The organism is Paenibacillus sp. Marseille-P2973 (genome assembly GCF_018101095.1).
Lineage (GTDB): Bacteria > Bacillota > Bacilli > Paenibacillales > Paenibacillaceae > Fontibacillus > Fontibacillus vini.
The window spans coordinates 1-56311 of record NZ_JAGQEH010000020.1 but is presented as its reverse complement, the minus strand read 5'-3'; the positions used below and the strand labels follow the sequence as shown (position 1 = coordinate 56311).

Sequence of the window (56311 nt, the reverse complement as noted above, 5' to 3'; positions counted from 1 at the left end):
AGAATTTTCTCTTCATCGGAGTGGATTTTGAGCGAAAGTGCCTTCAGATTCAGGATGATTTCCGTGACGTCTTCCATTACGCCCGGAATAGTCGCGAATTCATGCAGAACACCATCGATTTGGACCGAGGTTACCGCAGCACCCGGCAGAGAAGAGAGCAAAATCCGGCGAAGCGAGTTGCCCAGTGTTGTGCCATATCCACGCTCAAGTGGTTCTACTACAAATTTCCCATAGGTGCCTTCATCGTTAACGTCTACGGTCTCGATTTTCGGCTTTTCGATTTCTATCACGAAATTACCCCTCCTTCAAAACGTCGTTCCTTAGAAACTGTCATGTTTTCTGAAGTCTATCATGTAGTATGCCTAAACAACCATTGTTACCAACATATGCTGTTGTTATACCACACTAGAGGCGGCTTCATTATACACGACGGCGTTTCGGAGGACGGCAACCGTTATGAGGAATCGGAGTTACGTCTTTAATCATGTTAACTTCGAGGCCTGCAGCTTGCAAGGAGCGGATAGCGGCTTCACGACCGGCTCCAGGACCTTTAACCATAACTTCGACGCTCTTCATGCCATGTTCCATAGCTGCTTTTGCAGCCGATTCCGCTGCCATTTGAGCGGCGAACGGAGTGGATTTACGGGAACCTTTGAATCCAAGGCCGCCGGAGCTTGCCCAGGAAATTGCGTTGCCGTGCGGATCCGTAATTGTAACGATCGTATTGTTGAAGGTGGAGCGGATATGTGCCACACCAGTTTCAATATTTTTGCGGTCACGACGTTTAGTACGTACGACTTTTTTTGGTTTAGCCATTGTCTGTTATCCCCCCTTCTTATTTCTTCTTGTTCGCTACAGTACGACGAGGACCCTTACGAGTACGGGCATTCGTTTTAGTACGTTGTCCACGAACCGGCAATCCACGACGATGACGAACACCGCGGTAGCAGCCGATTTCAATCAGACGCTTAATATTTAAGGAAATTTCACGACGAAGGTCACCTTCAACCTTGACCGTCTTGTCGATCGTTTCGCGTAGTTTGCTAACCTCATCTTCCGTCAAGTCACGAACACGAGTGTTCGCACTGATGCCTGTTTCAGACAGGATTTTCTGAGAAGTCGTTTTACCGATTCCGAAAATGTAAGTTAAGGCGATCTCAACGCGTTTATCACGTGGCAAATCCACACCAGCTATACGTGCCATTTTACGCTACACCCCCTTCTTTAACCTTGTTTTTGTTTGTGTTTCGGATTTTCGCAAATCACCATGACATTGCCTTTGCGACGAATGACTTTGCATTTTTCGCAAATTGGCTTCACAGAAGGTCTTACCTTCATGTTGATTACCTCCCTAAAGTTTTGCGAAGCAAAACTCTCTTCGTAGGATGAATATGAACTAAGTTTTACGGATGTAAAACGAACTTCCCAAAGTGCTTAAATTACTCAACCTGAATATCATAACATAAAACTGTTCCAAATGGTATTGGAATCTATTTGCGGTACGTAATACGACCTTTACTAAGGTCATAAGGTGACAATTGAACAACCACTTTGTCTCCCGTCAGGATCCGGATAAAGTGCATCCGCAATTTCCCGGAAACATGCGCGAGAATTTGATGACCGTTCTCAAGCTCTACTCTAAAAGTAGCATTAGGCAACGGTTCGATTACCGTACCTTCAACTTCAATAACATCTTCCTTGGCCACTGTCATTCTCCTTTCTCTTCGGCGTTTGAGTTGGCGGATTCCATATATACGTTCACTGCATAGCGCAATTTCCCGTTCGTTACCCGACCGCTTTCTTGCAAACTATGAACTACTTCGCTGCTGATCATCGGCTGAAGCTCGAGATGCTGTAAATTTTTCCGTTTAGGCTGGTCAAACTTTCGTTTGTCCCCATCCGCAATAAGTACGAATCTTTCATCCACAATCCCGATGATCACATAAACGGTACCTGCGTCTCTACCCCTCAGTGTTTTCACGATTTGGCCAACTTGAGGCTCTGGATGGTGTTTCACCTTCATCACCTACGCATCCAGCTTCGTGAGAATTTCCAGTCCGTCAGCCGTAACTGCCACAGTATGCTCAAAATGAGCGCACAAGGAACCGTCAACGGTAACGACTGTCCAATCATCTTCCAACGTTCTCACATACCGCGTACCGGCGTTGACCATCGGTTCGATCGCCAGCACCATGCCGGGTTTCAACCGCGGCCCACGATCCGGTGTGCCGTAATTCGGAATTTGCGGTTCTTCATGAAGCTCTGTTCCTATGCCGTGACCGACATATTCCCGAACCACCGAGAATCCCGCATCTTCGATAAACTGCTGGATCGCATGCGAAATGGTGTACAAGCGTACATCAGGTTTGACAAGTGCAAGGCCTGCATAGAGAGATCCTTCGGTAACTTCCAGAAGCCGTTTGGCTTCATCGGATATAGTCCCGACCGGATAAGTCCAAGCCGAATCGCCGTGGTAACCGCGATATTCGGCGCCAATGTCAAGGGTGATGATGTCGCCTTCGTTCAATTTGCGTTTGCCGGGAAATCCATGTACCAATTCTTCGTTGACCGAAGCGCAAATGCTGTAAGGAAAACCGTTATAACCTTTGAAAGACGGCACAGCGTTTTGACTGCGAATGAATTTGTCGGCGATTTGATCGAGTTCCCCCGTCGTAATTCCAGGCTCAATCGATTGAGCTATGAGCCTATGCGTTTCCGCTACGATTCGCCCCGCTTCTCTCATGAAGCCCAGTTCACTTTCGGATTTACAAATGATCATTAAGCTAACCTCGCAGTATGGATACGATCTCTGACGAAACCGTTCCGATTTCCTGTTCTCCATCTACTTGACGCAGCAGGCCCTTATCTTCATAGAACGTGAGGAGAGGTGCCGTTTTGTTGATATATTCGTCCAGCCGTGTTCCTACGCTCTCTTCGTTATCGTCGGAGCGCTGGTACAGCTCGCCGCCGCACTTATCACAAACACCTTCCTGAACAGGAGGATTAAAGATCACATGATAAGTGGATCCGCAAGACTTACAAATGCGGCGTCCCGTAAGACGCGCCAGCAACTTGTTCCGGTCCACTTTCAGGTTGATGACATGATCCAGTTTTTTATCTAATCCGCTTAGCAGATCCTCCAGCGCTTCCGCTTGCGAAAGGGTTCTTGGAAAACCGTCCAATAAGAAACCTTTTTCGCAATCGGACTGCTGCAGACGTTCGCGGACGATACCGACCGTTACATCATCAGGCACCAGAAGGCCTTGATCCATGTATTCCTTCGCCTTGATCCCAACAGGAGTACCCTGTTTGATTGCAAGACGGAACGCATCACCGGTGGAGATGTGAGGAATGCCGAATTCGTTTACGATGACCTCTGCTTGTGTTCCTTTTCCTGCTCCAGGAGGTCCCATGAATAGAATGTTCATGTCTATCACTCCCTCCAAGAATGAATCAACTATAAGAAACAGAACAATAGGCGCCAGGTGAGTTCAGAATCGAGCTCGTACCTGGAACCTATCGCTTACTTATTGATAAAGCCTTTATAGTGGCGTTTGATCAATTGGCTTTCGATTGTCTTCATCGTATCCAGTGCAACACCGATTACGATCAGGATCGAAGTACCCCCGATTTGAACGCTTTGTGGCAGTCCGGCCAATGCACCAAGGCCCATTGGAAGGATCGAGATCAACGCAAGGAAGATAGCACCCGTCATCGTCAAACGGGTCAAAACCCGAGTGAGATAAGTCGCTGTCGTTTTTCCTGGACGGATCCCCGGAATGTATCCGCCGTTCTTCTTCATGTTGTCAGCCATCTGCTGCGGGTTCATCTGTACGAAAGTATAGAAGAATGTGAAACCGATGATCATGACGACATAAAGCACCATGCCGAGCGGGGCGCTGGTTGCCAGGTTCTTAGTAATCCATTGTGCCCAAGCATGCGTCGACCAAAAGCTGGCGAGCACAGCAGGGAACTGAAGCAAGGAAACCGCAAAGATTACCGGAATTACACCCGCTGCGTTAATTTTGAGCGGAATATGTGTATTCTGGCCACCGTACATTTTGTTACCTACAACCCGTTTAGCGTATTGTACCGGAATCTTCCGGATCGCTTGTTGAATGTAGATAACACCAATAACGATCAAAACACATACAAGCACGATTGCAATCGACTTCACCACGTTCATGAAGGCTTGACCTTCCACGATGAACTCGGATTTGGAAATCGTTTGGATCTGCGAAGGAATCCCCGCAACGATCCCGGCAAAGATAATCAGTGAAATTCCGTTACCGATTCCTTTTTCCGTGATCTGTTCGCCCAGCCACATCAAGAAGGACGTACCTGCTGTCAAGACAATCGCAATCACCAGATAGTCCGCAAAGCTTGCATTTGGCACCATCTCGACATTGTACATCCGGTTAAAACCGACCGACGTAGCGAATGCCTGGATTATCGCCAAAATCACCGTACCATAACGGGTAACCTGAGCCATCTTCTTCTTACCGTGCTCGCCTTGTTTCGCCCATTCCGCGAATTTCGGAATGACGTCCATGGAGAGCAACTGAACAATAATGGAGGCCGTAATGTACGGCATAATCCCGAGCGCAAAGATCGAGAAGTTCTTGAGTGCGCCGCCCGAGAAGGTGTTCAAAAGCCCGAACAGATTATTCGCCGCATTACTATCCATTGATTCAAACACCGAAGTATCTACACCCGGAACCGGAACAAACGAACCGATCCGATAGATAAGGAAGATAAACAGTGTGAAGAGAATACGGTTGCGCAGGTCTTGAACATGCCAAATGTTCTTAATGGTTTTAAACATTAGATCACCTCGGTTTTACCGCCGGCAGCCTCGATTTTCTCTACCGCAGATTGAGAGAACTTATTCGCTTTAACTGTCAGTTTGACAGTAACTTCACCGTTGCCAAGAACCTTGATTCCGCTTTTTGCGTTCTTCACGATTCCTTGTTCAAACAACAGTTCAGGAGTTACTTCCGTACCCGCTTCAAAGCTGTTCAGTTCTTCGATGTTCACAATCGCGTACTCTTTCCGCGTAGGATTGTTAAATCCGCGTTTTGGCAAGCGACGATACAACGGGTTTTGTCCGCCTTCGAAGCCCGGACGTACACCACCGCCGGAACGAGCGTTTTGACCTTTGTGACCACGCGTAGATGTTTTACCCATACCGCTACCTGTACCGCGACCTACGCGTTTGCGTTCTTGGCGGGATCCAGGAGCTGGGGAGAGCTCATGTAACTTCATCGTTCGTTGCACCTCCTTATTTATTGTTTGGCATTTGAGCGTGCCGATAATCCGGTTCTCGGATTATCTAGGCGGGCTCAATGCGACGATTCGCAGCTAGTGCTAGGATTATTCGGCGATTTCTTGAACCGCAACCAAGTGGCTTACTTGATTAACCATACCACGAATGGCAGGGCTATCGTTGTGAACCACGGATTGGTTAATTTTGCGAAGTCCCAAAGTTTTTACGGTAGTACGTTGGTTCTCCGGACGACCGATCAAACTACGCACGAGGGTAATTTGCAGTTTAGCCATGAGATTCCCTCCTTAACCGAGAAGTTCTTCGACGGATTTACCGCGTAATTTCGCAACATCCTCAGCACGCTTCAGGCGGGACAAGCCCTCTAAAGTCGCATTGACCATGTTGATGGAATTCGAAGAACCTAAAGATTTTGTCAAAATGTCGCCAACGCCTGCAAGTTCAAGTACGGCACGAACAGGACCGCCAGCGATAACCCCGGTACCTTCGGATGCTGGTTTCAAAAGCACACGGCCAGCACCGAAATGACCAACTACTTGGTGAGGGATCGACGTTCCTACGAGTGGAACATGCACAAGATTTTTCTTAGCATCTTCAATTCCTTTGCGAATCGCATCTGGAACTTCGCCTGCTTTGCCGATACCGGCGCCAACCCAGCCTTTGCCGTCGCCGACAACCACGAGTGCGCTGAAACTAAAACGGCGTCCGCCTTTAACTACTTTAGCTACGCGGTTAATGTTTACAACTCTTTCAGTCAGTTCTAAAGTGTTCGGATCTACACGCAAGTCGTTAACCTCCTTTTAAAATATTTTAGAATTCAAGGCCTGCTTCGCGCGCTGCATCAGCCAGCGCTTGAATACGTCCATGGTACAGATATCCACCACGGTCGAATACAATGCCTTTTACGCCTTTTTCTTGGGCGCGTTTTGCAACAAGTTCACCGACTTTACGTGCAGATTCCACGTTACCGCCGTTGCTGATTTCGCTGCTCAATTCTTTATCGATGGTCGAAGCAGATGCGATCGTTACGCCAGCTACATCGTCAATCAGTTGAGCATAGATATGTTTGGAAGAACGGTATACGTTAAGTCTTGGACGTTCAGCCGTTCCTTGGATTTTTTTCCGCACACGCAAATGTCTTTTCAGACGGGCTTTATTTTTATCGCCTTTTGTAATCATGACTTCCATTTCACTCCCTTCGGTTTACCTTCACAAGCCGTTCAATTCAAGACGCCAGGAGGATTAGCCCGCTAAGAAGAAGTTTATTTCTTCTTACCGGCTTTACCTTCCTTACGAATAATGCGTTCGCCTTCGTACTTAATCCCTTTACCTTTGTAAGGCTCAGGCTCGCGAACAGCACGAATATTCGCAGCATATTCGCCTACGCGTTCTTTGTTAATCCCGCTTACGATGATTTTCGTATTCGAAGGAACTTCGAATGCGATACCTGGTTCCGGAGTGATTTCAACCGGGTGGGAGTAGCCCACGTTCAGAACGAGTTTCTCGCCGGATTTGCTTGCGCGGTATCCAACGCCAACCAGTTCGAGGGTTTTTGTGAATCCTTCGGTAACCCCGCTCACCATGTTGCTTACTACACTGCGTGTAGTGCCATGCAGGGAGCGATGCAATTTATTGTCGGAAGGACGTTCAACCACGATTTCATTGTCTTGAACGGTTACCTTCATATCCTTGTGAAGCTCACGAGTCAAAGTGCCTTTCGGCCCTTTCACTGTAATGACGCTATGATCAAGTGTGACATCCACACCACTTGGTACTGTAATTGGTTTGCGACCAATACGAGACATTTGCTGCACCTCCTTGTTTTGTGACGTTAATTACCAAACGTAGCAGACAACTTCGCCGCCGGCTTTCGCCTGACGAGCTTCTTTATCGGTCATAACTCCCTTAGAAGTGGAGATAATCGCGATACCCAAACCGCCGAGGACACGAGGAACTTCGTTGCTCTTCGTGTAAACGCGAAGGCCTGGCTTACTGATTCTTTTCAACCCCGAGATAACGCGCTCGTTGTTAGGGCCGTATTTCAAGAAAATACGGATGATCCCTTGTTTATTATCATCGATATATTCTGCATCACGGATAAAACCTTCACGCTTCAAGATCTCAGCGATTTGTTTTTTGATCGTGGACGCAGGCAGTTCTACTGTTTCGTGGCGAACAGTGTTCGCGTTACGAATACGAGTAAGCATATCTGCAATTGGATCTGACATAGTCATACGTGTAAACCTCCTTCCCGTTGTTGATGGATTACCAGCTTGCTTTTTTCACGCCAGGAATCTGGCCTTTATAAGCTAATTCACGGAAGCAAATTCTGCAAATTTTGTACTTCTGCAATACCGAGTGTGGACGACCGCAACGCTCACAACGGGTGTATGCCCGTACTTTGAATTTCGGTGTGCGTTGTTGTTTAACTTTCATCGAAGTTTTTGCCACTTAGCCTGACACCTCCTAAATAGTTTCGGAGAAAAGAAACGAATCGTTCTTACTTCGCAAATGGCATTCCGAGACCGGCCAGCAATTCGCGGGACTCTTCATCGGATTTTGCCGTAGTTACGATAACGATATCCATACCGCGCACTTTATCTACTTGGTCATACTCGATTTCAGGGAAGATCAATTGTTCCTTGAGGCCGAGTGTATAGTTACCGCGTCCGTCGAATGCTTTCGTCGATACGCCGTGGAAGTCACGGACACGCGGAAGCGTTACGTTGAACAGTTTGTCGAGGAAATGGTACATGCGCTCGCCGCGAAGAGTAACCTTCACGCCGATCGGCATGTTCTCACGGAGTTTGAAACCTGCGATAGATTTCTTAGCGCGAGTGATAACCGGCTTTTGACCTGCAATCAGCTGCATATCGCTTACTGCGGAGTCCAGTACCTTCGAGTTAGCTACTGCGTCACCTACACCCATGTTGATGACAACCTTCTCGATTTTTGGCACTTGCATTACTGTTGTATAGTTGAATTTTTGAATCAAAGCAGGTGTTACTTCGTTCAAAAAGCGTTCTTTCAATCTTGCCATGAATCATGTACCTCCTTTCTTTACATTCCTGGATTAGTCGATTACTTCACCGGATTTTCTTGCTACACGAACCTTTTTACCGTTGTCCAATACTTTGTAACCGATACGAGTTACTTTTCCGCTCTTAGGATCAACGTGCATAACGTTCGATGCATGAATCGGAGCTTCCTTCTCGATGATGCCGCCTTGTGGGTTCAGCTGATTAGGTTTTTGATGTTTCTTCACCATATTCACGCCTTCTACCAGCACACGGTTTTCACGAGGATAAGCGGCGATGACGCGGCCTTTTTTGCCTTTGTCTTTACCGGAGATCACGATGACCGTATCGTCCTTTTTGACATGCAGCTTATTGTTATGGGATTCCAGAACTTTTTTCAGTCTAGGCATTCTTTACACCTCCTGTATATCGGGGTTGGGGTTTTCCAATTAGATAACTTCCGGAGCCAAGGAAACGATTTTCATGAAGTCCTTGTCGCGAAGTTCGCGTGCGACTGGTCCGAAAATACGAGTACCGCGTGGGCTCTTGTCATCCTTAACTACAACCGCTGCGTTCTCATCGAATGCGATGTAAGAACCGTCTTTACGACGAACCGAACGTTTCGTACGAACGACAACCGCTCTGACTACATCACCCTTTTTGACAACGCCGCCTGGTGTTGCTTGTTTCACAGAACAAACGATCAAATCACCGATTTGCGCTGTGCGACGACCAGTACCGCCCAAAACGCGGATACACATCAATTCCTTCGCGCCGGAGTTGTCAGCAACATGCAAACGTGTAAATGGTTGAATCATGGTAATGTCCTCCTTTCAGTCTAAGCTTCCCTGCTATTAGATAATAATCGCTTTTTCAACGACTTCAACGAGTCTCCAGCGTTTGTCTTTAGACAATGGACGAGTTTCGGAAATTTTAACCGTATCACCGATTTTCGCAGTGTTGTTCTCGTCATGCGCTTTAAATTTCTTAGTGTATTTAATGCGCTTGTGGTACAAGTCATGCTTCTTGTAGGTTTCAACAGCTACAACGATGGTTTTATCCATTTTGTCGCTGACAACTTTACCGATTTGCACTTTACGGCTATTGCGTTCTTCCATGGTTAGCCTCCTTCCTGGACTTAGGCGCTTCGCATTCACAATGCGCAATATTAACTAATGATCCCGAGTTCTCTTTCACGTAATACGGTTTTAGCACGAGCTATTTCCTTACGCACGTCACGAATCCGAGTCGGGTTGTCAAGCTGGCCAGTGGCCAATTGAAAACGGAGGTTAAAGAGTTCTTCTTTAAATCCTGCCACTTTTTGTTCAATCTCAGCAGTGGTTAAGTTGCGAAGTTCATTAGCTTTCATTTGCTTCACCACCCAATTCTTCACGTTTCACAAACTTCGTTTTGATCGGCAGTTTGTGGGCGGCAAGACGCATAGCTTCACGCGCGATTTCCTCCGATACACCGGCAAGCTCAAACATGATTTTGCCAGGTTTCACAACTGCGACCCATTTTTCTACGTTACCTTTACCGCTACCCATCCGGACTTCAAGAGGCTTTTGAGTAATCGGTTTGTCAGGGAAAATTTTGATCCATACTTTACCGCCCCGTTTGATGTAACGCGTCATTGCAATACGCGCTGCTTCAATTTGACGGTTTGTAATCCAAGTTGGCTCAAGAGCTTGCAGGCCGTATTCACCGAAGTTCAATTCAGTACCGCCTTTAGCTTGGCCTCTCATATTACCGCGTTGTTGCTTGCGGTGTTTAACACGTTTAGGTACCAACATGATTAGTTGCCTCCTTCCTGAACAGCTTGTTGTTTCTTAGCCGTAGGAAGAACCTCTCCACGATAGATCCATACTTTTACGCCGATACGTCCATAAGTCGTATGAGCTTCTGCCGTACCGTAGTCGATGTCGGCGCGGAGTGTATGAAGTGGAACAGTTCCTTCACTGTAGCCTTCCGAACGAGCAATTTCAGCACCGCCGAGACGACCGCTGACTGCTGTTTTAATCCCTTTCGCTCCCGAACGCATAGTTCTTTGGATCGCTTGTTTGAGCGCACGACGGAAAGAAACGCGACGTTCCAATTGTTGTGCGATGCTCTCAGCGACAAGAATCGCGTCAAGATCAGGGTGTTTGATTTCAGAAATGTTGATGTGAACTTTTTTGCCGCCTGCGATTTTAGTGATTTCATTGCGCAGGTTTTCAACCTCCGAACCACCTTTACCAATTACCATACCTGGTTTGGCAGTATGAATCGTAACGTTCACGCGGTTAGCCGCTCTCTCGATTTCAATGCGAGATACTGCGGAGTCTTTCAGTTTATTTTTCAGGTGTTCACGAATTTTAACGTCTTCAAGCAAAAGATCACCGAAATCCTTGCCTGCGTACCATTTGGATTCCCAATCACGGATAATCCCTACTCGTAATCCGACCGGATTTACCTTTTGGCCCACACGTTTTCCCTCCTTATTTTTCGGATACCACCAATGTGATGTGGCTGGTGCGTTTGTTGATCCGGCTTGCGCGTCCCATTGCACGAGGACGGAAACGTTTCATAGTCGGACCTTGGTTTACGTAAGCTTGCGAAATAACCAATTTATTAACATCCAGAGAATAGTTATGTTCAGCATTGGCAATCGCCGAGTTCAAAAGCTTCTCCACAACCGGGGAAGCCGCCTTTGGAGTATGGCGGAGAATCGCGATAGCTTCGCCAACTTGCTTGCCGCGGATCAAGTCAACAACGAGTTGAACTTTACGCGGGGCAATGCGGATAGACCTTGCATGTGCTTTTGCTTCCATGTGTGTTACCTCCTCTCAAACGAAGAACTTATCGATTAACGTCTCGTTTTCTTATCGTCGTCCGTATGACCTTTGTAGGTACGGGTTGGAGCAAACTCGCCCAGTTTATGTCCTACCATATCCTCGGTTACATATACCGGTACATGTTTGCGGCCGTCATATACGCCGAACGTGTGGCCAATGAATTGCGGGAAGATTGTAGAACGACGGGACCAAGTTTTGATCACGACTTTCTTGTTAGAACCGTTCACTTCTTCCACTTTCTTGAGCAGGTATCCATCGATAAATGGCCCTTTTTTAAGACTGCGACTCATTTCTTTATCCTCCCTTCGTTACGCTGCTTGTTTCGATCTTTCATCCACTACCGCGAAGTGATCCGCAGAGTGCGGATTACTTCGTACGGCGGCGAACGATATATTTATCAGACGCTTTGTCCTTTTTACGCGTTTTGTATCCAAGGGTTGGTTTACCCCAAGGAGACAATGGCGATTTACGACCGATCGGAGCGCGACCTTCACCACCACCGTGTGGGTGATCGTTAGGGTTCATGACGACACCGCGCACTTCAGGACGTTGTCCGAGCCAGCGGCTACGGCCTGCTTTACCAATCTTCACGAGTTCGTGGTCTCCGTTGCCTACAGCGCCGATAGTAGCGCGGCAAACCTTGAGAACTTTACGAACTTCGCCGGAAGACAGGCGGATCGTTACGTATTTTTCTTCTTTACCAAGCAATTGCGCTTCTGTACCAGCTGCGCGAACGAGTTGTCCGCCTTTGCCAGGCTTCAGCTCAATGTTGTGGATAACTGTACCTACTGGAATGTTTTCGAGCGGCATAGCGTTACCGATTTTGATGTCGGAGCCAACGCCGGATTCGATCATGTCGCCCACTTTCAGGCCTTTAGGAGCCAGAATGTAGCGTTTTTCACCATCGGCATAGTGGATCAAAGCGATGTTGGAAGTCCGGTTCGGGTCGTACTCGATTGTAGCAACTTTACCTGGAATTCCGTCTTTGTTCCGTTTGAAGTCGATAATCCGGTATTTACGTTTGTGTCCGCCGCCATGGTGACGAACCGTAATTTTACCTTGGTTGTTGCGGCCAGCCGTTTTGCTCAGCGGAGCCAACAACGATTTTTCCGGTGTATCCGTAGTGATTTCTTCGAACGTAGACACGGACATGCCGCGTCTTGCCGGAGATGTCGGTTTATACTTTTTGATAGGCACTAGATTTCCCTCCTTACTTTAACGATTTTATACCGATTCAAAGAACTCAAGCGGTTTGCTGCCTTCCGCCAAAGTAACGAACGCTTTCTTCCATTCCGGAGTATATCCGAAGTGACGTCCGTAACGTTTTGGCTTAGCAGGAACGCGCAGGGTATTCACATTGCTCACTTTAACACCAAAGATCGCTTCCACAGCTTTTTTGATTTCGGTCTTGTTGGCTTTGATATCCACTTCGAATACATATTTCAATTCGTTCATGTAATCAGCCGTACGTTCCGTAATCACCGGGCGCTTGATAATATCACGAGGATCTTTCATTACGCGAGCACCTCCTCTACCTTCTGAACTGCTTCCTTCGTAATGATCAGTTTGTCGTGCGTCAGCACGTCAAGAACATTAATGCCGTCGGCCGCTACGAATTTCACACCAGGAATGTTGCGAGCGGAAAGCGCTACGTTGTCGTCATAAGAAGGAGCTACAACGAGAGCTTTACGATCTACTTTCAGGTTGTTCAAAATCGCTGCGAATTCTTTTGTCTTAGGTGCGCTCAGGCTCAATGCATCAAGAACGATGATATCCTGATCGATCACTTTCGAAGACAAAGCCGATTTAATCGCCAAACGACGTACTTTCTTCGGCAATTTATAAGAATAGCTGCGCGGAGTTGGTCCGAATACCACACCGCCGCCTACCCATTGCGGGGAGCGAATGGAGCCTTGACGAGCACGGCCCGTTCCTTTTTGTTTCCAAGGTTTACGACCGCCGCCGCGAACTTCGGAGCGTCCTTTTACTTTATGGGTACCAAAACGCAGGGAAGCGCGTTGCATAACGACTGCTTCATGCAGAACATGTGTATTTGGCTCGATGCCGAATACCGCGTCGTTCAGTTCAACTTCGCCTACTTGGCTACCGCTGACATTAAAAAGTGCTACTTTTGGCATTTGTTGTTCCTCCTTTCTTCAGTCAATTATTTCTTAAGAGTTTGTTTGATTTTTACGAAGCTGTTTTTAGGACCTGGGATCGAGCCTTTAACGAGCAAAACATTACGTTCAGCGTCCACTCTGATCACTTCAAGGTTCTGAATAGTAACTGTTTCGTTACCCATATGTCCTGGAAGGCGTTTGCCTTTAGGAACGCGGTTCGCTTGAATGGAACCCATGGAACCTGGTCTACGATGATAACGGGAACCGTGCGCCATAGGGCCGCGGCTTTGTCCCCAGCGTTTGATAACGCCTTGGAACCCTTTACCTTTCGAAATACCAGTTACGTCAACAAATTCGCCTTCTGCAAACATATCGACTTTGACCTCTTGGCCAACTTCATATCCTGCAAGATCAACACCGCGAATTTCGCGAACGTAGCGCTTAGGCGTTGCGTTTGCCTTTTTAGTATGACCTGCTTCAGGCTTAGTAGTTCTAGATTCTTTCTTATCGGAGTAACCGATTTGAATGGCTTCGTAGCCGTCGTTCTCCAGATCTTTCTTTTGCAGAACAACGTTACCGCTCGCCTCAATAACCGTTACAGGAATAACATTCCCTTCCGGAGTAAACACTTGAGTCATTCCAAGCTTTTTCCCTAAGATACCTTTCATGTTGACACCTCTTTTCCTTTCCTATTCCAATGCTTATTGGGTATTACAATTTGATTTCGATATCTACACCGGACGGCAGGTCCAAGCGCATCAAGGCATCCACAGTTTGTGGAGTCGGATTAACAATGTCGATCAGACGTTTATGCGTCCGTTGTTCGAATTGTTCCCGCGAATCCTTGTACTTGTGTACCGCACGGAGAATAGTAATTACTTGTTTCTCAGTTGGCAACGGAATCGGCCCGGATACACCAGCACCCGAACGTTTTGCTGTTTCAACAATTTTCTCTGCGGATTGATCAAGAATTCTGTGGTCGTAAGCTTTCAAACGAATACGAATTTTTTGCTTTGCCATTTTAGTCCCTCCTTCTATCGCCCAATTTGGTATCGGACATACTCCGTGAAAATTTTCCGACCACCCTCCCATGGCAAAGGGGCCGGGTGTGTCAGTAACCTCTCACATCATCGCAACGTCACAGAACAACATTCATTATTATATAGAAAAGGCGGGCGCTTTGCAAGCTTTTATACAAAAGTTTTTATTGTGGTTTTTCATGGGTATTTACTCCCCGTTCTGATATTCAAAAAAGGCGCATTTCTCAAGGAAATACGCCATTTAACTTCTATTATAAATTCAGGGAAATTCGGTTCAGGCGTTCCGCCGACTCTGCGACTGTGGCCGTAGATGATCCGATTCCTTCTATAGTAGTAATCAATTCGCGGATTTGTTCTTCTAACAATATAATATCCTCCGCACTATTCTTCATCGAGTTCAAGATATGGATAAACATGTCTCCGCTTTCCTTCGATTGCGCTTTCCCTTGTTCCGCCAATCCCCGAACTTCCTCTACAGCATGTACGACTCGGGTCGAGATTTCTGCAGATTGATGGGCGAGATCCGCAATTTGAACCACCGTACTTTTCGCTTCTTCCGATAGCTTGTTCACTTCCCGGGCAACAACCGCAAACCCTAACCCCTGTTCACCAGCTCTTGCCGCTTCTATAGATGCGTTCAACGAGAGAAGTTTGATCCGGCTTGCAATGTCCTCTACGGCACTCACAACTTTATTAATTTGTGCAGAGGATTGTCCAAGATGCTTCAGCGATTCTTCCATAGAGCTGGTCTTTACATGAATGACCCCGATGTGCTCCTGTAGAAGCTGCAAAATGTCTCTTCCCTCTTCAGCCTGTTCTCTTGTATTTGAGGCGGTCTTTGAAGAATTCCGGATGGACATACTCACCTCATTGCTACTGGTTACCAGCTCTTCAACGGCTGCGTTCGTTCCTAAGCTTAAATCTTCAAGCTCCTCACTAAAAGTGGTGATTTTGCTTTTTAACTCATTTTTCACCAGTTCATATTGTTGTTCTTTCTCAAGGATGTTCTCCTTTTCATAAGCTTCCAACACCAGCTGCTGTTCAAGGTTTAAGAGCTTTGTCGTTGTCCGCACCATTTGCAAAAGAAGCTGTTCATCTTTGACTTCCTGGTAAATTGTCTGCAAAAACGCATTTTGCAGGTTTTGAAATGCCGATAGATACCATTTTGGCTCCAATCCGACGCGCTTATGGACTTTAGCGATTTTTAGCCGTTTCATAATAAATGCTTGATCGACATTCCCACTGAACATATCAAGCAGATGTTCTCTTAGGGTTTCCTTCAGTTTTTCAACCGTGCTGTGTTCTTTAATGATTTCCTCTAGCTTGGATACATCCAGCACCGACTGATAAAAAGAATCCACAATCCAGTCGATCTTTCTAGAGATCATAGGTCTCATATGATGGAGCAGCTGAATATCCCCTTCATGAAAATCAATCATTCTCAATTGCTCATTTATCTCGGTCTGTCCGTCGATAACAAGCTGGTTTTCGTCCCATACCCAATCCGGTTTGACAACGGAAGCGGAATAATTGTAATGGTTGGCTTGTGCAGAGGGGGATGATGGGCGGCTTAGAAAAGAAAAGGGGCATTTCATCGAGTGTTTATCCTCTCTTTGGGGATGTCTGATGATCTTAATGAGAGAATTATAACTGTGCTAAAAATCACTGTAAAGATAAATTTCTACATTATTCGACATATTTATTGCACTAAATGTCGAATTGGACGATTTTATCAACTGTAATATAAAAAAAAATCCGTCCCCTAAGGAACGGATCTCTCAAGCAATAAATTGCTTTATTATTTGCTGATTTTAACAACGGCACCGGATCCAACTGTACGGCCGCCTTCACGAATGGAGAAACGAGTTCCTTCTTCGATAGCGATCGGGTTGATCAGTTGAACAGTAACTTCGATGTTGTCACCAGGCATAACCATTTCAGTACCTTCTGGCAGGTTGATAACACCTGTTACGTCAGTTGTACGGAAATAGAATTGTGGACGGTAGCCAGTGAAGAAAGGCTTATGACGTCCGCCTTCTTCTTTAGTCAATACGTATACTTGAGCGGAAAACTCAGTATGCGGATTAACGGAAGCTGGCTTTGCCAATACTTGGCCGCGTTCGATTTGAGCACGGTCTACACCGCGGAGCAATGCGCCGATGTTGTCGCCCGCTTCAGCGGAATCGAGCAATTTACGGAACATTTCAACGCCTGTAACAACCGATTTCTTAGTTTCTTCGCGGATACCCACGATTTCGATTTCGTCGCCGACTTTAACAGTACCGCGCTCTACACGACCTGTAGCAACAGTACCACGGCCAGTGATGGAGAACACGTCTTCGACAGGCATCAGGAACGGTTTGTCCACTGGACGCTCTGGAAGCGGAATGTACTCGTCGATGATTTCGAACATTTCAACGATTTTCTTAGCCCAGTCACCAGTAGGGTTTTGAAGAGCTTCACGAGCGGAACCTTGGATGATTGGAGTGTCATCGCCAGGGAACTCATATTCGTTAAGCAGGTCGCGAACTTCCATTTCAACGAGTTCGATCAATTCAGCGTCTTCAACCATGTCGCATTTGTTCAAGAATACAACGATGTAAGGAACGCCTACGTTACGGGACAACAGGATGTGCTCGCGAGTTTGCGGCATTGGGCCGTCAGCTGCGGATACAACCAGAATCGCTCCGTCCATTTGTGCAGCGCCAGTGATCATGTTTTTAACATAGTCGGCGTGCCCTGGGCAGTCAACGTGTGCATAGTGGCGGTTAGGAGTTTCATACTCAACGTGGGACGTCGAGATTGTGATACCGCGCTCGCGCTCTTCTGGAGCTTTGTCGATTTGGTCGAATGCTACAGCAGCACCGCCATATGTGGTAGACAATACAGTCGTGATGGCTGCAGTCAGAGTTGTTTTACCATGGTCGACGTGACCGATAGTACCGATGTTAACATGCGGTTTTGTACGTTCGTATTTAGCCTTTGCCATTTTAAACATTTCCTCCTTAAAATATGGATTGTTATGTTGGACTAACCAGGGAATCCATCCCCTAAACAGGTTCCAAAGATTCCCCGGTCAGTAGGTACTGAAATTTATTCTCCGCCCTTGTTCTTGGACACGATTTCTTCAGCGATAGTCTTAGGAACTTCTTCATAGTGAGAAAGCTCCATCGAGAATACGCCGCGTCCTTGTGTACCGGAACGCAGGGTAGTCGAGTAACCGAACATTTCGGAGAGAGGTACTTTAGCACGGATAATTTGCGCGCCCCCACGGGAATCCATACCTTCGATCCGTCCGCGGCGGGAGTTCAGCATACCCATAACGTCGCCCATGTACTCCTCAGGAACCGTTACTTCAACTTTCATGATTGGCTCAAGCAGAACTGCTTGGCACTTTTCCTTGGCTGCTTTAAGCGCCATGGAACCGGCAATCTTAAACGCCATTTCACTGGAGTCAACGTCATGGTAAGAACCATCAACGATGGTTGCTTTAACGTCTACCAATGGGAAGCCTGCAAGGACACCATTCTTCATGGCTTCTTCAATACCTTGCTGAGCAGGCGCGATGTATTCTCTAGGTACGGAACCGCCGACGATCTTGCTCTCGAACTGGTTACCGCTACCTGCTTCCAGAGGTTCGAACTCAACCCAAACGTGACCGTATTGACCACGACCACCGGATTGGCGAACGAATTTACCTTCAACGCGAGCCGGAGCTTTGAACGTTTCACGGTAAGCAACCTGAGGTTTACCTACGTTAGTCTCAACTTTGAATTCGCGGCGCATCCGGTCGATGATGATATCCAGGTGAAGCTCACCCATACCAGCAAGGATCGTTTGACCCGTTTCTTCGTCCGTATGAGCACGGAGCGTAGGATCTTCTTCAGTCAATTTACCGAGAGCAACGCCCATTTTGTCTTGGTCGGCTTTCGTTTTAGGCTCAACCGCGATTTCGATAACCGGATCAGGGAAGTTCATGGATTCGAGAATAACCGGAGCCTTCTCATCACACAGTGTATCACCTGTTCCCGTATCTTTCAAACCTACGGCTGCCGCAATATCACCGGAATAAACTTCGGTGATTTCTTTACGGGTGTTGGCATGCATTTGCAGGATACGTCCGATCCGCTCACGTTTGTTCTTTGTTGCATTCAGCACATACGAACCGGATTGCAAAATACCGGAGTACACGCGGAAGAACGTCAGTTTACCCACGTAAGGGTCAGTCATAATTTTAAATGCCAATGCGGAGAACGGCTCTTCGTCGGAAGAGTGACGTTCCACTTCGGTACCATCATCCAAGTGACCTTTGATGGCCGGGATATCGATTGGAGCCGGCAGATAATCTACAACAGCGTCCAATACGAGCTGGATCCCTTTGTTACGGTAAGAAGAACCGCACACTACAGGGAAGATTTTAACTTCTACTACACCTTTACGAAGAGCTGCTTTCAGTTCTTCAACAGTGATTTCTTCACCTTCAAGGTATTTCATAGTCAATTCTTCGTCCAACTCGGCAACCTTTTCTACCAGTTCCGCGCGAAGTTCTTCAACTTTTGCTTGGTACTCGGCAGGAATTTCGGTTTCTTCGATGTTTTGGCCCAAGTCGTCTTTGTACATATACGCTTTTTGCTCAACGATGTCGATAATTCCGACAAAGTCGCTTTCTGCACCGATTGGCAGTTGGATCGCAACCGCATTCGCTTGCAGACGTTCGCGCATATCATTGACAACGTTCAGGTAGTCCGCACCGATGATATCCATTTTGTTTACATAAGCGATCCGAGGAACGCTATATTTGTCAGCCTGTCTCCAAACAGTTTCTGACTGAGGCTCAACGCCTTCCTTCGCACTGAAAACGCCTACTGCCCCGTCCAATACACGTAGGGAACGTTCAACTTCTACAGTGAAGTCAACGTGTCCCGGGGTATCGATGATATTTACGCGGTGACCCTTCCAGGAAGCGGTAGTAGCAGCGGACGTAATCGTAATCCCGCGCTCCTGCTCTTGCTCCATCCAGTCCATTGTTGCAGCACCCTCGTGAACTTCCCCGATTTTGTGCGTAATGCCTGTATAGAACAAAATACGTTCCGTTGTAGTTGTCTTACCGGCGTCAATATGCGCCATGATCCCGATGTTACGTGTATTTTTCAAGGAGAACTCTCTTGTCATGAATTAGTCTCCCTTCAAAATATTTTATTAAGTTGAACCGAATCCTACCAGCGGTAGTGTGCGAACGCTTTGTTCGCTTCGGCCATTTTGTGCGTATCTTCGCGTTTCTTAACGGAAGCGCCTGTGTTGTTGGATGCGTCGATGATCTCAGCAGCCAAACGCTCTTCCATCGTTTTCTCACCGCGGTTGCGGGAGTAGTTTACGAGCCAACGTAATCCCAAGGATGTACGTCTTTCTGGCTTAACTTCGATAGGTACTTGGTAGTTGGCACCGCCCACACGGCGAGCTTTAACTTCCAATACAGGCATGATATTTTTCAAAGCTGCTTCAAATACTTCCATTGGGTCATTACCCGTACGTTCTTGAATCAGGTTGAACGCATTGTACAGAATGCTTTGAGCAACTCCACGTTTACCGTCGAGCATGATGCGGTTGATCAGACGAGTAACAAGCTTGCTGTTATACACCGGATCTGGCAACACATCTCTCTTTGTAACTGGACCTTTGCGTGGCATAGTTATCCCCCTTTCAGTATTAATCCAAACCTCTTGTCGGTTCAATAAGCTGACTTAATGATCAACTTAGGATTTTTTTGCTTTCGGACGTTTAGCGCCGTATTTCGAACGGGCTTGCATCCGGTTGTTTACACCAGCGGTGTCCAAAGCTCCACGTACGATATGATAACGTACCCCTGGAAGGTCCTTGACCCGGCCGCCACGAATCAAAACTACGCTGTGCTCTTGCAGGTTATGACCGATACCTGGAATGTACGCCGTTACCTCAATGCGGTTCGTCAAACGAACACGGGCATATTTACGAAGTGCGGAGTTCGGTTTCTTAGGAGTCATAGTACCTACACGAGTGCACACTCCACGTTTTTGCGGGGAGCTCAGATCAGTAGCCTCACGCTTCAGGGCGTTAAACCCTCTTTGCAATGCTGGCGACTTCGATTTGTACACTTTGTCTTGACGTCCTTTACGGACTAGTTGGTTAATTGTTGGCATGTTGTTGCCACCCCCTTCCTCAATTCTCATGATCCTTCACAAACCTTTTTTAAGCCCACAGACCCAGGCGGTTCATTAAAGAACAAATGAAAAGTTTTTGCCGGAGGGATAACCCCTTTTAGCAAAAACGTTCCTATCAACTATTGTCTTACAATCGCAGCCATTGCCGCACCGACTTCAATCCCGCAAGCTTTGCCGAGGTTGGTCATCGTATCAACCAGTGTCACTTTAACGTTTCGCTGATTGCATAAAGCAATGATCTTTGACGTAAGGCGCGGATCTGCATCTTCAGCCACATAGACTTCTTCGGCTCGTCCAAGTTCCACCATTCTCATAGTTTGCTTGCTGCCGATTTTAACATGAGCGTCCTGTAGACCTTTATCATTAGACATAATTACCGTCCTCCAAAGCACAGGAATATCCGTACTCACGCACTTTGATATATTAGCATTCCAGCTAGGCGATGTCAAGCAATGATTTGAAAGTTTTTAGTTGAAAAACAAACATTGATTGCTTTGATCTCATAAAGAAGAAGCAGAAATCCATCATCATAGAATACATATGAAAAACAACGGCGCGGAACGGGTTTTACCCGAACCGCACCTGTTGTTTAATCCAACCTATTCTACAGAGACTGGCTCCAGACCTTCTTCAACCGTGTCGTCACCAGCCGGTTCAACAAACTGAATGCTCCGGTAACGGTTCATCCCCGTACCCGCAGGAATCAGTTTACCGATAATGACGTTCTCCTTCAAGCCGAGGAGTTTATCCACTTTGCCTTTGATAGCGGCATCGGTAAGCACCCGTGTCGTTTCCTGGAAGGAAGCGGCGGACAGGAAGGAGTCCGTTTCGAGCGATGCCTTGGTGATCCCGAGCAATACCGGTTTAGCCACAGCAGGCTCTTTGCCGGACAGGATTGCATCCTTGTTGGCAACCTCGTATTCATGAATATCGACGAATGCACCAGGCAAGAGCGGCGTATCACCGGCATCTACGATGCGGATTTTACGCAGCATCTGTCTGACCATAACTTCGATATGCTTGTCGTTGATTTCTACGCCCTGGTTCCGGTAAACGCGCTGAACTTCCTGAAGAATGTAGTTCTGCACGCCGCGGATACCCTTGATGCGCAAAATTTCTTTAGGGTCAATGGAACCGTCGGTCAACTCGTCGCCCGCTTCGATTTCCTGGCCTTCGCTTACGCGCAGACGGGAACCGTAGGTAACGGAGTAAACCTTCGTTTCCGCTTCGCCTTGAACCTCGATTTCACGACGGTCCTTAGCTTCACGGATTTCCTTGATGACGCCGTCGATTTCACTGATCGTGGCTTGACCTTTTGGATTCCGGGCTTCAAAGAGCTCCTGAATACGCGGCAAACCTTGAGTGATATCGTCACCCGCAACGCCCCCGGTATGGAACGTACGCATGGTGAGCTGGGTTCCTGGTTCACCGATGGATTGGGCGGCGATAATGCCGACCGCTTCACCGATTTCCACGTGTTTGCCGGTCGCGAGGTTACGGCCATAGCACTTTTTACAAACGCCATGGCGTGCGCGACAGCTGAGCACGGAACGGATTTGCAGTTTCCCTACACCGGCATCGACGATTTCATGCGCTCTGTCGGAATCAATGAGTTCGTTGCGATGAACGATAATTTCACCCGTTTTCGGATGTTTGATCGTTTCAAAGCTATAACGTCCTTCGATCCGGTCGTACAGATCCTCGATAACCTCTTTACCGTCCTGGATAACGCTGACCATAAAGCCTTTATCCGTACCGCAATCTTCTTCGCGGACGATAACGTCCTGGGCTACGTCTACCAGACGACGAGTCAGGTAACCGGAGTCGGCTGTCCGAAGCGCTGTATCCGCCAAACCTTTCCGCGCGCCGTGCGTCGAAAGGAAGTACTCGAGGACGGTCAGACCTTCGCGGAAATTCGATTTGATTGGGAGTTCGATGATCCGACCCGACGGGTTGGCCATCAGACCCCGCATCCCACCGAGCTGGGTGATCTGCGATTTGTTACCGCGCGCCTTGGAATCCACCATGAGCATGATGGAATTGTAACGGTCCATCGATTTCATGAGCACTTCGGTAATTTGATCCTTCGCTTTGGACCAGATATCGATAACACGGTCATAACGTTCTTCGTTCGTAATGAGACCCCGGCGGTACTGTGTCGTAATCACTTGTACCTTGTCATCCGATTCGCGAAGGATAGACTGTTTCTCATCCGGTACGATAACGTCCGAGACAGCGATACTTACGCCGGCCCGAGTCGAATATGTGAAACCGGTTTGTTTGATTCTGTCCAAAATGATCGAAGTTTCTGTGGTGTGATAGATTTCAAAGCAACGGCCGATAATTTCGCCGAGATACTCTTTACCTACGCCACCTGCTTGTTTAGCATTCATAATCCGTTCCCAAACGTTCGCGCCTTTGTCATGGATGAAGTAATCATCAGGCGTGCCTTGGAACAGGTTGACTCTAGACGGTTCGTTAATATACGGGAAGCTCGAAGGGAAGATATCGTTGAAAATAATTTTCCCTACGGTCGTAATGAGCAGCGCATTTTGTTGTGCTTCCGTAAATCCGGTCTTGCCGAGCGCCTTAGCAGGAATGGCTACGCGTGCATGCAATTCCGCGGTTCCACGCTGATAAGCGGAGAACGCCTCGTTTACGGAGCCGAGAATCATCCCAGCGCCTTTGGCTTCCTTGTTATCCATTGTCAGATAATAAGATCCGAGAACCATATCCTGAGAAGGAGTAACGACAGGCTTGCCGTCTTTAGGGTTCAGGATGTTGCCGGACGCCAGCATCAGAATACGGGCTTCCGCTTGAGCTTCTGCGGACAACGGTACGTGAACGGCCATTTGGTCACCGTCAAAGTCGGCGTTATAAGCCGTACATACGAGCGGGTGAAGCCGGATGGCGCGGCCTTCGACCAGAATCGGTTCGAACGCCTGGATCCCGAGTCTGTGAAGCGTAGGGGCGCGGTTCAGCAGAACCGGATGCTCCTTAATGACTTCTTCGAGCACATCCCATACCTCAGGGCTGACGCGTTCCACTTTGCGCTTAGCGCTCTTGATATTGTGAGCAAGACCTTTGTTGACCAGTTCTTTCATCACGAAAGGTTTAAACAGCTCGAGAGCCATTTCTTTCGGAAGACCGCACTGATACATCTTCAGGTAAGGACCTACGACGATAACGGAACGGCCGGAATAGTCGACCCGTTTACCGAGCAAGTTTTGCCGGAAGCGGCCTTGTTTACCTTTCAGCATATGGCTGAGGGATTTCAAAGGACGGTTACCCGGTCCAGTTACCGGACGGCCGCGGCGACCATTATCGATCAGGGCGTCGACGGCTTCTTGCAGCATCCGTTTTTCGTTCTGCACGATAATGTCCGGCGCGCCCAGATCAAGCAGGCGTTTCAGACGGTTGTTCCGGTTAATAACCCGGCGGTACAAATCGTTAAGGTCAGACGTTGCGAAACGTCCGCCATCCAACTGTACCATCGGACGAAGTTCCGGAGGAATAACCGGAAGCACGTCGAGAATCATCCATTCCGGCTCATTGCCGGAGCTCTTGAACGCTTCGATGACTTCCAGGCGTTTGATCGCCCGGTTGCGGCGTTGGCCTTGGGCCGTGCGCAGCTCTTCTTTCAAAAATTCCAATTCCTTGTCGATATCGAGATCCTGGAGCAGCTTTTTGACCGCTTCAGCACCCATGCCGGCTTGGAATCCGTAGCCATACTTTTCACGGTAGCTGCGATATTCCTTCTCGGACAGAAGCTGCTTTTTCTCCAGTGGAGTTTCACCTGGATCTGTAACCACATAGGATGCAAAATAAATGATCTCTTCCAGGGAGCGCGGCGACATATCGAGCGCAAGGCCCATCCGGCTCGGGATCCCTTTAAAGTACCAAATATGCGATACAGGTGCGGCCAATTCAATATGACCCATCCGCTCGCGGCGAACCTTTGCTCTTGTTACTTCGACGCCGCAGCGATCGCAGACAACGCCTTTATAACGTACGCGTTTATATTTACCGCAATGACATTCCCAGTCTTTGGTCGGGCCGAAAATTTTCTCGCAAAACAGCCCTTCCTTTTCCGGTTTCAATGTACGGTAGTTAATCGTTTCCGGTTTCTTAACTTCTCCGCGGGACCAAGAACGAATTTTATCTGGGGAAGCAAGCCCAATTTTCATAAACTCGAAGTTGTTGACGTCCAACAAGGAGCATCCCTCCTTAACCAAGTCCTGATATTGACAATCTCCGGTTATCAATCATCTTCGGGCGGCTTACGCCGCCCTAGATGCTTATTCTACTCCGACTTCCGCACCTTCCAGGTTCAGACTCAGTTTGTCCCCGGACGCATCGTCTTCGTCGTCGATTTCCTTCATCTCGATCTCTTCTTCATTTTCGGTGAGGATCTTGACGTCCATACCCAAACTTTGAAGTTCCTTGATCAAGACCTTAAACGATTCCGGTACACCAGGTTCCGGTACGTTCTCGCCTTTGACGATCGATTCGTAGGTTTTCACCCGGCCGACCACATCATCCGACTTGACGGTCAAAATTTCTTGCAGTGTATAAGCAGCGCCGTAGGCTTCGAGCGCCCAAACTTCCATCTCCCCGAAACGCTGTCCGCCGAACTGTGCTTTACCACCGAGCGGCTGCTGCGTAACGAGCGAGTAAGGACCTGTCGAGCGGGCATGGATTTTATCATCAACCATGTGCGCCAGTTTGATCATGTGCATGACGCCGACGGTAACTTCACGTTCGAATTGCTCACCTGTACGGCCGTCGTATAGAACGGTTTTACCATTACGCTGCATTCCGGCTTCTTCCATCGTGTCGAACACGTCGTACTCGTTCGCACCGTCGAATACCGGAGTAGCCACATGGATACCGAGCTTCAGAGCTGCCATACCAAGGTGAATTTCCAACACCTGACCGATGTTCATCCGGGATGGAACCCCGAGTGGGTTCAGTACAACCTGTACAGGTGTACCGTCCGGCATGAACGGCATATCTTCCTCTGGCAGAATACGGGCTACGACCCCTTTGTTACCATGACGGCCGGCCATTTTATCGCCTTCGGAAATTTTACGTTTTTGGGCAATATATACCCGAACAAGTTGATTAACGCCCGGTGGCAACTCGTCGCCATTTTCACGAGTAAACACCTTAACGTCGACAACAATACCGTCGGTACCATGCGGTACACGCAGGGATGTGTCACGTACTTCGCGTGCTTTCTCGCCGAAGATGGCGTGCAGAAGGCGTTCTTCTGCGGTAAGTTCCGTTACGCCCTTCGGAGTAACTTTCCCGACCAGGATATCGCCTGCGCCGATTTCCGCACCGACACGGATGATGCCGCGCTCGTCAAGATTGCGAAGCGCTTCTTCACCGACATTCGGAATATCGCGGGTAATCTCTTCAGGACCCAGCTTCGTATCGCGGGCTTCGGATTCGTATTCCTCGATATGGATCGAGGTGTACACATCCTCTTTCACGAGTTTCTCACTAAGCAGGATCGCATCCTCGTAGTTGTAGCCTTCCCAAGTCATAAAGGCAACGACTACGTTCCGGCCAAGAGCCAATTCGCCCATTTCTGTCGATGGCCCGTCCGCGAGAATGTCACCCTTCTTGATAACATCGCCGCGTTTGACGATCGGACGCTGGTTAATGCATGTTCCTTGGTTCGAACGCATAAATTTGTGTAATTTATGTTTAACAAGGTCGCCTTTTACTTCCTTGCCATCCACTTTCTCGACGCGGCGCAGCCAAATTTCGTTTGCTGCGGAACGCTCGATGATCCCGTCGTATTTCGAAACGATACATACACCGGAGTCTTTGGCCGATTTATGCTCCATCCCTGTTCCGACAAGCGGAGCCTTAGGAATGAGAAGCGGAACCGCCTGACGCTGCATGTTCGAACCCATCAGTGCACGGTTCGAGTCATCGTTCTCCAAGAAAGGAATGAGCGCGGTCGCGACGGACACAACCTGCTTAGGCGATACGTCCATATAGTCAACGCGGTCGCTCGGCATGGTCAAAATGTTGTCGGACTGCTTGTTATAACGAACGATAACATTCTCATCGCGGAACGTGTTGTCATCATTCAACACCGCGTTCGCCTGTGCAATGATGTAGTTATCCTCTTCATCGGCAGTCAGGTAAGCGATTTGATCGGTAACCTTGCCCGTATTCGGGTCAACCCAACGGTACGGAGCTTCGATGAAGCCATACTCGTTGACGCGAGCGAACGTCGACAAGGAGTTGATCAAACCGATGTTCGGTCCTTCCGGTGTCTCGATTGGACACATACGGCCATAGTGGGAATGATGGACGTCACGAACTTCAAAGCCCGCGCGTTCCCGCGTCAAACCACCAGGTCCGAGTGCGGACAGACGGCGTTTATTCGTAAGTTCAGCAAGCGGGTTCGTCTGGTCCATAAACTGCGACAACTGCGAACTGCCGAAGAACTCCTTAATCGATGCGATAACAGGACGAATATTGATCAGCGCTTGCGGCGTAATCACGTTCGCATCCTGGATCGACATTCTTTCGCGCACGACGCGTTCCATCCGGGACAAACCGATACGGAACTGGTTCTGCAGCAATTCGCCTACGGAACGCAGTCTACGGTTACCGAGATGGTCAATATCGTCCGTGCTTCCGACGCCGTGCAACAGGTTCAGGAAGTAGCTGATCGACGAAATGATATCGGCCGGCGTAATATGCTTCACCGATTTATCGATATTGCGGTTCGCGATCACCTTAACAACCTTGCCGTCTTCGATCGGAGAGAAAATATCGATCGTTTGCAAAGGCACGTCGTTAGCATCAAGAACACCGTTGGCCACATGATAGTTTTTGAAACCTACCGAGTTTTCCAAGAACGGCAAGATTTGATCAAGCAAACGGCGGTCCACCATCTGACCGGCTTCGGCGATAATTTCACCGGTGTTCGTGTCGATGAGAGACTCAGCCAAACGTTGGTTGAACAAACGATTCTTGATGTGGAGCTTTTTATTGATTTTATAACGGCCTACATTGGCCAGGTCATAACGCTTAGGATCAAAGAAACGCGCCACAAGCAAACTCTTAGCATTATCAAGAGTCGGCGGCTCACCCGGACGAAGACGCTCATAGATTTCAATGAGAGCTTTTTCCGTAGAGTCGGTGTTGTCCTTATCCAGCGTGTTGCGAATATATTCATCGTTGCCGAGCAAATCGAGAATCTCAGCATCCGTACCGAATCCAAGCGCACGAAGCAACACGGTTACCGGAATCTTACGAGTACGGTCGATCCGGACATAAACGATATCCTTCGCATCCGTCTCCAGTTCCAACCATGCACCGCGGTTTGGAATTACTGTTGCGGTATAAGTTTTCTTTCCGTTCTTATCCACTTTTGTGCTGAAATAGACGCTAGGAGAGCGAACCAACTGAGTGACAATTACCCGTTCCGCACCATTAATAATGAATGTGCCGGTTTCCGTCATCAGCGGGAAATCTCCCATGAATACTTCCTGCTCTTTGACTTCGCCGGTTTCCTTATTAATGAGCCGGACTTTAACCCGAAGCGGCGCCGCATACGTAACATCACGTTCCTTAGCGTCGTCTACTGTATACTTCGGTTCTCCAAGACTGTAATCGATAAATTCCAACACCAGATTTCCGGTGAAATCCTGAATCGGCGAGATATCCTGGAACATTTCCCGAAGGCCTTCTTCCAAGAACCACTCGTAGGATTTCTGTTGGATTTCGATCAGGTTCGGAACTTCGAGTACCTCGTTAATTCGTGCATAACTTCGCCGAGTGCGTCGACCATATTGAACAAGATGTCCTGCCAACTTATACCCACCCCTCATGTCTACTCACTTAAAAATTCATTGCGAACCCGTGTTTGTACCCTTATAATAGGACCATACGGATTCATCCACAAATAAAGAAAAGCCCTTATCGAATGCTTTCGAAAAAAGAGCATCATTATCCGTGTCATTTCCAGCCTGATGTCCCCGCATTCAGTAGATTTACCCGAAATGTACATATTATACGTAAAACGATATGATTTTATGCATCGTTTCACAAAAGTATTGACATTTCAGCAAGGTAAAGCCACAGAGGGCATCCTAATACTGACATTTTATAATAATAACACAACCACTTTTTCAAGTCAAACTATTTTTTTGGTTGCCTTGTAAATCCGATACCCCTTGTCCTTCGTCACTTCTTCCACGCTATCAAATAAAGACTCCAGCTTCAGCTTAGCCGACGGCGCCCCTTGCTTTTTCTGAATAACAATCCATAGAGAACCTCCAGGCCTCAATCTTTCATGAGCCCCTTCAAAAATCGCATGTACCGTCTCTTTGCCTGCCCGAATCGGTGGATTTGTCAGCACTACATCAAAATCCCGATCTCCTAGCTCCGCAAATAAATCGCTTTGGAGAACCGTTACATTCAAGATCCGGTTAGCCGCAGCATTTTCGCGAGCCAGTTCGACCGCACGGCTATTGACGTCGATCATAGTTACATGGCCTTGATCAGCCATGCGGGCAGCCGAAAGACCGATCGGTCCATAGCCGCAACCTACGTCAAGCACGTCTGCGTTTGCGGGAATTTCCATAGCTTCTATCAAAGTTCTGCTCCCGAAATCCACGCCGCCTTTGGAGAATACCCCGGCATCGCTGACAAAACGGAAATTCTGCCCCCGGAGCGTTGCGTCCCACATTTTCCGGTCATGTGCAACAGAAGGCTGATTCGTATAATAGTGATCTGGCATTTTACCGGTGACCTCCGTTGATCAGTTAATTGTTTTTGGGACTGGGGATCCTTTGCGAACGGACTCCTCGCCACGAAGTTCACCTAGGCAGATGCACGCGAGCAAGAGAGCACCAGACCCAAAAGCGTTTGTCCGAAACTTACGCAGGTTATAAACAAACCCCTTGAATGAATTCAAGGGGTTTGTCATTAGATAGAAGAGAAATTACTTCACTTCTACAGATGCGCCTGCTTCTTCCAATTTCGCTTTTACTGCTTCTGCTTCTTCTTTGCCCACTTTTTCTTTCAGTGGTTTTGGAGCGTTGTCAACCAGGTCTTTTGCTTCTTTCAAGCCGAGACCAGTGATTTCGCGAACCACTTTGATAACGTTGATTTTGGACGCGCCTGCATTGTTCAGGATTACGTCGAATTCAGTTTGCTCAGCTGCTTCAGCTGCGCCGCCGCCGCCACCAGCTACAACTACAGGAGCTGCAGCAGTTACGCCGAATTCTTCTTCGATAGCTTTAACAAGATCGTTCAGTTCAAGAACGGTCATAGCTTTGATTTCTTCCAAAATTGTTTCTTTAGACATGGTAGAACCTCCATTATTTTAATTTGATAATTTTAGATAGCTTGATTCAGAAGCAGCTTACGCGCTTGCTTCTTCTTTGTCTGCAACGGCTTTGACTGCCAGTGCGAAGTTGCGAACTGGAGCTTGAAGCACGCTGAGGAGCATCGAAAGGAGACCTTCGCGGGACGGAAGATCCGCCAACGCTTTGATTTGGTCAACGCCGACTACACGGCCTTCAACCACGCCACCTTTTACTTTCAACGCTTCGTTCTTCTTCGCGAAATCGCTAAGAATTTTAGCCGGAGCTACTGCGTCTTCAGCACTGAATGCGATAGCCGTAGGGCCAGTCAGCACTTCGTTCAGTTCAGAAAGTTCAGCAGCTTCTGTTGCGCGGCGAACGAGCGTATTCTTCAATACTTGGAATTCTACGCCAGCTTCACGAAGCTGTTTGCGCAATTCCGTAACTTGGGCAACATTCAGACCGCGGTAATCCGCTACTACAGTCGTTGCGCTCTCGCGCAATTTCGCAGTTACGGCTTCAACGGCTTCTTGTTTTGCTTGAATCACTTTTGCGTTTGCCAACCTGTACACCTCCTGATAGATTTACTCGGCCTTCTTCATTTCCATGAAAAAAGCCTCCGCAGAATCACGAAGGCCTGACGAATCATTAACCACAGATGAACTGCGGTAAATTGAAATTCTATCACAACACCTCGGTAGGAAATTAAGCACTAAGGCACCTACTGTCTACGGTAAGCATATTCAAATTGAATTGTCGTATCAAAAACAACTTGTTTAGTTTACCAAGAGATTCACTCGATGTCAATCCCATTACTCACCGAGGCGAGCGGTATTATCTGTAAACAGTTGTATTAACACGAGCGCTAGGGCCCATCGTCGAAGAAATCGCGATGTTTTTCAAATACACGCCCTTGGCAGCAGCCGGTTTAGCCCGGTTCAATGCGTCGATGAGAGCTTTGAGGTTCTCATTGAGTTGTTCGGAAGAGAAAGATACTTTTCCGATTGGCGCATGGATTTGACCTGCTTTGTCCAGACGGTACTCGATTTTACCCGCTTTGATTTCTTGAACGGCTTTAGCTACGTCAAACGTAACTGTACCTGCTTTAGGGTTAGGCATGAGGCCTTTACCACCGAGCAGACGGCCGAGTTTACCAACTTCACTCATCATATCCGGTGTCGCTACGCAGACATCGAATTCGAACCAGCCTTGTTGGATTTTGTTGATCATGTCTTGATCGCCTACGAAGTCAGCGCCGGCAGCTTCCGCTTCCTTAACTTTCTCGCCTTTGGCGAATACCAGAACGCGTTGCGTTTTACCCGTGCCATGAGGCAGGACAACGACACCACGAACGGCTTGGTCTTGTTTACGAGGGTCTACGCCCAAACGAACTGCTGCTTCAACGGTTTCGTCAAATTTTGCAGTCGCTGCCTTTTTCACCAGTTCAACGGCTTCTGAAGGCTCATATGTCGCTTCGCTGTCGATCAGCTTAGCGGCTTCAAGGTATTTTTTACCGTGTTTAGCCATGAAATTGTTCCTCCTTTGTGGTATTAGCGGAATATCCTCCCACTGTTCTCTGAAAAGATGAGCTACCCGAAGGTGAGCTTATTTTTTCAGAGGCAACTTCCGTTGCAAAAGTCTTGATGTCGTTTCTAGGTTGTTTAGCAACTCAGTTGTTTTACGCCCCAAGAATTAGTCTTGGATCGTGATGCCCATGCTACGAGCAGTACCTTCTACCATGCGCATTGCCGATTCAACGGAAGCTGCGTTAAGATCAGGCATTTTTCGCTCCGCGATTTGACGAACAACGTCGCGTTTCACGGTAGCCACTTTTTTCTTGTTTGGTTCGCCGGAACCCTTCTCGATCTTCGCAGCAACGCGAAGCAGAACAGCTGCCGGAGGAGTTTTGGTGATGAATGTAAAAGAACGGTCTTCAAACACCGAAATCTCAACTGGAATGATCAAACCTGCTTGATCGGCAGTACGAGCGTTGAATTCTTTACAGAATGCCATGATGTTGACACCTGCTTGACCCAAAGCTGGACCTACCGGAGGCGCAGGATTCGCTTTCCCTGCAGGAATTTGCAGTTTTACCACTTTGATAACCTTTTTCGCCATGTAAAACACCTCCTTGCCCTAATAGTGGTAGACGGAGCGCAATGCCCCTCCCACGTGAAACCCTAAGAAACCTATATCTTTTCCACTTGAGTGTAATCCAGTTCAAGCGGGGTTTCTCGTCCAAACATGTTGACGTGAACCTTGAGCTTGCTCTTGTCGACCAGAATTTCTTCGATGGATCCGACAAAATTGGCAAACGGGCCAACCTTGATGCGTACGGATTCTTTCAAGTCGAACTCGATAACCGGTTTCGGTTCTTCCATGCCCATATGCTGCAAAATCTGTTCCACTTCTTCAGGGAGCAGAGGCGTAGGTTTGGAACCCGATCCCGTGGAGCCGACAAATCCAGTAACGCCCGGCGTGTTGCGAACAACATACCAAGAGTCGTCGGTTTGGATCATTTCCACCAAGACATATCCCGGGTAAACTTTACGCATGACGGTCTTCTTCTTACCGTCTTTGTTTACCACTTCTTCTTCCATAGGAACAAGAACGCGGAAAATCTTGTCTTCCATGCCCATGGACTCGACGCGCTTCTCCAAATTGGCTTTGACCTTGTTCTCATACCCGGAATAGGTATGAACTACGTACCATCTTTTTTCCATATCAAGCCACCTATGGACCCTTCTTAAATTATCGCTTCGATCACAGCAGAGATGCCGATATCAAGTACCCAAAAATAAATCGCGACAACTGCAATTGTACCCAGCACAATCAGCGTATAATTGGTCAGCTCTTTACGATTAGGCCAGCGAACCTTTTTAAGCTCTGCCCAGCTTTCAGAGAAAAAAGAGATCAACGACTTGAAACTTCGTTTCATGCGCGACTACACCTCCAAAGACTATCTGGTTTCGCGATGAGGAACTTGCTCGTTGCAAAACTTGCAAAATTTCTTCATCTCCATGCGGTCGGGGTGGTTACGCTTGTTTTTCGTTGTCGTGTAGTTTCTTTGTTTGCAGTTCGTACAAGCCAACGTAATAATTACCCGCATGATGTGCACCTCCCAAAGACATTCCTTTATGAGAAAGTCTTATTGTTTAAACCTAAAAATGAAAAACACAAATTTAGGCCTACCTAAAACACTTTATCACATGGCCCTACCCGTGTCAACGAGCGAGACAAGCTTCTCTCTTCGTTAAATTGAGGTAATTCCTGAATGACTCTTGAATCTGGAAATTGTCAGCTGGAGCAGGTTCTGGATTCGAATGCGTATCTTTCTAGTATGGCACAGCTTTTAATAGGTTAAACGCAAATACAGCTTCTTTTCAAACGTGTAGTCGTACTCCAGAAATATGCAGGGGTGCGGGCTTCGAGTTGCGTCGGTTGATGCTCCTCCTGGAGGTAAGCCACCTCGCCTGGACTACCTGATGACGGGATGGTTTGGTCGATCAATATAATGATAATGCGCGCGCGGAAAATACTTTTTAACGGACACAGGAGACCTTAAGTCACCCAAAACACCTTGTTTTCCATACTAACGGACACAGTAGCTCTTAACTCCACTATTTTCTTACGAAAACAGCAATTCATCCTGCTTTAAGGGCCGTGGTGTCCGTTAGTTTCCTAAACGTTACATTTAACGTGGAATAAGGTCTCTCGTGTCCGTTAGAAGTTAGCGATTGGAAAAGGAGTACACAAGCTTACAAACACAGAAGCACTAATAAACAAATACTGAAATACGCAATACGCAATACACAATACGCATAACGCAATACAAAATACGCAATACGCATACACCATACACCATACACCATACACCATACACCATACACAAGCCTCAAATGTGCAAGCTCAAATTCAAACACCCATTAAAACAGCAAAAAAGGGCGACGGCTGATCCGTCCTCCCTCTATGTTCCGTATAATTTCAACTATAAGTTCAAATGCCTCCGTCGCGCACTTCCAGATAACGTTCCAGTTTACGCTTCACTCGTTGCAACGCATTGTCGATGGATTTCACATGCCGGTTTAAATCAACCGCGATTTCCTGATAGGACCGCCCATCCAGGTACAGCATCAACACCTTGCGTTCCAGGTCACTGAGTATTTCAGACATTTTATCTTCAAGTCCGACAAATTCCTCTTGATTAATGATCAATTCTTCCGGATCGCATACCCGGGAGCCGCAAATAACATCCAAGAGCGTCCGATCGGAATCCTCATCATAAATTGGCTTGTCCAATGAGACATAAGAATTGAGCGGAATATGCTTCTGGCGGGTCGCCGTCTTGATTGCCGTTATAATCTGACGTGTAATGCACAGCTCGGCAAACGCTTTGAACGAAGCGAGCTTATCCCCCCGAAAGTCCCGGATCGATTTATAAAGGCCGATCATGCCTTCCTGAATAATATCCTCACGGTCGGCACCGATCAGGAAATAGGATCTAGCTTTGGCACGCACAAAACTGCGGTACTTGTTAATCAAGTACTCAAGCGCTTCACTGTCACCGTTGCGGACGGCTTCGACAATGTCTTCGTCATTTTGGACCTCATAATCTAGCCTTATCCACGTCTCCAGGTTGACACTCACCACAAATCCCTCCGGCTGCAACGCACGGTGCCCCGTCACTCAGTCAAGTAATACGAACAGTATATATGATGGCGCATATTAGCGTCAACCGAAAAAGTACCAAAAGATGTAAAGTCGAACTTTGTCAAGAGTATTTGGGAGCAAAACCACAGAATGCACTTTCATTCCCTGCGCCACCGTTCGAACATTTTTCTCACTTCCGGACTCAGCTTTCCGTCAATCGTGTTCCTGCTGGAGTTGCTGCTGCGTTCCTGCAATCTCACCTGGATTTCCTTCTCGCTTTGCTCCACTTGGGTCAGCAATTCGCGCGCCGAAACCCGTAGCGCTCCCTGCCCGAATATGACATGCTGCTCCACCATATCGCTTGTAGCGACATAAATCTGCCTGCGGCGATTCGTCAATTCCCCGACCAGACGTTCAATGCATTCATCCGCTGTCTCTTTTTCTTTGGTGAAATGGATATCGACTTTATATTGGGCGAATGACTTGCCGAGTCCGGGTACCCGGTAAGCATCAAAGACGACGATCACCTTTCTCCCCGAAAAGGCTTGGTAGTCGGCCAGCCTGGCCAACAAACGGTCCCGGGCCTCCTCCAGATCGTTCTTGGACAAGGAGGCGAGCTCGGGCCACCCGCCGATCATATTGTATCCGTCTACCAGGAGACAATCGCGCGTGTCGCGCATAGAACTCTAGCCCTCAGCGCGGCGTCTGCGAAGCACTTCATACATCACAACGCCCGCGGCAACCGAGGCGTTCAAGGAATTCAGCTGTCCGTTCATCGGAAGCTTCAGCAGCACATCGCAGGTCTCCCGGACCAGGCGGCCCATTCCCTTATTTTCATTCCCGATCACGATCGCCACCGGACCGGTAAAAATATTGCCGCTACTGCCGCTATAAATTTCATCCTTAGCGGCGACATCGGTACCGACGACCCAGACGCCGCCTTCCTTAAGCTGCTCCATCGTCTGTACCAGATTTGTCACTCGGGCTACAGGGACATATTCGACCGCCCCGGCCGAGGTCTTGGATACGGTCGCGGTGACTGCGGCGGAGCGCCGTTTAGGGATAATCACCCCATGAACTCCCGTACATTCCGCAGTCCGCAAGATCGAACCCAGATTATGCGGATCCTCGATTTCGTCCAGCACGAGCAGGAACGGCGCTTCACCCCGTTCGGCAGCTCTTGCAAGCAGATCTTCAACCTCAACGTAGGCGTATGGCGCCGCCTGGGCTACAACGCCCTGATGCTGCAAACCCGGGGCCATTTGGTCCAGCTTCCGCTTGTCCACGAATTGAACGATAATTCCCCGGTTTTTGGCCTCCATCACTATCGGTTGGGTCAGATGTTTTTGGGCGCCTTCAGCTACCCATATTTTATTAATCGTGCGTCCGGCTCTGAGCGCTTCAAGCAGCGAGTGCTTCCCGGCGATCCATTCTTGGTCCTCCATAAAATCCTCCTGGGTTTATAAGTTCAGGGATCTAAATCCCTTCAAGTTCATGATCATATTGTTCGAAGCCTTGCGCAATCAAGCTGCGCAAGCGGTCATGCGCCCCGGTGTAGTACAGAAAGCCGATCAGGCTTTCGAACGCGGTAGCATGACGGTAATCCAGCACATTCGCATTTTTGGGAATGGTGCCGGATTTGGCGTTGCGGCCTTGCCTGACAACGTCCCGCTCTTCCTCGGTCAGCTGCGGCTCCAGCAGGGCCAGCAGCCCGGCCTGAGCTTTGGCGGAGACGTATTTCGTCGACAGCCGGTGCAGGTGGTGCGGCCGGAGATTCGGCCGGGCGATCACATGCTGGCGGACGGCGACCTCGAAGACGGCGTCGCCGATATACGCGAGCGCGAGCGGCGGCAGGAGCCGGGCCGGCTTGGACGGCGGCTCCGGGAACCAGAGCGCCGCAGGGGCCGCGCCCGGCGCAGCGGCAGCGCCCTCAGGCGCCCGCCCGGGCATGCCGGCGGGCTCTTCGGCGTTCTGTCCGCTGCGCGGCAACGGGCTGCCGTTTGCTTCCGGGCCCGTCATTTGCGCCGCCATCTCATGCCTTGCGGCGTATCTTCCAGCAGGATGCCCTGCTCCTGCAGCAGATCGCGGATCTCGTCGGCACGGGCCCAGTTCTTCGACTTCCGCGCTTCCGTACGCTCTTCGATCAGCGCCTCGATCTCCTCGTCGAGCAGCTCCTGCTCTTCTTCGGCGGCAATCCGCAGCACGCCGTTCATCTCCTCGAACAGGGTCAGCGCCGCTTCCAGATCGGCGTGAGACACCTCACTGCTCTGCAGCAGGCCGTTCACTTCACTTACCCACTCAAACACCGCCGTAATCGCATCCGGCGTATTGAAATCGTCTTGCATTTTCGTATGGAATGCAGTGCGAATGTCCTGCAACTTGCGCTCCCATTCCTTCGTCACCGCCGTACCTTCCCCGCTTCCAGCCGACTCCTGCAGCCGGTAACGCAAATTGCCCAGCGCGTTGGCGATCCGCTCCACGCCGCGCTCCGCCTGCATCATCGATTCGTCCGTGAAATTCAGCGGATTGCGGTAATGGGTAGTCAGCATGAAATAACGGATCGCTTCACGCTTGTACTTGGACCGGAGATCCTTCACCAGCACCCCGTTTCCGAGCGACTTCGACATTTTTTCCCCGCCGATATTAATATATCCGTTATGCATCCAATAGCTCGCCAGCGGCTTGCCCGTAACTGCTTCGGACTGGGCTACCTCGCACTCATGGTGCGGGAACTGCAAATCCTGGCCGCCGCCGTGAATGTCCAGCGTGTCCCCGAGCAGATGGCGGGACATGGCCGAGCACTCGATATGCCATCCGGGCCGCCCAGGACCCCACGGGCTATCCCAGTGGATTTCACCCGGCTTGGCGGCTTTCCACAGCACGAAATCCTCCGGATTTTCTTTCCGCTCATCCACATCGATCCGGATACCGAACTGAAGCTCGCCGATATTTTGCCCCGACAGCTTGCCGTAGCCTTCGAATTTTCCCGTCCGGAAAAAGACGTCCCCGCCCTTCTCGTAAGCATAGCCTTTGCTTTCCAGGTCGCGGATAAACTCGATGATGATGTCCATATTTTCGGTGACCCGGGGATTGGACGTGGCGCGAGGAATGCCGAGCCCTTCCAGATCCTCGTAATAGGCGTCGATAAACATCGAGGCTACCTCCGGTACCGACAGGTCCATTTCCTCCGCTTTGCGGATCAGCTTGTCGTCGACATCTGTGAAATTGACTACGAAATTCACATCATATTTCTGATTCTCCAAATAACTGCGCACGACATCGAAAAAAATCATCGGACGTGCGTTTCCAATATGAATATAACCGTATACGGTCGGTCCGCACACATAAACCGAAGCCTTCCCCGGCTCCTGGGTCACAAATTGTTCCTTCATTCGGGTAAGCGTGTTGTAAATTTGCAGCGCCATACTCTCGATCCTTTCACATTTAAGGTTCTGTTCTATTTTAACCGTGAATCATTCTAACATAGACAGTTTATTGCAGATTGATTTTGTTGTTCTACTCCGCTGTCTGCTTTTCTGGCAGTTCTTTTCTCAGGCTTTGTACTTCGCTTTGCAGTTGCTCGATCTCCTGTTGAAGCGAGCGCATCGCATCGACTACCGGATCCGGCAGTTGATGGCTCAAACGATCCAGCCGCTTGCCGCCCTGGCGGACCACTTTGCCCGGAATGCCGACTACCGTGCTGCCCGCAGGCACTTCTTTGAGGACTACAGAGTTTGCGCCAATATTGCATTGATCCCCTATCGTAAAAGAACCCAATATTTTCGCCCCCGACCCGATGACGACGTTATTGCCGATCGTCGGATGCCGTTTGCCCTTCTCCTTCCCGCTGCCGCCCAGCGTAACGCCTTGATAAATGACAACGTCATCGCCGATTTCGCAGGTTTCCCCGATCACCACGCCCATCCCGTGGTCGATGAACAACCGGTTACCGATCCGTGCCCCGGGATGAATTTCGATGCCGGTAAAAAAGCGGCTGACCTGCGAGACGATCCGAGCCAGCGTAAACCAGCGCCGCCGGTAAAAAACATGGGCGACCCGATGGCTCCATATCGCATGCAAACCGGAATAGGTAAAAACCACCTCGAACCAGCTTCTGGCAGCCGGGTCATTCTCAAACACCGCCTGAATATCGGACCTCATTCTTTTGAACATAAGCGTTATCCCCCTCTATCTGCTGCTTACGCCTCACTACGGTCAATGGATGCCAAGTTGCCTGATGAATATGCCAAAAAAGCGCCCCCGCAGCTTTCGCTGCAGAGACGCCTGATGCGTGGTTCCACTCTGCTTCGGATACAAGCCGGCCTTAAAGCCTTGGCTTAATCCCTCATGAGGTCCTTAACGCGGACGATACGGCAGAATCTACCGGGCCTCACGGCCTCGCTCGAATCTGCGGCTCCCGGGTGCATTTCCGCCGCGCGTATTGAGATAACTCTCAGCCACAAAGCGGGTGTACCCGCTTACCGGTTATCTTCTCTGGACAATACTGACGCTACAAACGTACTTCTCCCGTTCTATGCCGATGCCTCTATCTTACATGATAGTCCACAAAACTGACAATAAATGATTTAAAACTACCTAAGCGCCGCGGATTTGCGACTTCAGCCGGTCGATAACGCGATCGCGGCCGAGCAGGTAAATGGTCTGGTTCAAATCCCGGCCATGGGTTTGACCGGTCAACGCGACGCGGATCGGCATAAAGAGCCCTTTCCCTTTTACGCCGGTTTCTTTCTGTACTTCCTTGATCAGGACGGCCATTTGCTCCGGCGTGAATTCCGCCGCGGCTTCCACCTTGCCGAGGAAGGCGCTCAGCACGTCCGGTACTTGCGGCTCGGCCAGGATCGCGGCCGACTCTGCATCCAGCTCCAGATGCGTGCGGAAGAACAGGTCCGACAATTCAACGATGTCGGATGCCGCCGTCATTTGCTCCTGGTACAAAGCGACAAGCGTCTTGGCCCAAGCTTGCTGTTCCGGCGTCAATTCCTCAGGCAGACGGGACGCCGCCTGCAAATGCGGAATCGCAAGCGCGGCGATGAGATCCGGGTCGGCATTTTTAATATAATGATTATTCAAGTGAGCCAATTTATGCTTATCGAATACCGCAGGACTGCGCGACAGCCGGTTCGCATCGAAAATCGAAATCAGTTCGTCCTTAGAGAAAATCTCCTCTTCCCCTTCGGGCGACCAGCCCAGCAGGGCGATGAAGTTAAACAAAGCTTCAGGCAAATAGCCGAGCTTATCGTATTGTTCGATGAACTGAATGACGGATTCGTCGCGTTTGCTCAGCTTCTTATGGTTGTCACCGACGATCAGGGTCATATGACCGAAACGCGGCGGCTCCCAGCCGAAAGCTTCATAGATCATCAATTGACGCGGCGTATTCGACACATGGTCTTCTCCGCGCAGCACATGGCTGATTTTCATGAGATGATCGTCGAGCGCTACGGCGAAATTGTAGGTTGGGATGCCGTCTTTTTTCACAATGACAAAATCGCCGCTGACGTCGGATTCGAACGTGATCGGCCCTTTAACAAGATCGTCGAAGGTGTAGGTGCGGCCTTCCGGTACCCGGAAACGAATGCTTGCCACACGGCCTTCAGCTTCAAACGCAGCGCATTGCTCCGGCGTCAAATCGCGGTGTTTGCCGGAATAACGCGGCATTTCCCCACGCGCAGTTTGCTCCTCGCGCTCTTGCTCCAGCTCTTCCTCCGTGCAGTAGCACCGGTAAGCCAAACCGCGGTCTAGCAGGTCCTGCCAATAAGTGCGGTAGATGTCCAGCCGTTCTGTCTGACGGTAAGGCCCATACTCCCCGCCCACGTCGACGCTTTCGTCCCAATCCATGCCCAGCCATTTGAGATAGGTGAGCTGGCTTTCTTCTCCGCCGGCCACATTCCGCTTTACGTCGGTATCCTCGATACGGATGATGAATTTACCTCCGTGATGTCTGGCAAACAAATAATTGAACAACGCCGTTCTGGCGTTACCGATATGTAAATGCCCTGTAGGACTCGGCGCATAACGCACGCGAACCTCTGTCATAGTAATCCCCTCCAGATTTAAAATAACGCCTAAGATGATAGCACATCCGAGAGCAGGCATACAATACATTGCGATGCAATGCCCTCGCCGCGGCCCGTAAACCCTAGATGCTCAGTCGTCGTCGCCTTCACATTAACCCGCTGCGGATCGGCTTCGAGCGCTTCGGCAATTACCTCGACCATCTGCGGAATGTACGGCGCCATTTTTGGAGCCTGCGCGATGATTGTCGCATCGAGATTGCCGAGGCGATATCCTCTCTCCTTCGCCATTGCCCAGACCCGACGCAGCAGCACCAGGCTGTCCGCATCCTTAAAGGCCGGATCCGTATCCGGGAAGTGCCGGCCGATATCTCCCAGTGCCAGCGCGCCCAGAATGGCGTCGCTCACAGCATGGAGTAACACGTCTGCATCGGAATGCCCGAGCAATCCCTTTTCGTAAGGAAGGGTCACCCCTCCAATGATACAAGGTCTTCCCTCCACCAACTGATGCACATCAAATCCTTGTCCAACTGCGATCATAGTTTGTCCTCTCCCCTGAATTCCTTCTTATTCGCGATAATTTCGGCAAAGTCCAAATCCTCAGGCGTAGTAATCTTAATGTTGCTGTACCCGCCTTCCGTCACTTTAACGGGAATGCCCAGCCGTTCGACAAGCATCGCGTCATCTGTACCGATAAAGCCTGCGGTCTCGGCATCTTCATGAGCCCGCAGCAGATCGGAACGGCGAAAAGCCTGCGGAGTCTGAATCGCCCACAAGCTGCGGCGGTCCGGCGTCGCTGTCACCCGTCCTTGCCCGTCGACCTGCTTCACCGTATCCTTCACCGGAACGGCGAGAATGGATGCCCCATGCTCTACGGCCGCCTCATAACAGGACGTCACCTGCCCGCTCGTGACAAAAGGGCGGACGCCGTCATGCACCAGTACCCAGGGTGTCCCGATGTTAAGCAGGCCCCGGTATACCGAATGCTGACGCTCGGCGCCGCCCGGTATTACTTTCACTTGTTTCGCAATGCCGTACTCGGCGATCCAGGCGCGGCATCGATCCACATCCTGCTCCCCGGTGACGAGCACAATTTCACCTATCAACGGATGGCGGTCAAACACTTCCAGCGTATGAACGATAATCGGCTTTCCCTTCAAAGAGAGAAACTGTTTGCTCTCCTTCGTGCCCATTCTCGTTCCCCGACCGGCTGCCACCACGATAACCCCGACTTCCGGGGCGGATTCCGTTTTCATGATCTCTTGCCTCACCTGCCAGATAGTAAGCGGGACTCTGCGGTCGTTCGATACACCGTCTTTAGTTCCCGCATTTATCTCCCATCATACCGAATTTACTGGGCTTTTTCCAACAGTTTCGGTTTGGCGAAGATCATCCGGCCCGCGGACGTTTGCAGTACGCTCGTTACCAACACCTCAGTGATGGTGCCGATGAAGTCACGGCCGCCTTCAACGACGATCATCGTGCCGTCATCCAGATAGGCGACGCCTTGTCCGTGTTCCTTCCCGTCCTTGATCACCTGCACCATGATTTCCTCGCCCGGAAGCACGACCGGCTTGACCGCATTGGCGAGATCATTGATGTTCAGCACGGAGACGCCCTGTAATTCACACACCTTGTTCAGGTTGAAATCATTGGTTACGACTTTACCCTGCAGCACCTTGGCCAGCTTGACCAGCTTGCTGTCGACTTCGGAGATCTCTTCGAAATCCCCTTCGTAAATCATCACCTTCACATCGAGTTCCTTCTGGATTTTGTTCAAAATATCCAGTCCCCGCCGTCCGCGGTTCCGTTTCAGCAAGTCGGACGAATCGGCGATATGCTGAAGCTCCTCCAGCACGAATTCCGGGATGACGATCGTTCCCTCGATGAAACCTGTTTTGCAAATGTCGGCGATACGCCCATCAATAATCACGCTGGTATCCAAAATCTTATGTTCCTCAAGCCGCCGCTCTTCCTCGGGATTCCCGCTGCCCCATTTTCCTGAAATCCATAAGGAGGACAGCTCCTCTTTTTTCTCCAATCCGACGTATAGGCCCATGTAACCGAGCAGCATGGAAATCGCAAACTGGGCAAAGCCTTCCAGGGTTCCAAACCAGGACAAAACGGGATAGACCATTAAAGAAAGAAGAAGTCCTGCAGTCAGTCCGGCCGCTCCCGCCGCCAAGTCCTTCATCGGGATTTGTGTCAGCGCCGTGATCCATTGTCTCACTTTTACAGAGACGACATCGGCCGCAAGCGAGAAGAAAAACAAAAACAGGCACGCTCCCGCCGCCGCCAGTATAAATTGGGCCAACAGAGGACTCATCCCTTCAAACCAGCTCTTGAGCGGCTGAGGGAACACTCCCGCTACGCCCTCCATGGTATAACCGAACCATGCACCGCAAAGTCCGGATACGATCAGTAAACTCTTTTTCAGCATGACGCTCTTCACCTCCTGATTATGTATCATCAATATCCAGTATGATCCAATTTTTGGTGACGTAATCGGAGGGGAAGCAATTTTTTTGTCGGCCTCTTAAGAATTAAATTCGGAAGGAACCCGCAGTGAGCGGGATTTCAGGTTGATAAGTAGGGAAAGGGTGGCATATAATGAACTCAATTCATAATATTGAGGTGGATGGAAAATGAGCGCACCGAGCCTTCAATCTTTTCAAGATCAAGTTTCTGAACTGTTGCTCCGTCACCGCAGTCTGCTGGATGTCATGTCTAAAATGGGACAAACTAATGCCGCTGCAGTCCGCACCGTGACCAAGGCGGTTACCGAATGCGGATGTGTGGAGCTTCATGCCACCAAACAGGAATTTGAACCCGGCATGAGCCTGGAGCAGGCCAAGGAAAGAATTAATGAGCACGTCCGGGGAGAACTCTGCGAAAACTGCCGGGATGCAATCAGCAATGAACTTGGACGCAGCTTGTTCTATACTTCCGCGCTTTGCAACCTGCTCGGCATCGAGCTCGACGAAGTGCTGGAAAAAGAATCGCAAAAATGCTCTACCCTGGGCTTATTCAATATGTCCTAAGATTAGGAACTTAAGATCGCAAAAAAAGGCATCGCTTTCCGCACAATTGCAGAAGGCAATGCCTTTTTCTTTGGTTGTTATTAATATGAGTTCAAAAAGACAGGTTTTCAGGACCGAGAAGGTTGGATGAAGATAGGGACTGAGTAGCGGAGCGTACATTAGGTACGTGAGCAACGGAAGGCCCGGCTGAATTCAAGATTCGACGTCGAATCCGCTTCATGATCTGCTTCGTCGTGGAAAGATGACTTTTTGAACAACCTCTATTAACGTTTGGGACGGTAGGCCCGCTCGGAATCATCGTCGTCCCTGCGCTTACGGCGCAGCAGCTTATCGACGTTCTGTTTCAAACCATACCCCGCGTACAGTACCAGCGGGACGAAGATCAGTTTGGAAATCTGCTCCGGGAACATGACCGCAATCGCAACAGCCAATATAACGACAAACGGCGTAATGGCTACGGCTTTCCTCGGCAACCCGAGCTTCTTGAAATTCGGATATTTGACCGAGCTTACCATCAGGTAGGACAGCAATAGCATCGAAATAATGAAATAAGGCGCAGAGAAGTCCTTGTGAAACAGCGATAAAGTAGCCAGAACCCCACCTGCGGCGGGAATTGGCAAACCTATGAAGTAACCCGGGATTCCTTTCTGGACATTGAATCTGGCCAGTCTCAGCGCTCCGCACATCGGAAAAATGGCGGTAACGACCCAGACAAGACCGGTTTGCGGCAGATCATGGAATGAAATTAAATACATAATGAGTGCCGGAGCAATGCCGAAGGAGATGATATCCGATAACGAGTCAAGCTGCTTGCCGAATTCGCTTTGACAATTCAAAGCTCTGGCTACCCGTCCGTCAAGACCGTCCAGCAGCATGGCGACAATAACCATAATCGCTGCCAAGCTGAATCTGCCGTCAAGCGCGAGCATCATGGCCAGCATTCCGAGAAACAGGTTACCTAAGGTAAACAGGTTCGGAATTGATTTAGTAATCATCTTTTCACCTCAAATAGATATCCTTAACATCATCATCTGATTGTAGGAGAATTAAATTTGTCTGTCAATGAACACCTGTTCCTGAAGACGCTTCAAGCCTTCCTTAATCGCCCGGGCCCGCACTTCGCCGATGCCGTCGACCTCATCCAGCTCTTCGATGGTGGCCATCAGAACGCTTGGAAGCTCCCGGAAACGCTCCACCAGGTTGTGGATGATCACATTCGGAAGACGCGGGATTTTGTTCAAGACGCGGTAACCGCGTGGAGAAACCAGATCCTCCGAGACGGCCGCTGAAGTCGGATAACCGAGCAAACGAGTAATATGGTTGTCGTCCAGCAGCTCGTCGTCACTGGAACGCTTGAGCCCGAGAATAATTTCACGGATCGCCTCGTCACTGCCGTCCTTCGCGTAATCCTTATACAGCAGCCACGCCTCTTCCTCCATATTGCTGACCAGTTCTTCCATCTGCATGCTGATCAGCCGTCCCTCGGTACCAAGCTCATTAATAAACCGCTTGATCTCCATTTTGATGCGAATGACCATCTCCACGCGTTGAATTACATTGATGACTTCCGGTATTGTAACCAATTCTTCGAACTCTGAAGCAGTCAGGTTGGTGAGGGCCTGATTCAATACCGCTCTATATTTCTCCAGCGTTTGAATCGCCTGATTGGCTTTCGTAAGGATTACGCCGATTTCCTTCAGAGCATAGCGCAGGCCGCCTTGATACAGCGTAATGATGTTCCGCCGCTGGGAGATCGATACCACGAGCTTACCCGTCTGCTTCGCAACCCGCTCTGCCGTACGGTGACGGATCCCGGTCTCCGCGGAGGAGATGGAGGAATCCGGAATGAGCTGGGTATTGGCATATAAAATCCGTTTCAAATCCTCGCTTAAAATAATGGCACCGTCCATTTTGGCGAGTTCGTATAAATAGTTTGGCGAAAAGTCACAGTTGATGGAAAAGCCGCCTTCGACCACTTCCATCACTTCCGGACTGTAACCGACGACTATGAGGCCGCCGGTCTTGGCTCGAAGTACGTTTTCGAGCCCGTCACGAAAAGCGGTACCCGGTGCAACGAGCCTAAGCAAATCGTTCATTTTCTCCGCTTGGGTTGTTTCTTTCATCATTTAGTGCCCCCTAATCTAACGCAACAGCTAGCGCATCTGCAACGGTATTCACACCGATTAATTGTATTTCTTTCGGTCCTTTCCACCCTTTCATGCTCTTCTCGGGGAGAATGACCCGTTTAAATCCGAGTTTGGCAGCTTCCTTCACCCGCTGCTCCGCCCGGGACACCGCCCGGACCTCGCCCGTCAATCCGACTTCGCCGAAAAATACGTCATAAGGCTTAGTCGGCAGATCGCGGAAGCTGGAGGCGATGCTTACGGCGATCGCCAAATCTACGGCCGGTTCGTCAAGCTTGACGCCGCCGGCAAGGTTTACATAGGCGTCCTGGTTTTGCAGGAACATTCCCATCCGTTTCTCGAGCACCGCGATGATCAGGTTCATCCGGTGATGATCCACCCCTGTCGCCATTCTTCGGGGCGAAGGGAACTGCGTGGACGCGACCAGCGCCTGAAGCTCGACCAGCATCGGCCGGGTTCCCTCCATGGAGGCTACTACCGTAGAACCCGCAACGCCCAGCGGACGCTCGGACAGGAACAGTTCCGAAGGATTCGCTACTTCCGCAAGTCCGGCTTCATTCATTTCAAAAATGCCGATTTCGTTAGTCGAACCGAACCGGTTCTTTACCGCCCGGAGCAAACGATAGGAATGATGGCGTTCCCCTTCAAAATAAAGCACCGAATCCACCATATGCTCCAGCATACGCGGTCCTGCAATAGCTCCTTCTTTAGTGACGTGGCCCACCAGCACCGTGGCGATGCCCTGCCCCTTCGAGATCCGCATGAAGCGGGCCGTGCACTCGCGAACCTGAGACACGCTTCCCGGCGCGCTCGTCACTTCCGGCAAATACACCGTCTGAATCGAGTCGATGACCAGGAAATCCGGCTTCACCTGATTGATCGCTTCCTCAATGCCATCCATGCTGCTTTCGCACAACACGTACAGCTCGGGAGAGAGCGCACCGAGCCGTTCCGCCCGAAGCTTGGTCTGCCGGGTCGATTCCTCCCCGGAAATATACAGCACCCGAAGTCCGGCTTTGGCCATTTCGTGCGAGGTCTGCAGCAAGAGCGTGGATTTCCCGATCCCCGGGTCCCCCCCTACAAGGATCAGCGATCCGGGAACGATGCCTCCGCCAAGAACCCGGTTGAGCTCGGCAATTCCCGTTTGAATCCGCGGCTCCTGGCCGCTCTCTATATTTATGATCGGAAGCGGCTTTTCTTTCGTATGAAATAAGCCTGAAGTAAGTCCTTGGGTTTTGACCACTTTTTCCGTTTCTTCCACCATGGTATTCCAAGAACCGCAGCCCGGGCATTTTCCATACCATTTAGGCGATTCATATCCGCATTCGGTACAATAAAACTTTGTCTTTACTTTAACCATTTATCTCTCCTTCTCCACACTGCAAAATTTGACAAACCTTGCAGGTCGCACCACAAAAGGTACCATTAAAAGTTTACCATTCTTTCAGATTTAACGTAAAGTTTTTTCCCGTCAAAACGGGCTTTTCTCTGCGTATGTACCGACGTTTAGCCAACTCTTGCGTTATGTAGGTCATTCTATGTAAAAAGCTCCCAAAGCATCGCTTTGGGAGCCTCTTACTACATATATCGGATATCATCCGTTTCTTTTTCAGTCACTTCACATCAAGTTAAGCATTTTTTGAAAAAAGACCCGATTTCTCTACGGTCAACGCGCCGTTCTCCTCGTCGATCGTGAGCGAATCTCCCTTCTTCACATTGCCGGTAAGCAATTCCTCGGACAGACGGTCCTCGATATGCTTCTGGATCGCCCGGCGCAGCGGACGCGCTCCGTATGCCGGATCGAAGCCCTCTTTGGCAAGGAAGGCCTTGGCCTTATCGGTAAGGACGAAGTCCACTTCATGCTCGCGCAGCCGCTTGCGAAGCTCCTCGGACATGAGCGACACGATTTGACCGATATGGCTTTCTTCCAAGGAGTGGAACACGATGATTTCATCAATCCGGTTCAGGAATTCAGGACGGAAGCTCTTCTTGAGCTCTTCCATCACTTTGCCCTTCATATTGTCATAATCCGCACCTGCATCCTCGACGGCAGTGAAACCAAGGCGCGTATTCCGCTTGATCGCTTCAGCCCCTACGTTGGACGTCAGGATGATCAGCGTGTTACGGAAATCGACCACCCGGCCTTTGGAGTCAGTCAACCGGCCGTCTTCCAGCACTTGCAGCAGAATGTTGAACACTTCCGGATGGGCCTTTTCGATTTCATCCAGCAGGACTACGGAATAAGGCTTGCGGCGTACCTTTTCGGTCAATTGTCCGCCTTCCTCATATCCTACATATCCCGGAGGCGCGCCTACCAGACGGGCCGTGGAGTGCTTCTCCATGTACTCCGACATGTCGATGCGGATGACGGCATTCTCGTCGCCGAACATCGATTCGGCAAGCGCTCTTGCCAGCTCGGTTTTACCTACCCCGGTCGGACCGAGGAAGATGAACGAACCCATCGGACGCTTCGGATCCTTGAGGCCGGCCCGTGCCCGGCGGATCGCCCGGCTGACGGCTTTTACCGCTTCGTCTTGGCCGATTACCCGCTCATGCAGGAGTTGTTCCATATTCAGCAAACGCTCGGTTTCTTCTTCTTTCAGCTTGATAACCGGGATTCCGGTCCAGCTGGCTACCACTTGAGCAATATCCTCCGGAGTTACCTCGGAGTCGGTACGGCCCTGTTTTTCTTTCCATTGATTCTTCGTTACATCCAGCTCTTCGCGAATTTTTTGCTCGGTATCGCGAAGCGCAGCGGCTTTTTCGAATTCCTGGCTCTGCACGGCAGCGTCTTTCTCCTTGCGGATGTCGTCCAGACGGTTCTCGAGCTGCTTCAAGTTTGGCGGTACTGTATAGGAGTTCAGCCTTACTTTGGAGCCCGCTTCGTCAATCAGGTCGATCGCTTTGTCCGGCAGGAAGCGGTCCTGGATATAACGATCGGACAGCTTGACGGCCTGCTCGATCGCCTCGTCGGTAATCTTCACGCGATGATGCGCTTCATACCGGTCGCGAAGCCCGTGCAGGATCTGAATCGCTTCCTCCACCGACGGCTGATCTACCGTAATCGGCTGGAACCGGCGTTCCAGTGCGGCGTCTTTTTCAATATATTTGCGGTACTCATCCAGCGTCGTAGCCCCGATGCACTGCAATTCGCCCCGGGCGAGCGCCGGCTTCAGAATATTGGAAGCGTCGATGGCGCCTTCGGCCCCGCCCGCTCCAATCAAGGTATGCAATTCGTCGATGAACAGGATGATATTTCCGGCTTGGCGGATTTCATCCATGATCTTTTTCAGACGGTCTTCAAATTCACCCCGGTATTTGGTTCCGGCGACAACGGACCCCATGTCGAGGGTCATGACTCTTTTATCGCGGAGGGTTTCCGGAATTTCGTTGTTGATGATCTTCTGCGCCAGGCCTTCGGCAATCGCCGTCTTACCCACGCCGGGTTCGCCGATGAGCACCGGATTGTTCTTGGTCCGGCGGCTAAGTACTTGGATAACCCGCTCGATTTCTTTACTGCGTCCGATAACCGGGTCGAGATTCCCTTCCTTGGCGGAAGCCGTCAAATCACGGGCCAAGCTGTCCAGCGTCGGTGTATTGACATTGGCAGGCGCTCCATGATGGCTTGATACGGCTTCGCTGCTGCCAAGCAGCTGCAGCACTTGCTGGCGGGCTTTGTTCAAGCTGATGCCGAGATTGTTCAGCACGCGTGCCGCAACCCCTTCACCTTCCCGAATCAAGCCAAGCAAAATGTGCTCGGTACCGACATAGGTATGACCCAATTTGCGCGCTTCGTCCATGGACAGCTCAATAACCTTTTTGGCTCTTGGCGTATAGGCGATATTAGACGGCTGTTCTTGTCCGCGGCCGATCAGCGTTTCCACTTCATCTTGAATTTTCTCGAGTCCGAGTCCAAGGCCGATCAGCGCTTTAGCGGCAATCCCTTCTCCTTCGCGGATCAATCCGAGCAAAATATGCTCAGTACCAATATTATTGTGACCTAGTCTGACTGCTTCTTCCTGGGCCAAGGCCAACACCTTCTGGGCACGTTCCGTAAATCTTCCAAACATCATATTGTTTGCACCTCCATATAGAATCTATCGTTTCAGTTATTTACCCACTTTTTCCCGAATCAGCTTGGCGCGGTACATATCCCGCTCGCCAGGCGATAAGTTTTCGCCGAACAGTTTCTGAAGAAAACCAGGCTGCGTCATGACATTCAGCTCATTCAGCACCCCTGCGGGAACGTCATCGATCAAACCGATATCTACGCCAAGCCGGACGTCGGAAAGCCTCTGAGCCGCTTCCTTCGAATCCATAATCGCAGCGTGGGATAAAATCCCGTAAGAACGCATTACACGGTCAATCATCCGCAAGCGCGATTCGGACAGCAGCCTTTCGCGGGCATTTTTCTCATGCTCGATAATCTGCAGGACGACACCATACAAATTCTCAATAATTTCCGTTTCGCTTTGTCCTAGTGTAATCTGATTTGAGATTTGAAACAAGTTCCCCATCGCTTCGCTGCCTTCGCCGTATATGCCACGCACCGTAAGTCCTACCTGGGATACAGCGGATAATATCCGGTTGATCTGCTGCGTAAGCACCAATGCCGGCAGATGCATCATGACTGAGGCACGTAATCCCGTACCAACGTTGGTTGGACAGCTGGTCAGAAAGCCCCGGTTCCCATCAAAGGCATAATCTACATGATCCTCGAAAATGTCGTCAATCTCGGTCGCCTTATCCCAAGCTTCTTGCACTTGAAAACCGGGATATAAACATTGAATTCTCAAATGGTCTTCTTCGTTCACCATAATGCTCAAACTTTCGTCTTCACTGATAAAGACGGCGCCTTTTCGGGATTCTCCGGCCAGATTCGGACTGATCAGATGCTTCTCGACCAGAATCTTCTTGTCCAGCTCCTCCAAATCGGCGAGTAGAACCGGGTGGAGCATGCCGTATTGCTGCAGCCGCTCATCCGTCAGCACTTCCCGCAACAAACCCAGCACTTCTTCCGACTGTTGATTCGTCGCCAGCATCGGAAACGGATGATGTATCAAGTTACGCGCGATCCGCACCCGGGTGCTGATGACGATATCCGATTCCTTTCCGCCCTGGCTCATCCATTCGCTTAACGGCTGTTCTGTAAAACGAAGATTAGGCATGATACTCTCCTCCTACTCTGCGGGAATATTCTTTTCAAGTTCGCGGATCTGATCCCGGAGCGCAGCCGCTTCCTCAAATTCTTCCTGAACAATCCGGTACTGCAATTCTCGCCGGAGGTCGTCCAGCTTGCGCTGTACCTGGATATGACTGCCCGCCCGTTTCGGCACTTTGCCCACATGGACCGTGTTGCCGTGCACTCTTTTGAAGAGCGGATCGAGTCGGTCATTAAAATATTTATAACAGGAGCTGCAGCCAAAACGTCCGATCTTGCTGAACTGGGAATAGGTTAGACCGCACTCCTCACAGCGGATGTTCTCGTTTTGTTTAGCTGCACTGGGATGTCCCTGAATACCAGGATGAAAATCCATCAGTCCCGACAGCAGATTATGAATGGAGAATCCGCCTGTCGTTCCGGGAATCATCTCCCCTTTTTCTCTGGCACAAGCTTCACAAATATGAAATTCCGTCTTTTCCCCATTTACGATCTTCGTAAAATGAAGCGTAGCGGGGCGTTTGCCGCATTCTTGGCATTGCATTGGGATGTCCCTCCTCTTATGGATAGACTCAACACATACTTATAGATGTTGTTCAACAAATCGTCTTTCCACGACGAAACAAATCATGAAGCGGATTCGACGTCGAATCTTGAATTCAGCCGAGCCTTCCCTTGCTCACGTACCTCATGAGCAAATGCTTACGAAGTCGTTTTCTACGAAAACGTTTAGCTCCGCTACTCAGTCCCTAGCTTCATCCAACCTAAAGCGTTTTGTAAAAACGCACTTCGGAAGCATACGCTTCGGTCCTGAAAACCCGACTTTTTGAACTTGCATTTTAAGAGGCTGTGCCGGTCATTAACCGAGTAATGATATCAGCATCGCCTTCATAAGCCGCGCCCGGATCTGATCGCGGTACGGCAGCTTCACCATCAGTATTTCCCTGGATACCGCCGCCCTCATTAGGGCAGCCTCCCGGCTGCTAAGAAACCTGGCCTCTTCCAATTGATAAATCAGCCCCTCCGCCGCAGACTGGCCGATCTCGTCGCCAATCGTCTGATGAAGGTGCGTATGCAAAGTGGTCGGGCCCGGCAATTCGATCCGCCTAATTCGGACATAACCGCCGCCCCCGCGTTTGCTCTCCACCAGATAACCCTTCTCCAGGGTGAATCTTGTGCTAATCACATAGTTAATCTGGGAAGGAACGCAGGAAAACTGATCGGCCAGATCATTACGCTGAATTTCTATCGCCCCTTCGGGACTTTCGTGCAAAATGCTTTTGAGATATTTCTCAATAATATCGGAGATATTGCGCATCACACATCCTCCATTGCTCATTACTCCAACATACCGCGCCACCGATGTAACTGATCTGCTATATATAAACAAAGCATCGCATGTATGAATAGTATTAACCGTATGCGCCGGTTTGAATATGGGATGGTCATGATATGTTGACTTTGACTTTCTTTGACTTTAACTTTATTATAGCACAAATTTCCGATTTGCCAAGAGGGACCGAAACACGTGAAAAACACCCCCGATTCATCATGAATCGAGGGCGTGTGTACTTTGCATTTAGAGCACTTTATTTGGATGGCGCGGAAATCAGCACTTCCTTACCTGTTGCGAGATCCTTTTTGTAGGTTCCTGCCCATTTCCCGTACTTGTTATTGTCCTGTCTGTCAAAGACAATTGCCTTACTATCTACCGAAACTAACATATAGCTGTAGCGGGCCGTATTTTGCTTGAGCACCTTTTTCTGCTTACCGTCGAGCGAGTTCCTTACGATTTTATCCGGAGTTTCATAAATGACCGAATTATCAAAAAAGTAACGATCCCCGCCCCAGCCTTCCGCCTCAAACAATTTCTTGTCACTGCCGTCGCCTAGCGCGGAATACACTTTTCCGTCATTTGCATCACCATAATAAACTCTGTCTTTATACGTATCAAAGCTGTATATCCGGGCCAAGTCCTTTTCCCAGGTCCCGTCCTTCTTGAGGGAATGCAGCATGTAGCCTTTGTTCACAGCCTCCCTGTTCTCTTTTGAATCCGGGTAAGTGGTGTATAGCAAATAGTCGCCGGCCAATTCAAGCTTGTCGGGGAAAAATTGTGCGCTCCGTCCATACGTATAGCTCAAAACCTGCAGACTGCTTCCGTCATATTTGTAACGAACCGGCATTCCCCACTCTTCGTAGGCATCCCGTTTCGAACGTTCCCAAGCATATATATATTCCCCGTCAAAAGCCCTCATCCCCAGATCAAGCGACGCGCCTTGCTGAGTTTTACGACGGAAGATAGAAGCCGAATCCGTGTCCAATCCGTATTTTGTCGGATAAGGGATCATCTCGCCGAAAGTGTCGCCGAGCTTTAATTTCTTCAAGTAATTGTCCTGAATGAAATACACTACATCCTGATCCAGCTTCACAAAATCAAACCGGCCTGTAAGCACAATTTCCGTCGTGTTTGTTCCATCCTGCTGTCGAACAAGATACTGATGCGTATACTCCATATTTCCGAGCTTCCATCTGAAATTGGCCTTCACATTTTTGTAGTACAAGATTTTGTAGGTCCAGCCATCTTGCTTCAACTGTGTCTTAGTGGCGACAAGAGTCCCCTCAAACACCGTTCCCTTATTTGAAGTCCCGGTGTTTCCTCCATCTGAGGTCTTGGCGGCTTGCAGCATTTCCATAGGCTTAATGCCATTCTCGCTGCCTTTTCCGATAAAAATAATATTGCCATTAGCCATTGTAATCGATATCGGGTTTTCATGTTTGTACTTCATTACCGGACCCCTGGTCCACTTGTTGGTTTTCGGATCGTAAACTTCAGTCGAGTTCAGCTGGCCTGTATTGTTGCCGCCTCTTCCTCCTGCGACGATCACCTTTCCGTCAGGCAGCAGCGCCGCTGCCGCATTGGAGCGGGCTGTCGACATATTGCCTACATCACTCCATAAATTCGTAGCCGGATCATATACTACAGCTTCTGATACCGGTTCGTTGCCCCTGCCGCCATGCAACACTCCGCCTGCCATGAAAAACCGGCCGTCAGCCATTGCCGTTTGGGCCTGGAAGCTAGTAAAGTAAGGCATCGTTGCAATGGAGTAAAACTTATCCATATCGGCCTTATACAGTTGGCCTGCCGATATGTTCTCATCCAAGCCTGCGCCATAACTGAGCGCATCGCCTTGCGGAGTAATATATAGCTCCCTGCCCATATCAGATAATTGTATCGGCTCGGTCCAGGTGTCCGTGTCCGGATTATATTCGTACACATAAGGATGTTTCTTCGTATATAGCTGGTAGGAACCCATTACAAGCAAATGACCATTTTTAAGCGTCACGGCATTCATGACCACACCTTCTCTTTGAGGGCCCGGCATTGAGGCTATTTTGCTGAATTTATTGGTTTGCACATTATACAATTCCGCTTGCGTACTCTGATCATCCGAGCTATCTACACCGCCTAATATAACGATGTTCCCGTTCTGCAGACGGGCAAACGATTTGGGAAGCTTAAGTGAGGATCCTTGAACCTGCTGCCAGCTATCAGAACCTGTGTTGTACTTGAAAAGCTTCGCGCTCTCATTTTCATAGGCCAGGAACAAGACCTCCTGACTATTCAGTACAACCGCATCGATTATACCGGCTTTGGGAGCAGGAAAACTCTTTAATGCTTTAAAGGTTCCGATGCTCGAAGCCACCGCGGACGGCGTCGTTGCAGTTGCCGCCGCGAACATCTTAGGAATCTCTCCCGCTGCGCTTGCTTTATTAGTATGTACGAAATTCATAGGTGCCAGTGTTCCGATCAAAGCGGCGGCCACACCGGCTGCGATTGTCCTTTTCGTAAATTTATTATGTTTCATCTTGGCTGTTTTCCCCCTCATGTTGCACTCGCTGTGCTGTTTAAAGGACTTATAGTCTAGGCCTTCATAACTATTATCGGCAAAGGGATACTCACAATTTTAGATATCAGTTCTAATTTTCTTAGGACAAGTCCGATGGTCTCCCCCCTTCCCCCAACTCCACTAAACGGATCAAGTGGCTTAATCGCCAACTCCCTTTGACATTAAATGGGTTTCTGATTTATTTCTTATTGAATTAATTAATTCATCTATATCTGCCGCTTTTCGTGGTAAAATTAGTTTATGTAATTGTGCAATCGTTTTCACTCACTCTTCACGTATATTTTTATTGAATGGAGGCATCGCGCTAACGGTATGTATAATTCTTATATTTTCGATTTATACGGTACATTAATCGATATTCACACGGATGAAGAAGACCCTATGGTTTGGGAAAGACTTAGCTACCATTTTCTTTACAGCGGTTATTCACTAGACCCAAATGTATTGAAAGACCAATATCGCAAAGAGGTCACAAGACAAATTTCCACCCCACTTATTGAATGCGAATTTCCTGAGCTGGATATTCAATTGATTTTCAAAAATATCGTTGCAGAACTAGGATACAATCCGGAAGAAAACTGGCTCGATGAAACGGTGCTTTGGTTTAGATTACTTTCTATACGAAGCTTAAAACTATATGATGGCGTTAAAGAAACTTTAAGCACATTAAAAGATCGGAATAAGAAGATTTATTTATTATCTAACGGACAAACGGCCTTTGTGGAAGCGGAAATGCGCATCCTTGGCATTACGGACTTTTTTGATGGCATAGCCATCTCCTCCAATCCGGGGATTTGCAAGCCTGATCCGCTGTTCTATACCTATCTTGCCGACACGTTTAATGTTGATCTGACTTCTGCCATTATGATCGGAAATGATGCGACCACTGACATTGCCGGTGCCAATCGCATGGGCATGGATGCGTGCTACTACCATTCCAATTGCTCCCCGGAGACGGAAACGGTGGATTGTAAACATCAGATTTGGGACGGAGATTTTAGGCGTATTTTAGAGCTGGGTTAATGATGGGATTCTCTGCGAATACTTGTCACCGGGCTTGGAAGTGGGTTACAATTTGTAGCCAAGATATTCGGCCTTCTGAGAATTGTATTTTCTACAGTTAATTTGTTGATTGGATAGTCTTAAATAGAAGAAGAGAAAAGCACTGCCGAGGTGATCTGCAGTGCTCTTCTTCGTTGTTTGGTGGCATCCTACTATCCTAGGACTCTTCGGGCGCAAGTCGTCCATGTAATCAGAGTACTTGAATTCAGCTTAGTAGCTTAGTACCTTAACACCTACCCCATGCATAATTAACTGTATTTCCTACATCTAATTTTATTCCATTAGCTTTCCGGTCTAAATTAACTGCAAAAACTACAGCTATTTCGGAGGATTTGGGCCATTCCAAGTGGAAACCGCAGAATTAACTGTAGATTTTACAGTTATTTGTCTCAAACAAGCTCATCTTGCGAAAATAACTGCAGGTTTTACAGCTAAGTTGCTGTTGAGATAGTCCTAAATAGCAAAAAAGCACCGCCG

66 protein-coding genes and 1 other annotated feature (1 of these 67 cut by a window edge) are annotated in these 56311 nt (G+C 49.2%); of the genes, 2 read left to right on the top strand and 64 right to left on the bottom strand.

What is annotated here, in order from left to right:
* From KB559_RS23235 to KB559_RS22960, 56 genes are all read right to left on the bottom strand, one after another.
* On the bottom strand, positions 1-290 hold the beginning of the coding sequence (locus KB559_RS23235; RefSeq protein ID WP_211025608.1) for a DNA-directed RNA polymerase subunit alpha. The gene continues 655 nt to the left of window position 1, outside the view; 290 of the gene's 945 nt are visible here — the first part of the coding sequence; it begins with the start codon at positions 288-290; the stop codon falls past the left edge of the window.
* A 130-nt stretch (positions 291-420) separates the two neighbouring features.
* On the bottom strand, positions 421-816 hold the full coding sequence (gene rpsK / locus KB559_RS23230) for a 30S ribosomal protein S11 (protein WP_091234561.1): 396 nt from the start codon (positions 814-816) through the stop codon (positions 421-423).
* A gap of 19 nt (positions 817-835) precedes the next feature.
* Complete coding sequence (rpsM, locus tag KB559_RS23225) at positions 836-1204, bottom strand: 30S ribosomal protein S13 (RefSeq protein WP_211025606.1); 369 nt, start codon at positions 1202-1204, stop codon at positions 836-838.
* 20 nt (positions 1205-1224) lie between these two features.
* The gene (gene rpmJ, locus KB559_RS23220; RefSeq protein WP_003333770.1) at positions 1225-1338 is read right to left on the bottom strand and encodes a 50S ribosomal protein L36; all 114 of its coding nucleotides are present in this window, start codon (positions 1336-1338) and stop codon (positions 1225-1227) included.
* 152 nt (positions 1339-1490) lie between these two features.
* Entirely contained in the window at positions 1491-1706 is a 216-nt protein-coding gene (gene infA / locus KB559_RS23215; RefSeq protein WP_006676514.1) for a translation initiation factor IF-1, read from the bottom strand.
* Between the two features lie 2 nt (positions 1707-1708).
* Positions 1709-2023: a KOW domain-containing RNA-binding protein gene (locus KB559_RS23210; RefSeq protein ID WP_211025604.1), complete on the bottom strand. Its 315-nt coding sequence runs from the start codon at positions 2021-2023 to the stop codon at positions 1709-1711.
* 3 nt (positions 2024-2026) lie between these two features.
* Positions 2027-2779 (bottom strand): type I methionyl aminopeptidase, encoded by a 753-nt coding sequence (map, locus tag KB559_RS23205; RefSeq protein WP_211025602.1) that lies wholly within the window; start codon positions 2777-2779, stop codon positions 2027-2029.
* A gap of 4 nt (positions 2780-2783) precedes the next feature.
* Positions 2784-3428 carry an adenylate kinase gene (locus KB559_RS23200; RefSeq protein ID WP_211025600.1) on the bottom strand — a complete coding sequence of 215 codons (645 nt, stop codon included), beginning with the start codon at positions 3426-3428 and terminating at the stop codon, positions 2784-2786.
* Between the two features lie 95 nt (positions 3429-3523).
* Positions 3524-4825 carry a preprotein translocase subunit SecY gene (gene secY / locus KB559_RS23195; RefSeq protein WP_211025598.1) on the bottom strand — a complete coding sequence of 434 codons (1302 nt, stop codon included), beginning with the start codon at positions 4823-4825 and terminating at the stop codon, positions 3524-3526.
* Positions 4825-5265 (bottom strand): 50S ribosomal protein L15, encoded by a 441-nt coding sequence (rplO, locus tag KB559_RS23190; RefSeq protein WP_211025596.1) that lies wholly within the window; start codon positions 5263-5265, stop codon positions 4825-4827. The genes secY and rplO overlap by 1 nt, the downstream gene beginning before the upstream one ends.
* A gap of 108 nt (positions 5266-5373) precedes the next feature.
* Positions 5374-5559 (bottom strand): 50S ribosomal protein L30, encoded by a 186-nt coding sequence (gene rpmD / locus KB559_RS23185; RefSeq protein ID WP_211025594.1) that lies wholly within the window; start codon positions 5557-5559, stop codon positions 5374-5376.
* Between the two features lie 12 nt (positions 5560-5571).
* The gene (rpsE, locus tag KB559_RS23180) at positions 5572-6069 is read right to left on the bottom strand and encodes a 30S ribosomal protein S5 (RefSeq protein WP_211025591.1); all 498 of its coding nucleotides are present in this window, start codon (positions 6067-6069) and stop codon (positions 5572-5574) included.
* A 25-nt stretch (positions 6070-6094) separates the two neighbouring features.
* A complete protein-coding gene (gene rplR, locus KB559_RS23175) occupies positions 6095-6463 on the bottom strand; it encodes a 50S ribosomal protein L18 (protein WP_211025637.1) in 369 nt (122 codons plus the stop codon).
* Positions 6464-6546: 83 nt separating this feature from the next.
* Positions 6547-7089, bottom strand: coding sequence for a 50S ribosomal protein L6 (gene rplF, locus KB559_RS23170; RefSeq protein WP_211025589.1), 543 nt, complete (start codon positions 7087-7089; stop codon positions 6547-6549).
* Between the two features lie 30 nt (positions 7090-7119).
* Positions 7120-7518 (bottom strand): 30S ribosomal protein S8, encoded by a 399-nt coding sequence (rpsH, locus tag KB559_RS23165; protein ID WP_211025587.1) that lies wholly within the window; start codon positions 7516-7518, stop codon positions 7120-7122.
* 31 nt (positions 7519-7549) lie between these two features.
* Positions 7550-7735, bottom strand: a complete 186-nt coding sequence (locus KB559_RS23160) for a type Z 30S ribosomal protein S14 (protein ID WP_009226651.1) — start codon at positions 7733-7735, stop codon at positions 7550-7552.
* 49 nt (positions 7736-7784) lie between these two features.
* The gene (gene rplE / locus KB559_RS23155; protein WP_211025585.1) at positions 7785-8324 is read right to left on the bottom strand and encodes a 50S ribosomal protein L5; all 540 of its coding nucleotides are present in this window, start codon (positions 8322-8324) and stop codon (positions 7785-7787) included.
* Positions 8325-8357: 33 nt separating this feature from the next.
* A complete protein-coding gene (rplX, locus tag KB559_RS23150) occupies positions 8358-8711 on the bottom strand; it encodes a 50S ribosomal protein L24 (RefSeq protein ID WP_211025583.1) in 354 nt (117 codons plus the stop codon).
* Positions 8712-8750: 39 nt separating this feature from the next.
* Entirely contained in the window at positions 8751-9119 is a 369-nt protein-coding gene (rplN, locus tag KB559_RS23145; protein WP_211025581.1) for a 50S ribosomal protein L14, read from the bottom strand.
* 36 nt (positions 9120-9155) lie between these two features.
* Complete coding sequence (gene rpsQ / locus KB559_RS23140) at positions 9156-9419, bottom strand: 30S ribosomal protein S17 (RefSeq protein WP_211025579.1); 264 nt, start codon at positions 9417-9419, stop codon at positions 9156-9158.
* Between the two features lie 50 nt (positions 9420-9469).
* The gene (gene rpmC, locus KB559_RS23135; protein WP_044482515.1) at positions 9470-9670 is read right to left on the bottom strand and encodes a 50S ribosomal protein L29; all 201 of its coding nucleotides are present in this window, start codon (positions 9668-9670) and stop codon (positions 9470-9472) included.
* On the bottom strand, positions 9660-10094 hold the full coding sequence (gene rplP / locus KB559_RS23130; RefSeq protein WP_059040326.1) for a 50S ribosomal protein L16: 435 nt from the start codon (positions 10092-10094) through the stop codon (positions 9660-9662). Before rplP ends, rpmC begins: the two co-directional genes overlap by 11 nt.
* A 2-nt stretch (positions 10095-10096) precedes the next feature.
* Positions 10097-10765, bottom strand: a complete 669-nt coding sequence (rpsC, locus tag KB559_RS23125; RefSeq protein ID WP_211025577.1) for a 30S ribosomal protein S3 — start codon at positions 10763-10765, stop codon at positions 10097-10099.
* A 13-nt stretch (positions 10766-10778) separates the two neighbouring features.
* Complete coding sequence (gene rplV / locus KB559_RS23120) at positions 10779-11111, bottom strand: 50S ribosomal protein L22 (RefSeq protein WP_211025575.1); 333 nt, start codon at positions 11109-11111, stop codon at positions 10779-10781.
* Positions 11112-11146: 35 nt separating this feature from the next.
* Positions 11147-11425, bottom strand: coding sequence for a 30S ribosomal protein S19 (gene rpsS, locus KB559_RS23115; RefSeq protein WP_211025573.1), 279 nt, complete (start codon positions 11423-11425; stop codon positions 11147-11149).
* A 76-nt stretch (positions 11426-11501) separates the two neighbouring features.
* The gene (gene rplB, locus KB559_RS23110; protein WP_211025571.1) at positions 11502-12332 is read right to left on the bottom strand and encodes a 50S ribosomal protein L2; all 831 of its coding nucleotides are present in this window, start codon (positions 12330-12332) and stop codon (positions 11502-11504) included.
* A 27-nt stretch (positions 12333-12359) separates the two neighbouring features.
* The gene (gene rplW / locus KB559_RS23105) at positions 12360-12650 is read right to left on the bottom strand and encodes a 50S ribosomal protein L23 (protein ID WP_211025569.1); all 291 of its coding nucleotides are present in this window, start codon (positions 12648-12650) and stop codon (positions 12360-12362) included.
* Positions 12650-13273, bottom strand: coding sequence for a 50S ribosomal protein L4 (gene rplD / locus KB559_RS23100; RefSeq protein ID WP_211025567.1), 624 nt, complete (start codon positions 13271-13273; stop codon positions 12650-12652). The genes rplW and rplD overlap by 1 nt, the downstream gene beginning before the upstream one ends.
* Before the next feature lie 26 nt (positions 13274-13299).
* A complete protein-coding gene (gene rplC / locus KB559_RS23095; RefSeq protein ID WP_211025565.1) occupies positions 13300-13923 on the bottom strand; it encodes a 50S ribosomal protein L3 in 624 nt (207 codons plus the stop codon).
* 43 nt (positions 13924-13966) lie between these two features.
* Positions 13967-14275 (bottom strand): 30S ribosomal protein S10, encoded by a 309-nt coding sequence (gene rpsJ / locus KB559_RS23090; RefSeq protein ID WP_009226637.1) that lies wholly within the window; start codon positions 14273-14275, stop codon positions 13967-13969.
* A 271-nt stretch (positions 14276-14546) separates the two neighbouring features.
* Entirely contained in the window at positions 14547-15890 is a 1344-nt protein-coding gene (locus KB559_RS23085; RefSeq protein ID WP_211025563.1) for a globin-coupled sensor protein, read from the bottom strand.
* A gap of 203 nt (positions 15891-16093) precedes the next feature.
* The gene (gene tuf, locus KB559_RS23080) at positions 16094-17284 is read right to left on the bottom strand and encodes an elongation factor Tu (RefSeq protein ID WP_211025561.1); all 1191 of its coding nucleotides are present in this window, start codon (positions 17282-17284) and stop codon (positions 16094-16096) included.
* Between the two features lie 104 nt (positions 17285-17388).
* The gene (fusA, locus tag KB559_RS23075; protein ID WP_211025559.1) at positions 17389-19467 is read right to left on the bottom strand and encodes an elongation factor G; all 2079 of its coding nucleotides are present in this window, start codon (positions 19465-19467) and stop codon (positions 17389-17391) included.
* Positions 19468-19511: 44 nt separating this feature from the next.
* Complete coding sequence (gene rpsG, locus KB559_RS23070; RefSeq protein ID WP_044482526.1) at positions 19512-19982, bottom strand: 30S ribosomal protein S7; 471 nt, start codon at positions 19980-19982, stop codon at positions 19512-19514.
* A 66-nt stretch (positions 19983-20048) separates the two neighbouring features.
* Positions 20049-20471, bottom strand: a complete 423-nt coding sequence (gene rpsL / locus KB559_RS23065; protein WP_211025557.1) for a 30S ribosomal protein S12 — start codon at positions 20469-20471, stop codon at positions 20049-20051.
* Between the two features lie 140 nt (positions 20472-20611).
* Positions 20612-20863, bottom strand: coding sequence for a ribosomal L7Ae/L30e/S12e/Gadd45 family protein (locus tag KB559_RS23060; protein ID WP_211025555.1), 252 nt, complete (start codon positions 20861-20863; stop codon positions 20612-20614).
* A 228-nt stretch (positions 20864-21091) separates the two neighbouring features.
* Complete coding sequence (rpoC, locus tag KB559_RS23055) at positions 21092-24706, bottom strand: DNA-directed RNA polymerase subunit beta' (RefSeq protein WP_211025552.1); 3615 nt, start codon at positions 24704-24706, stop codon at positions 21092-21094.
* An 84-nt stretch (positions 24707-24790) separates the two neighbouring features.
* Positions 24791-28336, bottom strand: a complete 3546-nt coding sequence (rpoB, locus tag KB559_RS23050; protein ID WP_211025549.1) for a DNA-directed RNA polymerase subunit beta — start codon at positions 28334-28336, stop codon at positions 24791-24793.
* A 323-nt stretch (positions 28337-28659) separates the two neighbouring features.
* On the bottom strand, positions 28660-29265 hold the full coding sequence (locus tag KB559_RS23045) for a class I SAM-dependent methyltransferase (RefSeq protein ID WP_211025547.1): 606 nt from the start codon (positions 29263-29265) through the stop codon (positions 28660-28662).
* A 204-nt stretch (positions 29266-29469) separates the two neighbouring features.
* Positions 29470-29835, bottom strand: a complete 366-nt coding sequence (rplL, locus tag KB559_RS23040; RefSeq protein WP_211025545.1) for a 50S ribosomal protein L7/L12 — start codon at positions 29833-29835, stop codon at positions 29470-29472.
* Positions 29836-29892: 57 nt separating this feature from the next.
* The gene (rplJ, locus tag KB559_RS23035; RefSeq protein ID WP_211025543.1) at positions 29893-30396 is read right to left on the bottom strand and encodes a 50S ribosomal protein L10; all 504 of its coding nucleotides are present in this window, start codon (positions 30394-30396) and stop codon (positions 29893-29895) included.
* A gap of 37 nt (positions 30397-30433) precedes the next feature.
* Positions 30434-30585: a sequence feature (ribosomal protein L10 leader region), on the bottom strand.
* Positions 30586-30667: 82 nt separating this feature from the next.
* A complete protein-coding gene (rplA, locus tag KB559_RS23030) occupies positions 30668-31360 on the bottom strand; it encodes a 50S ribosomal protein L1 (protein WP_211025541.1) in 693 nt (230 codons plus the stop codon).
* 165 nt (positions 31361-31525) lie between these two features.
* Positions 31526-31951: a 50S ribosomal protein L11 gene (gene rplK, locus KB559_RS23025; protein WP_211025539.1), complete on the bottom strand. Its 426-nt coding sequence runs from the start codon at positions 31949-31951 to the stop codon at positions 31526-31528.
* A 71-nt stretch (positions 31952-32022) separates the two neighbouring features.
* On the bottom strand, positions 32023-32556 hold the full coding sequence (nusG, locus tag KB559_RS23020) for a transcription termination/antitermination protein NusG (protein ID WP_044482538.1): 534 nt from the start codon (positions 32554-32556) through the stop codon (positions 32023-32025).
* A gap of 23 nt (positions 32557-32579) precedes the next feature.
* Positions 32580-32771 carry a preprotein translocase subunit SecE gene (gene secE, locus KB559_RS23015; RefSeq protein ID WP_211025536.1) on the bottom strand — a complete coding sequence of 64 codons (192 nt, stop codon included), beginning with the start codon at positions 32769-32771 and terminating at the stop codon, positions 32580-32582.
* A gap of 21 nt (positions 32772-32792) precedes the next feature.
* Entirely contained in the window at positions 32793-32942 is a 150-nt protein-coding gene (gene rpmG / locus KB559_RS23010) for a 50S ribosomal protein L33 (protein ID WP_071784256.1), read from the bottom strand.
* Between the two features lie 887 nt (positions 32943-33829).
* Positions 33830-34483, bottom strand: a complete 654-nt coding sequence (gene sigH, locus KB559_RS23005; RefSeq protein ID WP_373316857.1) for an RNA polymerase sporulation sigma factor SigH — start codon at positions 34481-34483, stop codon at positions 33830-33832.
* A gap of 158 nt (positions 34484-34641) precedes the next feature.
* Positions 34642-35163, bottom strand: coding sequence for an NYN domain-containing protein (locus KB559_RS23000; RefSeq protein WP_211025532.1), 522 nt, complete (start codon positions 35161-35163; stop codon positions 34642-34644).
* Positions 35164-35169: 6 nt separating this feature from the next.
* Positions 35170-35928, bottom strand: a complete 759-nt coding sequence (gene rlmB, locus KB559_RS22995) for a 23S rRNA (guanosine(2251)-2'-O)-methyltransferase RlmB (protein WP_211025530.1) — start codon at positions 35926-35928, stop codon at positions 35170-35172.
* A 31-nt stretch (positions 35929-35959) separates the two neighbouring features.
* Positions 35960-36433, bottom strand: a complete 474-nt coding sequence (locus tag KB559_RS22990) for a Mini-ribonuclease 3 (protein ID WP_247682047.1) — start codon at positions 36431-36433, stop codon at positions 35960-35962.
* Positions 36434-36498: 65 nt separating this feature from the next.
* Positions 36499-37908, bottom strand: a complete 1410-nt coding sequence (gene cysS / locus KB559_RS22985) for a cysteine--tRNA ligase (protein ID WP_211025528.1) — start codon at positions 37906-37908, stop codon at positions 36499-36501.
* 91 nt (positions 37909-37999) lie between these two features.
* Positions 38000-38656 carry a serine O-acetyltransferase gene (gene cysE, locus KB559_RS22980; RefSeq protein WP_211025526.1) on the bottom strand — a complete coding sequence of 219 codons (657 nt, stop codon included), beginning with the start codon at positions 38654-38656 and terminating at the stop codon, positions 38000-38002.
* A gap of 423 nt (positions 38657-39079) precedes the next feature.
* Complete coding sequence (gltX, locus tag KB559_RS22975; protein WP_211025524.1) at positions 39080-40540, bottom strand: glutamate--tRNA ligase; 1461 nt, start codon at positions 40538-40540, stop codon at positions 39080-39082.
* A gap of 29 nt (positions 40541-40569) precedes the next feature.
* The gene (gene ispF / locus KB559_RS22970; protein WP_211025522.1) at positions 40570-41058 is read right to left on the bottom strand and encodes a 2-C-methyl-D-erythritol 2,4-cyclodiphosphate synthase; all 489 of its coding nucleotides are present in this window, start codon (positions 41056-41058) and stop codon (positions 40570-40572) included.
* Positions 41055-41774: a 2-C-methyl-D-erythritol 4-phosphate cytidylyltransferase gene (ispD, locus tag KB559_RS22965; RefSeq protein WP_211025520.1), complete on the bottom strand. Its 720-nt coding sequence runs from the start codon at positions 41772-41774 to the stop codon at positions 41055-41057. The genes ispF and ispD overlap by 4 nt, the downstream gene beginning before the upstream one ends.
* A 95-nt stretch (positions 41775-41869) precedes the next feature.
* Positions 41870-42958 (bottom strand): PIN/TRAM domain-containing protein, encoded by a 1089-nt coding sequence (locus KB559_RS22960; protein WP_211025518.1) that lies wholly within the window; start codon positions 42956-42958, stop codon positions 41870-41872.
* Between the two features lie 205 nt (positions 42959-43163).
* Between KB559_RS22960 and KB559_RS22955 the strand changes: the two genes are divergently transcribed.
* Positions 43164-43559: a nucleoside triphosphate pyrophosphohydrolase family protein gene (locus KB559_RS22955; RefSeq protein WP_211025516.1), complete on the top strand. Its 396-nt coding sequence runs from the start codon at positions 43164-43166 to the stop codon at positions 43557-43559.
* 263 nt (positions 43560-43822) lie between these two features.
* Here KB559_RS22955 and pssA read toward each other — a convergent pair whose 3' ends face one another.
* The 8 genes from pssA to KB559_RS22915 all read right to left on the bottom strand — a co-directional run bounded on the left by pssA (position 43823) and on the right by KB559_RS22915 (position 54730).
* Complete coding sequence (pssA, locus tag KB559_RS22950; protein WP_211025514.1) at positions 43823-44554, bottom strand: CDP-diacylglycerol--serine O-phosphatidyltransferase; 732 nt, start codon at positions 44552-44554, stop codon at positions 43823-43825.
* Between the two features lie 51 nt (positions 44555-44605).
* Positions 44606-45682, bottom strand: a complete 1077-nt coding sequence (gene disA, locus KB559_RS22945; protein WP_211025633.1) for a DNA integrity scanning diadenylate cyclase DisA — start codon at positions 45680-45682, stop codon at positions 44606-44608.
* Positions 45683-45695: 13 nt separating this feature from the next.
* Positions 45696-47063 carry a DNA repair protein RadA gene (gene radA / locus KB559_RS22940; RefSeq protein ID WP_211025513.1) on the bottom strand — a complete coding sequence of 456 codons (1368 nt, stop codon included), beginning with the start codon at positions 47061-47063 and terminating at the stop codon, positions 45696-45698.
* Positions 47064-47331: 268 nt separating this feature from the next.
* On the bottom strand, positions 47332-49776 hold the full coding sequence (gene clpC, locus KB559_RS22935; protein WP_211025512.1) for an ATP-dependent protease ATP-binding subunit ClpC: 2445 nt from the start codon (positions 49774-49776) through the stop codon (positions 47332-47334).
* 36 nt (positions 49777-49812) lie between these two features.
* Positions 49813-50871, bottom strand: a complete 1059-nt coding sequence (gene mcsB, locus KB559_RS22930; protein ID WP_211025511.1) for a protein-arginine kinase McsB — start codon at positions 50869-50871, stop codon at positions 49813-49815.
* Positions 50872-50883: 12 nt separating this feature from the next.
* Complete coding sequence (gene mcsA / locus KB559_RS22925; RefSeq protein WP_211025510.1) at positions 50884-51408, bottom strand: protein-arginine kinase activator protein McsA; 525 nt, start codon at positions 51406-51408, stop codon at positions 50884-50886.
* Positions 51409-51723: 315 nt separating this feature from the next.
* Positions 51724-52182, bottom strand: a complete 459-nt coding sequence (locus tag KB559_RS22920) for a CtsR family transcriptional regulator (RefSeq protein WP_211025509.1) — start codon at positions 52180-52182, stop codon at positions 51724-51726.
* A gap of 271 nt (positions 52183-52453) precedes the next feature.
* Positions 52454-54730 carry a Kelch repeat-containing protein gene (locus tag KB559_RS22915; RefSeq protein WP_211025508.1) on the bottom strand — a complete coding sequence of 759 codons (2277 nt, stop codon included), beginning with the start codon at positions 54728-54730 and terminating at the stop codon, positions 52454-52456.
* Positions 54731-55084: 354 nt separating this feature from the next.
* Between KB559_RS22915 and KB559_RS22910 the strand changes: the two genes are divergently transcribed.
* The gene (locus KB559_RS22910) at positions 55085-55795 is read left to right on the top strand and encodes an HAD family hydrolase (protein ID WP_211025507.1); all 711 of its coding nucleotides are present in this window, start codon (positions 55085-55087) and stop codon (positions 55793-55795) included.
* Positions 55796-56311: the final 516 nt, after the last annotated feature.

What these genes read in the sequence shown, in the direction of transcription:
- rpmD (WP_211025594.1), bottom strand. Translation starts at nt 5,559, where the DNA reads ATGGCTAAACTGCAAATTACCCTCGTGCGTAGTTTGATCGGTCGTCCG.
- rplL (WP_211025545.1), bottom strand. Translation starts at nt 29,835, where the DNA reads ATGTCTAAAGAAACAATTTTGGAAGAAATCAAAGCTATGACCGTTCTT.
- KB559_RS22910 (WP_211025507.1), top strand. Translation starts at nt 55,085, where the DNA reads ATGTATAATTCTTATATTTTCGATTTATACGGTACATTAATCGATATT.
- rplR (WP_211025637.1), bottom strand. Translation starts at nt 6,463, where the DNA reads ATGATTACAAAAGGCGATAAAAATAAAGCCCGTCTGAAAAGACATTTG.
- rplW (WP_211025569.1), bottom strand. Translation starts at nt 12,650, where the DNA reads ATGAAAGATCCTCGTGATATTATCAAGCGCCCGGTGATTACGGAACGT.
- KB559_RS23060 (WP_211025555.1), bottom strand. Translation starts at nt 20,863, where the DNA reads ATGTCTAATGATAAAGGTCTACAGGACGCTCATGTTAAAATCGGCAGC.
- rpmC (WP_044482515.1), bottom strand. Translation starts at nt 9,670, where the DNA reads ATGAAAGCTAATGAACTTCGCAACTTAACCACTGCTGAGATTGAACAA.
- disA (WP_211025633.1), bottom strand. Translation starts at nt 45,682, where the DNA reads ATGAAAGAAACAACCCAAGCGGAGAAAATGAACGATTTGCTTAGGCTC.
- rplO (WP_211025596.1), bottom strand. Translation starts at nt 5,265, where the DNA reads ATGAAGTTACATGAGCTCTCCCCAGCTCCTGGATCCCGCCAAGAACGC.
- ispD (WP_211025520.1), bottom strand. Translation starts at nt 41,774, where the DNA reads ATGAAAACGGAATCCGCCCCGGAAGTCGGGGTTATCGTGGTGGCAGCC.
- map (WP_211025602.1), bottom strand. Translation starts at nt 2,779, where the DNA reads ATGATCATTTGTAAATCCGAAAGTGAACTGGGCTTCATGAGAGAAGCG.
- tuf (WP_211025561.1), bottom strand. Translation starts at nt 17,284, where the DNA reads ATGGCAAAGGCTAAATACGAACGTACAAAACCGCATGTTAACATCGGT.
- rpmG (WP_071784256.1), bottom strand. Translation starts at nt 32,942, where the DNA reads ATGCGGGTAATTATTACGTTGGCTTGTACGAACTGCAAACAAAGAAAC.
- rplA (WP_211025541.1), bottom strand. Translation starts at nt 31,360, where the DNA reads ATGGCTAAACACGGTAAAAAATACCTTGAAGCCGCTAAGCTGATCGAC.
- rpsG (WP_044482526.1), bottom strand. Translation starts at nt 19,982, where the DNA reads ATGCCACGCAAAGGTCCAGTTACAAAGAGAGATGTGTTGCCAGATCCG.
- rpsS (WP_211025573.1), bottom strand. Translation starts at nt 11,425, where the DNA reads ATGAGTCGCAGTCTTAAAAAAGGGCCATTTATCGATGGATACCTGCTC.
- rpsL (WP_211025557.1), bottom strand. Translation starts at nt 20,471, where the DNA reads ATGCCAACAATTAACCAACTAGTCCGTAAAGGACGTCAAGACAAAGTG.
- rplC (WP_211025565.1), bottom strand. Translation starts at nt 13,923, where the DNA reads ATGAAAGGTATCTTAGGGAAAAAGCTTGGAATGACTCAAGTGTTTACT.
- rpsH (WP_211025587.1), bottom strand. Translation starts at nt 7,518, where the DNA reads ATGACTATGTCAGATCCAATTGCAGATATGCTTACTCGTATTCGTAAC.
- KB559_RS23045 (WP_211025547.1), bottom strand. Translation starts at nt 29,265, where the DNA reads ATGCCAGATCACTATTATACGAATCAGCCTTCTGTTGCACATGACCGG.
- ispF (WP_211025522.1), bottom strand. Translation starts at nt 41,058, where the DNA reads ATGATCGCAGTTGGACAAGGATTTGATGTGCATCAGTTGGTGGAGGGA.
- KB559_RS23085 (WP_211025563.1), bottom strand. Translation starts at nt 15,890, where the DNA reads ATGAAATGCCCCTTTTCTTTTCTAAGCCGCCCATCATCCCCCTCTGCA.
- rplE (WP_211025585.1), bottom strand. Translation starts at nt 8,324, where the DNA reads ATGGCAAGATTGAAAGAACGCTTTTTGAACGAAGTAACACCTGCTTTG.
- pssA (WP_211025514.1), bottom strand. Translation starts at nt 44,554, where the DNA reads ATGATTACTAAATCAATTCCGAACCTGTTTACCTTAGGTAACCTGTTT.
- KB559_RS22920 (WP_211025509.1), bottom strand. Translation starts at nt 52,182, where the DNA reads ATGCGCAATATCTCCGATATTATTGAGAAATATCTCAAAAGCATTTTG.
- KB559_RS23210 (WP_211025604.1), bottom strand. Translation starts at nt 2,023, where the DNA reads ATGAAGGTGAAACACCATCCAGAGCCTCAAGTTGGCCAAATCGTGAAA.
- rlmB (WP_211025530.1), bottom strand. Translation starts at nt 35,928, where the DNA reads ATGGAGGACCAAGAATGGATCGCCGGGAAGCACTCGCTGCTTGAAGCG.
- fusA (WP_211025559.1), bottom strand. Translation starts at nt 19,467, where the DNA reads ATGACAAGAGAGTTCTCCTTGAAAAATACACGTAACATCGGGATCATG.
- clpC (WP_211025512.1), bottom strand. Translation starts at nt 49,776, where the DNA reads ATGATGTTTGGAAGATTTACGGAACGTGCCCAGAAGGTGTTGGCCTTG.
- nusG (WP_044482538.1), bottom strand. Translation starts at nt 32,556, where the DNA reads ATGGAAAAAAGATGGTACGTAGTTCATACCTATTCCGGGTATGAGAAC.
- rplK (WP_211025539.1), bottom strand. Translation starts at nt 31,951, where the DNA reads ATGGCGAAAAAGGTTATCAAAGTGGTAAAACTGCAAATTCCTGCAGGG.
- rplF (WP_211025589.1), bottom strand. Translation starts at nt 7,089, where the DNA reads ATGTCTCGTATTGGTCGCAAACCAATTACAGTACCAAGTGGTGTGGAT.
- gltX (WP_211025524.1), bottom strand. Translation starts at nt 40,540, where the DNA reads ATGACAGAGGTTCGCGTGCGTTATGCGCCGAGTCCTACAGGGCATTTA.
- rplX (WP_211025583.1), bottom strand. Translation starts at nt 8,711, where the DNA reads ATGCCTAGACTGAAAAAAGTTCTGGAATCCCATAACAATAAGCTGCAT.
- mcsB (WP_211025511.1), bottom strand. Translation starts at nt 50,871, where the DNA reads ATGCCTAATCTTCGTTTTACAGAACAGCCGTTAAGCGAATGGATGAGC.
- KB559_RS22990 (WP_247682047.1), bottom strand. Translation starts at nt 36,433, where the DNA reads ATGCCCGGGCGGGCGCCTGAGGGCGCTGCCGCTGCGCCGGGCGCGGCC.
- KB559_RS23000 (WP_211025532.1), bottom strand. Translation starts at nt 35,163, where the DNA reads ATGCGCGACACGCGCGATTGTCTCCTGGTAGACGGATACAATATGATC.
- rpsQ (WP_211025579.1), bottom strand. Translation starts at nt 9,419, where the DNA reads ATGGAAGAACGCAATAGCCGTAAAGTGCAAATCGGTAAAGTTGTCAGC.
- rpsK (WP_091234561.1), bottom strand. Translation starts at nt 816, where the DNA reads ATGGCTAAACCAAAAAAAGTCGTACGTACTAAACGTCGTGACCGCAAA.
- cysS (WP_211025528.1), bottom strand. Translation starts at nt 37,908, where the DNA reads ATGGCGCTGCAAATTTACAACACGCTTACCCGAATGAAGGAACAATTT.
- rplP (WP_059040326.1), bottom strand. Translation starts at nt 10,094, where the DNA reads ATGTTGGTACCTAAACGTGTTAAACACCGCAAGCAACAACGCGGTAAT.
- KB559_RS22955 (WP_211025516.1), top strand. Translation starts at nt 43,164, where the DNA reads ATGAGCGCACCGAGCCTTCAATCTTTTCAAGATCAAGTTTCTGAACTG.
- KB559_RS22915 (WP_211025508.1), bottom strand. Translation starts at nt 54,730, where the DNA reads ATGAAACATAATAAATTTACGAAAAGGACAATCGCAGCCGGTGTGGCC.
- mcsA (WP_211025510.1), bottom strand. Translation starts at nt 51,408, where the DNA reads ATGCAATGCCAAGAATGCGGCAAACGCCCCGCTACGCTTCATTTTACG.
- rpsM (WP_211025606.1), bottom strand. Translation starts at nt 1,204, where the DNA reads ATGGCACGTATAGCTGGTGTGGATTTGCCACGTGATAAACGCGTTGAG.
- rplN (WP_211025581.1), bottom strand. Translation starts at nt 9,119, where the DNA reads ATGATTCAACCATTTACACGTTTGCATGTTGCTGACAACTCCGGCGCG.
- rplV (WP_211025575.1), bottom strand. Translation starts at nt 11,111, where the DNA reads ATGGAAGCAAAAGCACATGCAAGGTCTATCCGCATTGCCCCGCGTAAA.
- cysE (WP_211025526.1), bottom strand. Translation starts at nt 38,656, where the DNA reads ATGTTCAAAAGAATGAGGTCCGATATTCAGGCGGTGTTTGAGAATGAC.
- rplD (WP_211025567.1), bottom strand. Translation starts at nt 13,273, where the DNA reads ATGCCAAAAGTAGCACTTTTTAATGTCAGCGGTAGCCAAGTAGGCGAA.
- rpsJ (WP_009226637.1), bottom strand. Translation starts at nt 14,275, where the DNA reads ATGGCAAAGCAAAAAATTCGTATTCGTTTGAAAGCTTACGACCACAGA.
- KB559_RS23200 (WP_211025600.1), bottom strand. Translation starts at nt 3,428, where the DNA reads ATGAACATTCTATTCATGGGACCTCCTGGAGCAGGAAAAGGAACACAA.
- secE (WP_211025536.1), bottom strand. Translation starts at nt 32,771, where the DNA reads ATGAAACGAAGTTTCAAGTCGTTGATCTCTTTTTTCTCTGAAAGCTGG.
- rpmJ (WP_003333770.1), bottom strand. Translation starts at nt 1,338, where the DNA reads ATGAAGGTAAGACCTTCTGTGAAGCCAATTTGCGAAAAATGCAAAGTC.
- KB559_RS22960 (WP_211025518.1), bottom strand. Translation starts at nt 42,958, where the DNA reads ATGCTGAAAAAGAGTTTACTGATCGTATCCGGACTTTGCGGTGCATGG.
- secY (WP_211025598.1), bottom strand. Translation starts at nt 4,825, where the DNA reads ATGTTTAAAACCATTAAGAACATTTGGCATGTTCAAGACCTGCGCAAC.
- radA (WP_211025513.1), bottom strand. Translation starts at nt 47,063, where the DNA reads ATGGTTAAAGTAAAGACAAAGTTTTATTGTACCGAATGCGGATATGAA.